The organism is Sulfurovum sp. (genome assembly GCF_049668085.1).
GTDB lineage: Bacteria > Campylobacterota > Campylobacteria > Campylobacterales > Sulfurovaceae > Sulfurovum.
The window spans coordinates 1-49,768 of sequence record NZ_JBATIY010000151.1; the positions used below are offsets into that span (position 1 = coordinate 1).

Sequence of the window (49,768 nt, forward strand, 5' to 3'; positions counted from 1 at the left end):
TGTATAATCACTATGGAAGGGTCACTGCTAATGATATCAGGGGTAAGTCCCAAGGCATCAAAGTGAGATTTGACAATATGACCTTCTTCGTATCCTGCAAACGTCGTAGCACCCGTATTATAGGAATATCCTCTATGTTCAAATGTAGAACTGCATCCACCTAGATACGGTTCTTTTTCAAACAAAACAGTCTCATACCCTTTGGCATCAAGATAGGCAGCTATGCTGCTACCACCGATACCTGACCCCACTACTGCATATTCGATCATCAAGAATCTTTCATACTTTCATAGAGGTCAGTAATACATTTTACAAAGGCTGGATGGTCATTGGGTGCTTTTGCCACGCGATACTCCTCAAACCCGATCTCTTCAGCGACCTCTCTATACTCTACATCCAGTTCAAATTCTGTTTCAGAATTATCAATAGTAAACGCTATTGGATAAATAATCACCTTTTTTTTCTTCAAACTTTTGAGTTTATCTTCAAGATAGGGACGTATCCACTCCAATGGTCCAAGACGCGACTGATAGGCAATGTGTGTCTTATGAAAATTCAAACCTGCTTCCAGCAATGCTTTTCTTGCATGATAAACATTGTATTTGATATGACGCTGGTAGTCGTCTCCTTTATCTATGATCTTTTGCGGCAATCCATGTGCAGAAAACACCAATTCAAAATCCTCAGGATTGTCCGTACCGATAGTTTCCTTTATACGTTCTACAGTTGCAGTAATATAGTCTGGATGACGATAGTAATTCTCGAGTGTTTTAACTTTAGCTTTGATACCATGTTTTTTAATACTTTCTTCCAAATCCTCCATACTTGAGAGTGTTGTAGTAGTTGAGTAATGAGGATAAAGAGGAATCGCATAGATCTCATCAACATCATTTAGACTTTTAATAGCGTCTTTTGAATAAGGAGGTGTATAACGCATTACCATGTGTACAGAAGCATCTATGCCTGTTTCAATTTTTGAAATGAGTTTTTTTGTATAGTCTACCAGTGGTGACTTTCCCCCTAAAGCAGCATAATTACTTTTGGCTTCCTCTTTTCTATTCCAAGTAATCAGTTTTGCTATCAGCATGCGTATAGGTTTTGGTGCAGAAATAATGTGTTTGTCATTAAACATATTATTTAAAAAAACCTCAACTTCATCTATATTGTTAGGACCACCCATATTCAAAAGTACTACAGCGCGTTTCATAATATTCTCCTTTTTTATTTCTAAGTTATGATAGTGCTAAATGAAGTATATTCATAGATAATATTTGTCAGTTGATTATTATTTTCTAAAGATCAAGCTATTATATGGGTCTTGGAATATTGATATTTGCTAAATCACCAGGATAACCTCTAGAGAGTGCAAGATTTTTTGCCTCTTTGTTTAAAGCATTTTCATCGATATACGTTAAATAGCCTATATTTCTACTTTCATTACATGCATCATTTATGTAGCCGAGTTTAATCAGTTTACGTACAATAGCATCTACCATTTCCAGTGAAGAGGATACTTTAACAATCTCACATCTTGCATATCGCTCTTTAGGAAAAGAAACTTCGGCCACACGAAGTGTAGGATCATCACCTGGAATCTGCTGTGCACCAAAAAGGGGGAATGCCCCTACCGTTGCATTAGCAAAATCTGGGATAAACTGTGTAACATGTTTGATAGCATTATCTGTTCTTTGATTTACATCTTCTTTCTTCCAGCCATCATCTAGCTTTTGAATGAAATGATTTTTCAATCTAGGTTGAGCACTTGTATTTGTCGTTGATACTAATCCATCTTCATAGAGGGTGATATCATTCGTCATACCATGTAATTGGAAGTAACCACCTGGATAAGGTGTAAACTGAGCCATACCCTGAGGTGTTCCACGTTCACCATGAAATATGATCTCAGGAAATATTATGTCACTTTTCTGTTCCCATTGTGAAATATACGAAGCTTTAAACTCAACTATCTTCTGCGACTTTACCCCCAACATATCATCTATACTTCCTGTTCTAAAACCAGATGCATTAATAAGATAATCAAATTCCTCTTTAAGGATTTCATTATTTTTAGTATAGGTAAGTTTCCATTGTTCATTGTCTTCTTCTATATGTTTAACAGTGGTCTTATTGTAAAAGCTGATACTTTCCATTTGCTCTAATGCTAGCTGTGCACCTGCCCCAAACCTAAAAAGATTCATCCCATACTCTTGTACCAGAACAAGAGGAAATTGTACATTTTCAAGGTCTATATGTTTAATGGCCGTTAACATCCACTCATCGTTATTAGAAGGCTTATTAACTACATTTTTTTGAAGTAAAGATTTTATATCTTCTTTATTGTAAAGTTTGTAATACTCCTCACTTTTTCCAAGTACAGCATTTTTTTCATCTTTTTTTATAAGGTCTTGATATTCTTTTTGAAGTAGTTTCAGTCTAGGAAGTAAAGCGTAAGGCGTACTCTTGTCATTTTTAGGTAAGACAATTACTGTAGGTCTATAATCAACAATAAATGGATAAAACTTAACAAAATCAATAGATTGTCTAAGCAGTGTGACACACTGTTCATCAGATATTTCTCTATAGAGGTTTCCTCCAGCATGTAAATGGCAATAAGGCGGTCCAGATGATATACTGTCTTTTTTTTCAAAAAGCGTAATATCTAAACCGAGCTGCCCTAAGTATAATGCTGCTGTTGTACCTGCAACACCTCCACCAACGATGGCTATTTTAGTTTTTGACATAATAAAACCTTCTATTTAAGTAATATATTTATTCATAAAATATAAAAAAGTGATAGTTTTTAATAGTAGTTATATGTCAATTCATAAAAAAGCATCAATAGAAAATTTATATTATTTCTTCGAGTGCCTTCTGTATGTGTTCAAATTTAAATGTATATCCTGCATCCAGTATCTTACGAGGATACACTTCTTTAGAGCCTGTAAGTACAGAAGCTGCTTCACCATACATGATACCTAGAACAAACTCTGGTATGGGTAAAATAGTAGGACGTTTCAGAACTCTACCTAGTGCCTTTGTAAAAGTGTAGTTGGTCACTGGATTTGGAGCAGTAGCATTAAAAATGCCGGTTAAGTGATTATCTATAATGTACTGATAGATACCCAGAAGATCACTCATGTGTATCCAACTTGTCATCATCTTTCCATTGCCGATGATACCTCCAGCACCCAGTTTAAATGGGGTAAGCATCTGTGCTAGTGCACCCCCCTCTTTTCCAAGTATCACACCAAAACGTAATATAGTCGTTGGCTTCTTACATAAAAGTGCTTCTTCTTCCCACTTATGAGCAAGTTCACCCAAAAAATCATCAGCGATCTCTGTACACCCTTCATCACATTTTTTATCATCAGGATAGATACCGATAGCTGATGTAGAAATAAAATGCGTAACATTACTTTGGTTCACTGCGAGCACAAGACGTTCAGTACTCTCTATCCGGCTTTCCATAAGTAGTTTTTTATACGGATCGCTCCAACGTTTGATGATAGGAGCACCAGCAAGATTTATGACAACATCAACTCCTTTTAGTTTTTCTATGATCGTAGTTGTATCATCTTTTCTATCGATAATGATACACTCTTTAAAATGGCTTTGTATAGATGTCCCAACAAAACCGCTGGCTCCTGTCAGTGCTATTTTCATCACTTACCTTTTTTCTTACTATAGTATTCTGTAATGGACTCTTTGTGTAGTCAACATGATTAATTCACTTTAGATCTATTTTAGTAATCGTTCTATCTTATCTTTCAGTTCACTAGGTTTCGTCGATGAACCAAAACGCTCCACTACATTACCCTCTCTGTCAACAAGGAATTTAGTAAAGTTCCATTTGATCGCTTCTGTGCCCAAGATACCAGTTTGTTCTGATTTAAGATAACGGTAAAGCGGATGTGTCTCTTCACCGTTAACATTGATCTTGGAAAACATAGGAAATGTCACCCCGAAATTTACACGGCAAAAGTTCTGTATCTCTGTCTCTGAACCTGGCTCCTGGGAACCAAACTGGTTACAGGGGAATCCAAGTACCACTAATCCCTTATTCTTATATTGCGTATAAAGTGTTTCAAGTCCATCATACTGAGATGTATATCCACATTTACTTGCTACATTAACGATAAGCAGCACTTTTCCTTTATACTCTGCCAGTGTTGTCTCTTCACCTTGAATGGTCTTTACCTTAAAATCATAAATCTTGTCCATAGTTGTATCCTTTGCATTAATATTGGTTGTTAGCAGTAATAAGAGCGTTCCCACCATGACGCCACAATAATGTCTAAAATGTGTTTCTAGTGTAGTATGTATTTTCATGTTCTTCCTTTAATCTTCTTTATCTGGGTTGATAGAATAGAGCCTTAGAAAATGTTCAAAATTATCTAGAAAGAGTGCCGTAAGCATAGGGTCAAAATGTTTGCCTTTTTGCTCTTCAAAATAGTGTATCGTTTCCTCCTGACTCCATGATCTTTTATAGACGCGTTGACTTATCAAGGCATCGAACACATCTGCAATGGCTACAATGCGTGCACTAAGGGGGATATCTTCCCCTTTTAGTCTATGGGGATAACCGGTTCCATCATACTTTTCATGATGCCCACCCGCGATCTCACTTGCAAGTTGAATCAGTGGTTTATCAGACTTATCTAAAATTGATTGCCCGATGAGTGTATGATTTTTCATAACATTATACTCTTCATCAGTAAGTGGGGTAGGTTTGTTTAATATAGAATCAGGGATACCCACTTTACCTATGTCATGCAGAGGTGCAGCATCTTCAAGAAGCTTTGCAATATGCTCATCAAGACCATTCAGTTGTGCAAGTAGCTTAGAGTAGAGTCCTACACGTCTGACATGTGCACCTGTCTCCTTCGAACGGTACTCTCCTAAAGTACCCAGTCTCTCAACGATTTCACCCTGAGTCTCTTCAAGGGATATATTTAATGTACGTATCTCTTTTGTTGCTATACTGATCTTCTCTTCTAAGTTATCTTGGTAGCTGTGTATTTGATCTTCAAGATGTGTTTTTATTTTAGCATAATAATAGGACATCAGAGCTATGAATATCCCTGCCCAGAGTAGAGAAAAGAGAGCAAAGGTTTCATACTTTATCACTTCAGGGAAGAGAAATCCTACTGCAAGCATCAATACCAAAAGTACTAGAAAGAGTTTCAACCAAAAAAGAAGTCTTTCCAGTGAGGCAAGCATCATGCCGACAATAGGGATAATAAGTACCCAGAAAACATCAAAACTTTCATGTTCTCCGATCAAAAAGAAGGTGAAAAAGAGTGCTGTAAGTATGAGCATGATCTTTTCAACTGCTTGGTCATAATCATGTGTCTTATAATAGCACCAAAGATGTACGATCGTTGCTAATGTTGTAAAGAAGTAAAGAATTGAAAAAGAGATACGCTCATGATAAAGGTTGGCCATAAGAGATAATGGCTGAAAGAGAAGCATAAGATAGGTGATCACAAGCATTACTTTCTCTTTGGCTAATGTCTCATCTTTTAGTACCATGCCACCCTCCTTTCATTCTCAAATCTAGAGAATATCTTTCAATTAACCATTAATTCTTGATGATCGTAATCACAAGCTCTCCAACTTCAAAACCGAATTTTTTCATCTTAGAGTGGTTCAGTATTACACCATCTTCTTGAAGGTGCAACCAGTCACGTACATCAATATCTATGGTTGAATCCTTATAGGGTACACGCATGGTATAGTCTATCATGACCGTATTTCCTTTAGCAACCATCTGGGCATCACCTACTATATCCCCTGCTGTACCGATAAAGGTATTTTCTCCAGTTGGTGTAAGTGTCCAGACACGTGTCTGTTTTTCTCCATCATCATAGACGAATTGCTCATCAAGTGTTCCTACACCATTTTTGTCCCAGCTTCCAACTAGTTTTCCTTTGAATCTTCGAATGATCTTTCCATCTCTGTCTTTGACCATACCGTAAGCCGTCATAGGTCCATTAAAATATTTTTGAGGGATGAATTCGGGTGAAGTGTTTGCAAAATCATCTATCTGCATGCCACCACAGCCTGTTAAAAATCCACACAATCCAAGTGTTAAAATTGATTTGAGTTTCATGCTACCAATCCTTTGTTCAATTGAATGTTCTGGTCACGGGTAAAGGCTACTTGAACGAGGTTAATATTACGGGTAATAAATGCCGCTTCACAGTAACTTAGATACATTTTCCACATGCGGATGAAGTATTCATCAAATCCTAAATTTTTAACCTCATCAAGTTTTTGAAGGAACGCCTCATGCCATAGACGAAGTGTTTTTGCATAATCTTCGGTAAATTCTTCCATATGCAGAAGATTCAAACGTGTATGTGTTGATGTGGTTTCCAGTATCTTCCCAACACTTGGTAAGTGACCACCAGGGAAAATATACTTTTGAATAAAATCTGTACCTTTACTGTATGCAGGATAGCGCTGGTCAGGCATGGTAATGATCTGCATTACCATCACGCCCGAAGGCTTAAGCAGTGATTCACACTTTTTAAAGAAAATGTCAAAATACTCTTTTCCTACGGCTTCAAACATTTCTACTGCGATGATAGCATCAAAAGTACCCTCAAGGTCTCTGTAGTCTTTAAGTAATATCTCTATTTGTTTTTCCACTTCTTCTTCTTTAAAACGCTGCTCGCACAGTGCTTTTTGCTCTTTACTAAGTGTCACAGTGGTGACCTCACACTGTTTCTCTTTGGCAAGATGTATGGCCATAGCTCCCCAACCTGAACCTATCTCAAGTACTTTCGCTCCAGGTTTAAGGCGCAGTTTGTCTGCAAGCAACTTGATCTTTCTTTGTTGTGCCGAATAAAGAGACTCTTCTGGGTGTTCAAATACTGCACTAGAATACATCATCGTATCGTCAAGCATCAGTTCAAAAAAGTTATTAGAGAGATCATAGTGTTCTGAAATATTCTTTTGTGACTGTGTTTTGGAATTTTTACGCATCCAGTGTTTTAATTTATTGAGTTGCGGCATGAGATTTATGAAACGATTATAAGCTCTGTCTTCACTCTTAGTTGCAAGCGTCTTTGAATTGATCAATCCAATCGTAATAAGTGCAGTTAAGTCAGATGTTTCAAAATCTCCATCCATATAACTCTCAGCAAAACCTATATCACCATAAAGTGACATACGTTTAAAAACCTGACTGTTGTGTATATGCACGTCTGCTTTAGGTAATTGACCATTGCCGTAGGTCTTTTGCATTCCATCGCTATAGGTGACATTTAGTGTCCCTTTTTCAATAGCACTTAAATATTTATCTCCGAGTTTATTCCAAAATACTCTCATTTTAATACCTCCTAATTTGATCTGATGGCGATGGAGAATAAAAAGTGAGCCCCTTACGCCAAAGTTTAAATGTCTGCCACAATGTCCTTGTAACAACCCAAAATGTTAAAAAAGAGTGTCGTGCAAAAAGTTTTGCAACCGTTCTACTCTCAAAAGGTCTTGCTTTTCCGCTAAAAGATGCAGTTAACTTTTTTTCTCCTGCTTCATATAGGTTAACCTTTAGAGACATCTTTTCCTCCTCATAACGTAAGAGAAAACGATAATCTCCACTGGTTTCAAGGAAAGGAGAGACATACATCTCCTTCATCACTTCACCTTCATAGTTTTTACTCTCTTTTTTCTCTAGTTTGACAGGATAAACAACCCTGCCACCATTGTAATTATGCACTTCTGCAAAAAGATGTGTGGGTTCATTCTCCTTAAAAAGTATTAGAACACTAATAGGGTTAAAGACAAAGTTTGCAATCCTTGGCAGGGTTACAAAATGCATATTCTCACTTGAAGTAAGACCAAACTCTTGAAGCAAAGTTTCTACGTTTTCCATAAAATCTTCACTTTGTCCAAAGTGGTCTTTGCTTCTAAAAGAAAAAAGGTTTACACCTTCAAGTGAAAACAGTCTGTTCTTGAGCCTATGTAGTAGTGATAGATCTATATCTAGCAGATAGAAGGGGTAAGTAAACTCATGTACCGTTGGAGTATAACGTTTATGATAGACCGTGCCTTCAAAAAAACTGTGGCTCACAGCGCACATCCAAATTCTTGGGCTATAGTATTACCGCTCCAGAGGCCATCTTCATGAAATCCATAACGCCAATAAGCACCTGCGTAGTATGTATGGTTCTGACCATTTATCTCTTCACGTCTAGACTGCATCATAATTGCCCTTCTGTCAAACTGTGGATGCTCATATGATATCTTCTCTATTATATCATTTAATTGAGATGTTTCATTCAACGATACAAAATACTCTTTTTTACTGTCTAGATTTTGCAACCTGTTTATCCAATACGAGAGTGTTACAGCATTTTCTTTTCCACCGGTTTTGTAATTCCATGCGGCATATATTTTCTTATCTGGGTATAGTGCTTTGCTGTCATTGTGTAGAAGTGCATCATTTTGCTTGTATGGAAATGCAGAAAGTATCTCTTCTTCTTGAAGTGTAGCATCTTGAATCATCTCCAAAGCTTGAGGCGCATGCATTGCCAGAACGACCTTGTCATATGTACTTTCACTTCCATCATTGTGGATCAGTGTTACACCATCTGTATGGCGTCTTACTGAAACGACACCACTGTTTAAAATGATCTTACCTGATATGTGTGCTTTGATCTTTTCAACATAATTCTTTGAACCTCCGCTTACTGTCAACCATTGATGTTGCGTTCTGACACCAAGAAGCCCATGATTTTTAAAGAATTGTACAAATGTTCTTGCTGGAAAATCATGCATTTTATCACTAGGAGTTGACCAGATGGCTGCTCCCATTGGCATGATATAACGTTCTTTAAAAACATTAGAATAAGTCTTGAGGTATTCTCCAAGACTAACATCCAGTGCAGAACTATTTTCATCTATATCTCTATTGGCTGTTTTATTGAAGCGCATGATATCGAGTATCATTCTGTAGTGAGATAAAGAAAATAGGTTTTTTCTTTGAAAAAAAAGACCACCAAGGGACTGGCCATTGTAGGCTGTATTGGATGATTCATCCCAAAAACCGAAACTCATGTTACTGTTTTCTATCTTGACATCGAGTTTTGAGAAGAGTTTGGTCAGAAGAGGATAAGTCTCATGGTTAAACACAAGAAATCCTGTATCAACCCCAAAACTTTTACCCTCTTCTTCAACCATAGTAGTACGTGCATGTCCACCTAAGCGATCTTCTTTTTCATACAGATCAACTTCATGTTTTTGACTTAAAAGATAAGCAGAACCTAAACCGCTTATGCCTGCTCCTAGTACTGCGATTTTCATTTGTAACGTCCTTTTTCATCCTGAGGTGTATAGATCAATCTTTTTAGATCCATATTTTTTTCTAATTTTGCGAGGATCTTGTCAAATTTTCTTTTGGGAAGTTTCGGGTCTCTGCTCATGATCCAGAGCTGTTTCATCTCTTTATCGGCGACCACTGCTGCTGAATAATCATTTTCCAGGTGAATCACACGATACTCACGTGTAAAAATATAATAATAGGTCATATCTATCTTTGACATTGAGTTTCCGGTTGTAGGTTCTGCAGTACCGCTATATTCTATAAGTTCTCCACCTATCACATTTCTGAAACATCGGTTGAATACTTTATATGTGCTGTCTTCTTGTAATGCATATTCAACAGAGGATGCAACACATTCTGTTTGATAACTGTTATATGTTCTTGCTATTTCATACCACAGTCCACTAAATTTTTTTATATCTACATGAGGAACGGGAGTAAGAGGAGTATTTGAGAATAAAAGTGTTGATAGTAAAATAAATATATAGTATCTCATTGTTTGTTCCTTTAAAGTGTTGGACTGTAAATGTAGTTTATGCTTTTTTTGAATCCTTTTGTATTGTTTTTTTGTCAGTTGATTAAAATCATCTCTTAGTAGCAAGAATATAGTCGGCTCAGATGGAGACTAGAACATGAGAGATTACTGATAAATGTGCCAGATCTCTCTAATAAGGTTAAAATGAGGCTACACAAGCATGTTAGCTTGTTTGTATGTAGCTGCTTAATATAAACACCTGAAGAAAAGTTTCCCCACTGTTTATTTTTCTTCTTTTGAAGTAGAACTTCCGATAATCGTTTTGTAAAAATATGCCAACCCGACGAACATAGCAGTAGTCCCTATCAAGAGGAAAAATGCATTTTGCATATCTTTATAATCATCCAGGGCAATTTTAAAGACAACCATCAAAGTTTCAATCAACAATGCAATTATGATGGAAACTAAAAATTTACCTAAAACCTTATATTGTCTATCCTCATGATGGCTAAAGGAGTGAAAAATGACTTCATGCTCTATGATCTGTTTGGCCAGGTCAAAAATTGCTATCCCCAACGTTGCGGCAATGATAGCTTGAAAAATATCATGTAAAAAGTCTTTATCTCCACCAAAAAATGTCATTATAAATATATATGCGCCATACAAAAGAAGTGCAATTGATATAGCAACCAATAGACCTGACCCAAGGATATAGACTCCTTTTTTTAACTTATCATGTGCACTGTTAAACTCAATTAGACGCAGTTCTTCAAGCACTGATATAAGATCACAGTCAAATACATAGTAAATATCATCAATCTTTTTTACGACTGTGATACTTGCTTTTCCAGTACGGTAATGAATATACGGATTGGAAATATAAAAGTCATCTTCATCAAGTACAAGTTGCGTAAAGTAGTGAGTTTTGTCACTTCCTACATTAGTTGTCTCTTTTTCTTTACGACAGACCGAGGGACTAATTTGACGATACTCCTTATCCACACTATAAATCAACTGAATAAATTTATATTTTTTGAGTAATACTCCTGAATGTTCAATATAATCTGTAGGTGCATTCTTTAGTGATGTAGTAATATAATTGTCAACCGTTAACTTATGCTTCTTATAAAGATTAATAACTACTTTCATTGTTTGTTCCTGACTTCTTAGAAATATTATATTCTTAATTTACCATATCACTTTACTCTTAATGTATATTATATTAATCTTAAATAGAGTAATGAATTGACATATTAAGCGTTCTAAAAATACAATGATATGTCATACTTAAGAGTATAAAATATGAAAGGTATAGCATGTCAAGAATCATACTGTTACTTATTCTACTTAAAGGAACACTCATGGCAATAGAAGAACCGAAGTATACGATCATTGAAAAAAATGATACGTATGAGATTAGGAAATACGCTCCGTATGTCGTAGCGCAAACAGAAGTCACAGGGACATTTGAGGAAATGGGCGGACAAGCATTTAGAATTCTTGTCAAATACATTTCTGGCGAAAACCAGCAACGCAGTAAGATCAAAATGACTGCTCCGGTGATACAGGAGCCTGTCGAGGATAATGGTGTCAAGATACAAATGACAGCCCCAGTGATACAAGAGATAGACCAAAACAATCCGCAAAGTGCCATTTTCAGTTTTGTCATGCCACAAAAATTCACTCTAGATACACTTCCCCTACCCTTGGATAAACGTATAAACCTTCGCGAGATACCGGCAAAAACTGTAGCCGTACGGAAATACTCCGGAAGCTGGGGAGAAGAAAAGTATAAGGAAAATGAAACGATGCTTCTTCAAGCACTTGATGATGCTGACATTAAGATCATAGGTAAACCAAACTTTGCTCGGTATAACTCTCCATTTGCATTATGGTTCATGCGTAGAAATGAGATCATGGTTGAAATTCAAAGATAAATATGTTGTGGTCTGCACAAATATATTTTATCTATCTACAACCATCTTCGGGTCATTTTTTTATAGTTTTCATACTCGTGCTTGAAACTGTTTTCAAGCACTCTCTCTTCAGGTCTGACAATGACTATATCAAGTACTATCCATAACATTCCCGCAGCAACAAGAATCCAAATGCTGTCAAACACAAAAGCCAAACCCGATTCTGAGAGTATTAACGCCAGATAAACAGGGTTTCTACTGAGAGAAAAAACACTGTTTTTTATGAGCACTTTGGGTTTCATAAATGGTGCATGAGGTGTAACAGACTTTTTAAATTCCCTATAGGCAAATATATTGAGTAGGAGACTTATTATAAGAAGAATTACTCCTGTTGATCTTACGACTGTTCCATTCATATAGTAAGTTAAATGCCAAGGGTGTATCCAGGAGAGAACCAATCCTGAAACAAAAGTAATAAGAAACAAAGCTGAAGGTGTTAGTTTAAACTGTTTCACGATAACCTCTCATGATCCAAAATGCCATCATTTTAAATAGAACCGGTGCTCCTCCATAGAGTAATGCTAGTGTATTGAGTGCCAATGGTGTGGGTGCTTCCGGTTCAAACCCCACTACACCCAATATGACAAATCCCAACCCCACAGCAAAAGCGAGTGCAAACTTGGTTAACATTGCCCAGATACCAAACAGTATACCCGAATAAGAGGTTTTTTGATTGTCTATTTTCTGTACCACGTCTGCCTGAATAGAAGATGGCAGTGCCATATCTGCACCTAAAGAAAGTCCTGAAACAAAAGTAATTAGTGCAAACCATAAAAAATCGCCACTGCCAAGAAATGGCACAAAAATAAAGGCAGCCGAAGCAAGTAACATAGAAGTTTGCCAGCTTTTGCGTTTGCCTATTTTTTTGGATAACATCGTCCAAAAAGGTAGTCCCACTATACCTGAGGCGAAATAGAGTAAGAGAAGTGGACCTGTTTTTGATTCTTCTTCCAAGACAAGCTGTACAAAAAACAAAAAGAGTGTTGCAGGAAGAGCATTTGCCAGAGAGTTCAGTGTAAAAGCTGATTGTAGCCGGCTAAGTGAAGGTATTTTCTCCCATAGTATTCTAATATCTCTAAATGAAATATGCTTGCTGGGTTTTACACTGCTCTCTTTGATACCTATAAGGGTAAAAGGCAGCATGAAAAACAAAGCTACCAGAAATGCAGTATATAAGATATCCAGACTTTTATCTGCAGACTCTGCAACACTATAAAGGTAAGGTATAAGAAGTGCTGCCAATACACCGATGATAGTAAAAAGTTCTCTTGCTGCGCTTAGACGTGTCTTTTCATGATAGTTAGAAGTCATCTCAGCACTCCATGCAAGGTAAGGTATGGATACAATGCTCCACCCCAAATAAATAAGCATTGAAAAGATCAAAAGCCAAATTTCAACATGATCTTCAGGTGGATGGATAAGCGCATAGAAACTGATGGCCAATAAGATTGAACCCAAGAGCATAAAGGGCTTTCTTTTACCGTATTTAGTCCCAAAACGATCACTATAGAGTCCCACAAGTGGATCAGTAACAACATCTGTGAGCCTGGAGAAAAAAAGTATCAACCCAACAAGCGTTACACTAAGTCCGACATTCTGTGCATAAAATGTAGGTAAATAGATGTAAAGGGGAAGTCCCAGCATAGCAAGTGGGATTGCTGTGGCAGCATAGGAAAACAGTATACTTTTCTTAAGTCTATTTTGGTTCATTTCCATCCTTCGCTCCCTCTGCAGTATTGTTTGACATTCATTCTCAATAGATTAATCATAAATGCATAAAACAGTGCAAAGTTTTTACAATTTCCTGCACTGTTTTTTTACTTTATCCCGTAATGAAGTAATAAACTTATAGACCTTGCCATCTTTTGACAAACAATTACCATCTTTGCATGATTCTCCAGATGCTTTTTTCTCGATGCTGGTATTCCACACAGGATAATTTGTTTTTTCATTCATTCCTACAATAGTATCAGTGGACGAGAGTTCATCTGTAGAACCGTATACTGATACCGTAAACAGAGCAGTTGAAAGTATTAATTTTTTTATCATTTTAAACTCCTTATTTTGCATATTATTATAATTTACTACAAATTCATACTGATATTTTGTCTGTTCATATGCTTAAGACCTCTAAATAACCTAAGGTGTTCATATCATTTCTAGCTTTACTTAGAGCAAAAACTTACAGGGCTCTAGCCATAGGTAATGCAAAAGCTATTTTAAACCTTTTTTACATTTTGAAACCCACAAAAAGTGCTTTTTGAGTGCTTCATCATCAAGCAGTTTTTCTAAAGTGTTAAAACATACTGCTAATGTTCTTTCATCGTAAAAGTCATGTATTCCGTCGTGACACTGTCTGCAGATGAAGATCACTTCATTTAACATACTCTCATCATGTACCTTCTTCTTATGCCTTTTTTTAGGAATAAGATGGTGCTTCGTTAATGCTGTATGACGATGACATGTTAGACATATTCCAGTTGTTTTAGAATTTTGCATGATAGGGACTAAGAAACAGCGATCTTTCTCTTGATAAAGCGAAGCAGTGAGCCTATAAGCGGCATCTTCTCATACATATGTTCTGCTGCATCCCAGTAGTCTGTATGTGAGATGACCTTGCCTTGCTCATTCACCACCAAGCGGCTCACCCCTTCAAAACCGCTTTCATTCTTTTGACCTTTGAAAGTAAAGTGGAAATCCCACTTCACATAGATAATATTTTCTTTCTCCATATACTCAGTGATAACAAATCTAGGGTGATCAAGGTTTTGAAACATATGAACAAAGATCTCATATACAGAGGCAATGCCTTCTACCGTATTGAAAGGGTCTTTAAATGACACCTTTTCATCATAGATGGAGCTAAAACCATCCATAGAAATTCCAGGATACAAGTTCTCAAAAAAATGGGTTATTTTATCTTCTGTCATCACTGCATCACTTTGGTAACATTTTTTTGGTCAAGGCTAAAGAAATTCGGTACGGCATCAAACGTAATGCCTGTAAAAAGGTGGAGAGTTTAAAAGGAAAATGTATCTCAAAACGATTAGAATTCTTTGTCCTCTTCATGATATTCTCTGCTGCTTCTTCCGGTGTCATCAGTTCTGGCATATCAAAGCTATTTTTTTGTGTGAGTCTTGTTTTAACAAAACCATGATTGATCACCTGTAATTGAATACCTTTGACACTGAGTTCAGGTTGAAGAGACTCAGCCAAATTCAACAGTGCCGCTTTAGGTGCACTGTATCCTCCTCCAAGGGGAAGACCAAAATAGCTTGAAAGGCTGGCATTCCAGATCCACCGACCTTCTCCTTCTTTTTCAAAATAAGGCAATAGTTCACTCATCACTCGCACTGCTCCCATGTAGTTGATCTGCATCATTGCTTCAAAATGTTCAACGTTCCACTCTTCTGTAGACATGACTTCATAGACTGCGGCATTATAGAACCATACATCAATACCTTCAAAACGTTTCCATGCTTGAGGTACAGCTTTTTTAACAGATTCTATAGAGGTCACATCGATATCTACGATCTGAAGCTGTTTTTCATAGATTTGCTTTAGTGCCAAAAGTTCTTTTGTACTGCTCGATTTTCTGGCACTGGTAATAACATACATACCCTCTAGTAACCACTTTTTAACAAGTTCGAGTCCAATCCCACTGCTTCCACCAACTATCCATATACGTTTTTTCATTTGCGACTCCTTTTCCAGCCTTTCAGATCTCAATCATTTGCTATATTAAATGACATTTTTCAATGTAAGCAACAAAGACTTTGCATCTGCATAGTTAACATCATAAAGTGCTTCACCATGTCCTACATGAAAAGACTCATAGAACACGTTTGCGACCTCTTGGTTATCATAAAAGCCAATGCCCCAACCACTACAATTACGATCATGTAAAAGTTCTTCACCGATCAATTTAATATCTGTATGTCTAGGATCATGCGAGATACGTGCAAACAACTTGTCAATGGTTGCTATGGGCCCCTGAATGATCTGTATAAAATGTCTGTCATCATAGACCAGCATTCCAGATATATAACTGTTATGGTTATATTTCCAGGAGTGTGTAAGAATATTTAAGATCTCTGTATAATCAACATTTTCTTCTGCCTTACTTACATATATCAACGATTTAAAAAAATAACTTTCAATTTCTTCTTTCATAGGTAGCCCTTTCAATACTTTTTAGTATTCACCTTTATGTAAGTTTATGATTTATCTATCTATCTTTGTAGTCTTATATTGTCGATTGATACATAACGAGGATGACAATTCTCTAGGTTCTTTTTTAAAATTGATTAAAAATCATTCATTTATGTTATCAATCTGTTGTTATTCTACGCTATACTAACCTATGATTAGAATAATAATTTTAAGTATTTGTTTGATGGCTACTGTGTTGTTTGCTAATGAGCAAAAGGAACATAAGCATCTCTCATACAATGTATCAGTTTCATTGTTAAATAGCATACACAATGATGCCATTGTCCTTGGCAGTGGGCAAAAGCTGTTATATGTGTTCATTGATCCTCTTTGTAAACACTCACGTAAATTCATCACTATGGTTAATAAAAACACTAAGATGCTTTCTAAATATAAGTATCACCTCTTTTTATATAGTATTCCGCGTTTGAAATCAACAGATGTTGTATCTGCAGTATATATGTCATCAAATCCTATAGAAACACTTTTGGAGATCATGGTAGAAGAGAAGGTATATACTGAAAAAGGCAATAAAACGACAAAAGCAAAGGTTAATCGAATTACTACAGTTGCCCAAGAGATAGATGTTTATAAGCGCCCTTATATCTATATCATGAAATGACAGGGAAAAAGGATCTTTAAATGAAGTATCATTACACACCCGATATGAACCGATATGTAGATGTCGTACTCAAGTATCGTCTGCAAATTATATCGTTCTATGTGTTGTTTGTTGTTCTTATGGGCATGCTCTATACACCAAGATTTCTCTCTTCAGATGCACTTTTTTGGCTTAAAGATTCAAAACAGTTAGAACAAACACAGGCAAAACAGTTTGAAACACATCATCTTTCAAAGTTGGTAGTACGCATTGAAAGTTTTGATGAAAATATGCACCAGTCACTTAAAGCACTGCATGAAGAACTCGTAAACCTTGAGGATGTACAGAAAGTATATTCGTTGTTCAGTAACGATTTTGTTGAGACAAAAAAAAGCAGTGATGAATCTGAGATGCTGACGGTCATCAATGCAGGTGATCTAGATACGTTCAGGCTTAATAAACTACTTAAAGAGTTACATAATGATTATGGTATTGTGGTTAAAGATGATTTTAAAACATTCTATTATTTTATCAGCGGAGAAAAGTTTGTAGATATTAGTAAACTCAGTATACCGGGTACCTATACCTATGATGTGAATGATGGGGAGATTAACTGGTATTTTTTAAGCAGTTACATTATGATAGTTTTACTTATTGCAGTTTTGATATTTCGATTGTTATTTCGAAGTCATGTAGCATTCTTTAGTGCTACATTACTTATATCTTTTAGCACAGTTTTAACTTTTACATTTATAGTCATGATCACTGGTATCAAGACAATTCATTTTAGTATGCTTTTTATTGCCATTAGTATCTCACTGGTGGAATTTTTGTATTTTTACTACCGCTGGCATGTCTCACAGTATAAACATAATCAACACCATGCCCTTGTAAAATTGTTAACCAGAAATATGGTACCGGCTATGTGGACATCCATTCTTACTATACTTGGTCTTGGTAGTTTGGTTTTTATAGATTCTGATATTATCAAGCTGCTTAGTCTCAGTGTAATCTTATCTTCATTAATAAGTTATCTTTTAAACCTCACTTTTTTACCATCTTTTTTAAGTTATTTTGAAATTGAACACGCGCATGTACCCTATGCAAAGTTAGTATATATACTAACGTTTAAAGAACTCCGTTATAACAAAAAATTTCTTTTTGGGTTTTTGGGATCAATGTATTTATTGCTGGCAATAGGAGCCTATTTGATCTATGGTGAAAGTAATAGATTTTTTAAACTTAATGTCAAAAATGAACAAATAGAACTTAAACTTCCATATACAAAAATAGACCTCCCTTTGGTACACTCTATAAAAAAATTTACGGAAGCTATAGAGGAACGCTTCGAAGATGAAATAGATGAAGTCATCTCTTTATCGAGTATTATAAATAGTCTTAATGAATCAAATACCCAAACGGGGGAATTAGATGAAGAAGCCTTACAACAAGCACTATTTTATATGGATCTTTATAATTTAAGTGAAAAGTATTTTGATGAAAATGCTGTTAATATTGTCATTAACATTTCGGATATCAATAAAGTCGAACTAATCGAGTGGTTGTTGCAGTATAAGGGGATTGAACTCTATTTTGTAGATGAGGCTACACTCATTGGAAGTGCAAAATATAACCAAACTATTTTACTCGCGAGTTCATTGTTGACAGCATTGATACTTATTGGGATGATTACAGGGTGGATCTTCCGATCAAAAGCGATGGTGTTTGTCGGATTTACGGTCAATACCATTCCTATTATATTGTTCGGGATGATTGTAACTCTTTTAGCTATTCCTCTTAGTCTTGAGATGCTTATTGCCACAACTATCTCAATTGGTCTTGCATCTGATGCCACTATACACTTTGCATTTAAATATTTTAGATTTCGTTATTTTGGTCGAACGCGTAAGCATGCACTTGAAAAAATGTATTTTTATTCGGGTATCCCCGTAATAATAGGCTCCATTATACTCATAACAGTTTTTTTAATGTTGTATTTTTCACAAGTACACTTTTTAGAACTCATCGGAATCTATAGTGCAAGTTTAATTTCATTGTCATTGTTAACAGACCTGTTTATTTTACCCGTAATGCTATTGCTTATAGACAAATTTCAAGAGAAGCTTGAAAAGCCATCATCTCCACAGACTTAGAATTTCGGATGTTACATCTTAGGTTACAGATCTAAGATGAACAGACAAAAGTCATATACTAAATAGCGAAATATACGCCATAATACGAGTATGAAACATACACTAATATTTGAAACACCCATACCATGCTCTGTCAAAGCCCTTTTTGACTTTCATGCCGACACCAATAATCTTGCTCTCATTACACCCAAGGATACCAGTGTCGAGATACTTAAACTTGAAACACCGTTAAAGCAGGGAAATGAAGCTGTGTTACGTATCAAAAAAGGATGGCTTTCTTTTGTGTGGGAGTTGACGTTTGAAAAAGTGGAGTATCCGTATATCATCATTGATGTCGCTACCCGCTCACCGTTTAAACTTTTTAGGCATGAACATCACTTTATTGAAGTAAATGCCACACACAGCATCTTGCGTGACGTTGTGACCTTTTCTCTACCTTTTGAGCCCCTAAGTAGCCTTGCTGTATGGTTTGTGAAAAGAGATATGCAAAAAATGTTTGACTACAGACATAAAAAGACCAAAGAGGCTATAGCTTCAATAGCTCCATAGCCTGTATCATATCTTTGTCTCCACGTCCTGAAAGACTGATGATGATGGTTTTACCTTTGATGGTTTCCTTGGGCATCTTTTTGAGGTAGGCTATGGCATGAGCACTTTCAAAAGCAGGTACGATACCTTCTGCTCTACTCAGCCATACAAAGGCATCCAGTGCTTCATCATCTGTGACGTAGTCATACACTACTTTGCCTTGCTCCATGAGGTAAGAGTGTTCAGGGCCTATACCTGGGTAGTCAAGTCCTGCAGAGAGAGAGTATGCCTCTTCTACCTGTCCATCGTCTGTTTGTAGCAGATAACTCAGCTGGCCATGAAGTACACCCGGTCTTCCTAGAGCCAAAGACGCACCATGCTCTCCACTTTGCAATCCTTTTCCCCCTGCTTCTATACCGATGCACTCGGTCTGTTCTTCCTCTATAAAGTGTGCAAACATACCTAAAGCGTTTGATCCCCCACCAATACATGCAAGCACATAATCAGGTAGCGTATGTGCTTGTTCCCAGAGTTGTGCTTTGGCTTCATAACTGATGATCGCCTGAAAATCACGTACCATCAGAGGGTAAGGGTGAGGCCCTGCAGCCGTTCCTATCACATAGAAGGTATCTCTGGCATGCGTCACCCAGTGTCGTATCGCATCATTCATGGCATCTTTGAGTGTTCGGCTGCCAGACTCTACAGCGTGAACTTTGGCACCTAGCAGTTTCATGCGAAAGACGTTGAGTTGTTGACGTTCTACATCTTTAGCACCCATAAAAACCTCGCACTCCAGTCCCATGAGTGCCGCGATAGTTGCTGTAGCAACTCCATGCTGCCCTGCTCCCGTCTCAGCAATGATCTTTGTTTTTCCCATACGTTTGGCCAAAAGACCTTGGGCAATGGTATTGTTCACCTTGTGTGCGCCTGTATGATTGAGGTCTTCACGTTTAAGATACACTTCTGCACCTATCTCATCACTTATATTCTGGGCTTTATACAGAGGTGATGGACGACCTACATAATCTTTGTAGAGTGCATTGACCTCATTCCAAAATGTTGTGTCAAAACGGTATTTCTTATAGACTTCATCTAATTCTATGAGTACGGGCATGAGTGTTTCAGGTACGTATCTACCACCAAATTTTCCAAAGTGACCTCTCTCGTCTGGGTCAAAACTAAATTCTTTTGGTATATATGCTTTCATAGCTATCTCCTTTGATATGCCTAGTATAATAACTTTAGTAGTATATTCGTAGTCTTTTTATGACGTTTAAAGCGAATAGATCAATTTCTAAACATCGTTTAATTTTACTTCAAGAGAAGTATTATTGAGACGGAGAGAAATGTGTGACCGCTACTCAGTCTTGTTATTTGTATCTTCTTCGTCATCATCATAGATACTAAAGGCTGGTGGAAACCCCATTAGTCGTAGTTTTTGATCGAGTACCTTTGCATCATAGCCACCTCTTTTAACAGATGATAATATCTTCACTTGTTGTTCTCTACTTAATCCTGCCATCTCAAGCTCAAATTCAATTTCTTCTAATGTCATACTTTATTCCTTCTAATATATTTTATTTTATTATGTCTCCCGACAAAATCTCACTAAACATAGTATACATTTAGTTTCTCTTATGTGGATTCACCACTACCTCATCATCGTAAATAGTAAAAACTGGTGCATATCCCATACCTATCAACTTTCTATCAAGTAATTTTGCATCAAATCCACTTCTTTTCACAGAAGAGAGCAACATTTTTTGTTCCTCCATTCTCAATCCTGCTAATTCCAACTCAAACGCAATTTCTTCTAATGTCACACTAGACTCCTTTTTTTGATATAAATGTTTTTCCCACTGTTGCATATTTTCCACGTCCAGAAAATAACATAGGCTCTTGACTCTCTTTTTCATTCACATGTATTTTAACAACATCCGCTATAAAAATAGTATGGTCTCCATTTTTGTAGGTATCGCACACTTCACACTCGTAGATGAAGTCTGAGGCACTAAGTAAGACATTTTTAAATCTGTCTTCACTTTCTACGTGAAGGTTACTTTGTGCTAGTTTATCATCCATGTCTCCATGTAATTTTCCCATCAGGTTCACTGTTTCAAAGTGCTCAAAAGGAAGGAAGTTGAGTGTGAAGCTTTTGTGTTCTTGTATCAGCTGATGTGTATAGTTCTCTTCACGAACGGCTACTGCATAGCGAAAAGGCGACTTCGAGATAGGCATGTGCCATGAAGCAGGCATAAGATTGTTTTGGCAGGCTAGCAAAGCAGTGACTCTTGGTTGTGCATGTGTTGCTTGTTCTAAAGTATCATAGGTTTTAAACATGGGTTCCTCATTTTTTCTAATATTTTATACTGATATAAAAGTATTTCGTATATGGTTTATGTCTATTCGTGCTAAATATCTACTTTGCCATTGTTGTTTCAACAAAAAACGCTAAAACCCAAATCAAATATATAAATTTTTAAGGTTTTCATCTTTTTTCTTCTTCCCACGGTGTTCGTAAGAATGTATCCTAAATATTTGTGATATATGTTGAAGTTTATCTAACATATGTGGGAGTATCCGATGATGAAATCTTGTTCCAAAATGACAAATTTTATGTGAATGGCAGAAATATCAGGCATAAAAAAGTATATCCCACAAGATAGTGTGAACATAGAAGAGTATGCAGAACTTAGAAAAGTTTTTGAGAAGGTAATGCCATAAACACAAACTATTGGCTTTGAAATACTTGAGGTTTTACCTAGTATACAGTCTCACTGCCTTCATATTTGTTAAGCTATAATACCAATATCAAAAATTTACAAGGATGCCCATGACATACAATGACTGGTTTGAAGCACATGCAAAAAAACATGCAGCCATCGTACAAAAACTCCAAGCCCAAGGGCTTGATACATTTGATATAGTTCAATACTTCATTTTTGAGAACATGGTTGAGAATGAACCGGACTTTTGTGAACTTTATGCCACAAAAACCAAATGCCATGAGATGTATGAACTTAACTGCTACATGTGTGGGTGTCCTCACTTTAGGTTTTACCAATCACCTCCTATAGAAGAAGACCTAGCCTTTCACTCCACCTGTTCCATTAGTTCAAAACGCGGAAAACGCGCTATTAAAGAAGGAGAAATACACCAAGACTGTTCAGGGTGCACCATACCTCACGCTGAAGACTACATATTTAGAAAATTTGATACCGATTGGCGTAAAATGATGAGTGAGGTTAAAAATTAAAGTATAAATTGAATGTTATTTATTAGATTTGGCGTTAGACTCTAAAGACCACTTATCCGTAGCACTACAGCCAACATCACAACTCACATGAGGCGTAATGCCCACAGCCTCAGGATTGATTGCCACTTTTATTAGAAAGTAGTCACCATCCCCTTTGTGTGCAGTAAAGTTGTGTGTACCACAAAACTCTTCATTCATAAGTTCAATAACTGTGCTTGCATACTTGTAGGCATCTTGTTGTGTTTCAAAGGTCACATTATTGCTGTATTCACTTTTTTTAAAACATTCACACTCTTTTTCCATTTTTACTGTATACATAAGGGGTTCCTTTTAGATATGAGATAATCCTTTTTGGCATCATAACATTATTTGCTTATTCTCATACAAAATATACATAATACTTTTTTTCGCTCCCATAGAGACGATAAGAATAAGACAAAGAAGAAAATAGAAAACAATCTATAACTTTATAAGGTTTATTACTCTAATCTAAAACTATGATTCAATATCACCAATCTTTTATTACGTCTTGCCATAAGAGTTATTTAATCATATAAATTATATACTAATAATGTATAGTCAAGAGATATTTTAAATACTATTTGTTGTGCCAAACTTGTTGTAAAGCAAGGACGGAAAGCTATGGGTCTTAGATCATAAGATTGCCAGGTTGCCAAATATAATATTAGCCTATTATGTATATTCCTACTTTTTTACTACTTGTTTTCACCAGAAATTTTATTTAATTCAAACATATTTTGTTGTGCCAAACTTGTTGTGAAGCAAGGACGGAAAGCTATGGGTCTTAGATCATAAGATCGCCAGGTTGCCAAAATGAATTTTACACTTCTTTTACACAACAACCATTCATACAAAGGATATCAATGAAAAATAATACAAACAGCCGTAGAAACTTTTTATCTAAAATGCTAGTTACGAGTTTAAGTGGAGTTGCATTATTTAGCAGTACTACATATGCAAGAGGTCGTACAGATGGTGGAGGCGGTCGTACGACTACTGGTCTGACCAATGAACAAAAAGATATGTTGTTTTTTATTTATCAGGAAGAAAAAGTTGCTAGAGATGTCTATATCACTTTAGGAAATATTTATACGAATGAAAATACATTTGCATCTATTCAAAAATCAGAGCAGAGACACATTGATTCTGCAAGGGGTCTTTGTGAAAAATATGGTGTCGATATTACAGGTGTCGATGAAGGTTCTGTAGGTGATTTTGAGCTTCAGCCACTCCAAGAACTTTATGATAACTGTATTGCACAAGGTTCAGACTCACTACTAGAGGCACTTAAGGTGGGTGTATTTATAGAAATTACTGATATAGATGATTTGGAACGTGCTGCTGTGGGTATGCCAAATGATGTCTTTAATGTATTTGAGAATCTTAAAGAAGGTAGTTTGAATCACCTAGATGCTTTTGAAACTGCTGTTGCACGTGAGCAATAATATATTATGTTAGTGAATGAAGTTGCACCTTCTACCATGATGGAACCTGATGAGATCTTAGGTCTTTACTATAAAGCACTTTATAGTGGAGACCTTTCTTTAGTCAAAGATCTGATGACTCTAGAGTCTTATCTAATGACCTTGGAAACATTTGGGTTAAGATTATCATTCAGAGACTCAGAATTTAAGGCACGACTAAAAGAAGCTGAAGAAAATGCCACTTCACTGGCTGAAGTGGAAAATAAACTCTCGCAAGATCTTATTTCAAGAAAATTGTCACCCAAGATAGAGATAAAGTCTCAAGAATGGAATGGCACAGAAAGACAAACCATTAAATATACAGAAGATGAAAAAAGTAAAAAACTCTATTTTTCAAAAGAAGAAGATGGGTGGAAGATCAACTACTATGCAGGTCGTAAAGTAGACTAAAATATAGTTGTCTTACTCTCCGCTATTCTAAAACCTCTAAATACATTATTCAGTAATTATACATTTGTTAGAAAACCTTATAAAATATATAACTTTATGAGGTTTTTATTTTTATATCTTTTGCCTCTAAAACTTGTAGTGTATTTTTTGAATTTTAGAGTTTTTTGTTTGGACTGACAGCCATACTACTAAGAAGTCTCACCATATCAGATGAACTACCTAAATGTTCTTTAAGTATTATTTTTACTTGAGGGTGTGATGATTGTGTCTTCTGAATCACTTCAGGGATATCTCGGGTGACATGATTACCAGAGGCTAGGAAGTAAGGTAAGATGACTATCTCACTCGCACCCCTATCTATACAGGAGAGCACACTCTCTTCCAAAGAGGGAGTGGCAAACTCTAAAAATGCCGTCATAACAAACGTATAGTCTTCATCTAGTAAGGATTTCACTTTCTCCCCCAATCCCATGACCTCTTCATTTGAAGAAGTTTTTCTACTACCGTGAGCTACGATAATGAGTGCATTATTTTGCATCATTCTTACTCTGATCAGGGTAGATAAGTTTACTTGTATCAAACCCTGCTTCTTTTGCTTGAGCTAAAAGTCTGTTAAACGTTTTTTCATCTAATGTAGGTGTACGAGAGAGTATCCAGAAGTAAGAGTGGTCTGGACCACTTATCATGGTGTAGGTTTTGTAGTCTGTATCCATCACAATATATGAACCATAAAATGGTCCAAAGAAAGAGACCTTTAAAAAGCCTTTGTCAGATGCACCCACAAAGTAAGCTTTCCCCTCAGCCTCATTCCACTCTTTCTCTGCAGTTTTATAGCCACGGTTAAGCACTTTCACTCCACCATCTTCTCTCATACTATAGGTAGCAGTTATAGCCTCCATACCTTTTTCAAATCGGTGTTCCAGTCTTACTATCTCATACCATGTACCAAGATACTCTGTAAGTTTAAAGTTTTCTACGGGAATGACATTTTCTGGTTTTTCATAAGTTTTACATCCTGTTAGTAACAGAGTAAGTGCTAATGTAAGAGGCAGTAGTAGTTTAATCATATTAATCCTTTTTATTAATTTTATACTATTTTCAATCAATTAGTACTTTATTTTTGTTTGTTCATCGTATCTGCTTTTTTTAAAATAGACTGTATCATATTTTTAAAAACCAGATAGTGCACCGGAGTAAGTAAATACCAATAGATTCTCCCCCACAGTCCGCGCGGGTAAAAGTAGGCAGTTTGTACGAGTTCATCTTCTTTTATCTTAAACTCTAGCCATGCTTTTCCAGGTACTTTCATTTGTGCATACAAGAGTAGTCTTTCATTTTTACTAAGGTCTTCTACACGCCAAAAATCTACACTCTCTCCTACCCGTAAATGGATACTATCTCTTCGTCCTCTATTGAGTCCTGCACCACCAATCATTTTATCCATCCATCCTCTGATCTCCCAAAGCCAATCATACCCAAACCACCCCTCTTTGCCTCCGATAGAACAAAAGGTACGGTAAACAGTTTCTTTTGGAATGCCACCCAGTTTAATAGACTGACGATCCATTAAAACTGCTGATGCGGGGTCACCTTTATGCTGTCTTTCCCACCTGTCACCTCCCCCACCTGCATCACTCCATCTGCTGAAGACTTGATTTTCTTCCATTTCCTGTATAGATTTTCTCACTGCAGCTTCAAACCCTATAGGGTGTATTTGAGGGAAATACTGCTCGGCATGGTCATTTTGTATCACCACTTCTGAAGAGAGACCCTCTATCAGTGAACGTGCTACAGTGTAAGGTACAGGCGTAAAGAAATTCAACCAATAAGACGATAAATTAATAGTAAGTACAGGTAGAGGGAAAATCCAGCGACGGAGCCCTAAAGCAGTTGCACATCCCAGCATCATCTCTTTATAGGTCATTTTTTCACTGCCAATGTCTACAACCAGATTACCTTTAATACTTAAATCTTTCGATGCATTAAGATATGTGATCACATCATCTACACCGATGGGTTGTGCAAGTGTTTTAACCCATTTTGGAGTAACCATGACCGGAAGTTTTTCAGTCAAGTGCCTAATGATCTCAAAACTAGAACTACCCGAACCTATGATCACCCCAGCACGTATCCAGACGGTTTCGATCTGGTCTGGTTTACTTGAGAGTATCTCTCCTGTCTCTATACGGCTCAAAAGATGTTCACTAGCGTGTTCTTTTAGGCCTAACCCACCCAAATAGATAATGCGTTTGACTCCTTTTTTTATCGCTGCATCCAAAAAGTTCTGTGCACTCTGTCTGTCAAGTTCTTTATAGTTTTTATGTTGTAAAGAGTGTATAAGATAGTATGCTACATCTATACCTTCAAGAGCACGTTCAAGTGAATCAGGATCAAAAGTGTCACCTTTAGCGACTTCAACTCCCAAATCAGGATCAAGACTTTTAGGGTTACGCACGAGTAATCGCAAGGAGACAGCTTCATTTAAAAGGGTTTGTTTTAGACGTCTCCCTATGTAGCCGTTCGCACCGGTAAGTAGAACTTTCATTATGTATCCTTTTGTGGATTATAGCAATGACTGTATGAGAGCCTCTATATATAGTTAAAGTATAGTCTATTAAATCATATTTCGTAGTATTCTTTTGTCTGTTCATGGTCTATATATAGATGAATTGACATCATTTTACTACGAAACTACATTGATATTTAATATAATCAAACAAAAAAGAAGGATACGTATGCATAGAGATATAAAAATTGAAAACACCTATGTTATTGGCGATGTACACGGATGCTTTCATACTTTACAAAACCTTATTTCACATCTACCAAAAGATGCTGAAATTATATTTGTGGGAGACCTCTGTGATAAAGGTAATTTCTCTAAAGATGTCATTGACTTTGTGATAGAAAAGGGTTTTCCCTGTATCAAGGGGAACCATGAACATCTTATGGAAACTTACCTTGAAGATGCCATCTTTCATGACAAACACAGCCCATGGAGTTCCGACAAGCGCTATGGCGGTCTGGTGACGTTAGAGAGTTATAAAAATGATTATGAAAAAATGCTCTCTCATCTTGAATGGATAAAAATGCTTCCCATGTACATACAATTAGACAAGTATTTTATCACCCATGGCTTCGCATTGCCTTTTTATGAGCATCGAAACAATCCTGATTATTACAATGACTTTCTACTCAATCGCTATGAGCAAGGCATGTCTATTGAAAATGAAGATGTTGTGAATATATTCGGTCATTGTGTTTTTAATGAAGTGGTCTGTGGAGAGAACTTTTATGGTATAGACACGGGATGTGCCTATGGTAAAAAGCTTACTGCTTTACAACTTGGCACAATGATGTGCTATCAAGAACCTATGGATGCGAAAGATTCAGACTACAGCATCAAAGAGTTGAAACTTTCGCATATTGAACTGCCACATGATGAACATACCATCAGTAATTTGCGTGTACACATTGATGTATTGTTTACAGACTTTGACTTGGTTTCAACCGAAGTGGCAGAGTATATCGTACAACGATTTGGAGATACAGGTAAAAAAGAGATAGAGATGATGCTCGAGAAAAAACAACTCTTTATGAAACAGGCTAAAAAGATACTGCAAAAAGAGTTAGATTTTAAGAGATAGCAATGAATTGACACTATAGGTATACCAAACGTTTCCTATTATGAGTACAATGTGAAAAAACAATAGAGGAAATAACATGCCACACATCGTACTAGAAAATGCCAATAATACCAAAGAGGCATTTGAAGCTGTATCACCTTTTGCACAAAAAATTGAAGGCGGTATTTTGAAAGTTACCGATAAATACATCAATGGATCAGAGCACACTGCGCTCGTAGAATCTTTAGCCGTTGAACAGGGCGTGAACCAAAACTTTTTCATTCAACTTTCGCAGAAAAAAACAAGCCTCACTGTCCGACTGCTTCCACTCACAGACCCCGAAAAAACCAAAGGGGTTAAAACCATTATGGCAATCATTGCCAAACAGATCAAAGATACCAATGAGAACATCACTTACGGTAAAAATAATCTTGAAGACTTTTTGATCCACTAAGCACATTTTACTGAAACTCTGTCATCAGCTCACGGTAAAGCAATGGCACATAGTTCTGCTGAAGTTTTGTATTGGTGCGTGACTCTATGGCAACCGTGTTAAAAAAAGTCTTCCAGAGACTTTGGTAAGCTTTTTCATCTTCATGCAGTATTGGCACGCTGGCATCGAGGACAGGATGTATCTGTAAATCTTTACCATCCCATACAACGATAAACCCTCTTTGTATATCATGAATGATAAAACGTTCACTACCAAAACGCTTGACAAAGTGTTTGCCTATAAGGGGCAGTACATTACGTGGGGGTGATATCTTAGCATAGAGCATCCCGTCTTCAAGCACTTCAAAACGTGTAAAAGCATGCATTTTGTGGATGGTAGAAAACATTCGTTTTTGATACGCTTCAATCGTGTAGACCGTCTCATGGGAAAGCTGATACAGGAGGGAGATGTCTTTAAACCCCATACGAATATACAGCAGTAGTTCACGCTCTCTTGGTACATCATCACACAAAAAAACATGAAAGATACGTTCAAGTATCTTTTGGGGAAAGTGTTCAGCCATGCTTTTTGAGACCTTTTGTGCTATCTCCAAATGCGTCTCTATGGTCTGGCTTTGACTAAGCAGTGTCAGCGTGTTATTTTCACTGCTTAGCTCTTGCGGTATACACTTGTGGGTATAGCTTCTATGTAACGCCGTTAGAAACCCTTCAAAGCTTCCATCATACAGCCAATGCATTTATATCTCTCCCGTATTGCTCTGAACAAAGTCAAAGAGACTGGGTTGTGTACCTGCTTTTGGTTTATCAAGTGCAAGCATTGTTGACTCAATGCGTTCGTACCTCAAAGCAGTTTGCTCTACAGGTCTGCCATCTACGGTTATAAAATAACGTGCTCGCTTGAGTGATATCTTCATGCTTTGAAGATCTACAGCACTCAGACGTTTTTGTCTTCTGGCACGCAGTATCTTACCCACACTTCGGATTCCCAATCCTGGTATGCGAAGGAGCATCTCTTTTTCAGCTTTATTGACCTCGATGGGAAAATGTTGTAGATTACGCAGCGCCCATGCAAGTTTTGGGTCAAAACGCTCATCTAAAAAAGGGTCATTTTGCGTGGCTATCTCATCCCAGTTAAATCCGTAAAAACGCATCAGCCAGTCTGCCTGATAGAGTCGGTGTTCTCTTAAAAGGGGTGGTGGTGTGTCTATGGTGGGTAAGTTTTTGTGTGAAACCGTAGGAATGTATGCAGAGAAATAGACACGTTTTAGAAGACCTTTGTTGTAAAAAGCATCACTGAGCTTCAAAATGTCATAGTCACTCTCAGGACTGGCACCAATGATCATCTGTGTACTCATGCCCACAACTTTTTTACCACGTTCGAGTGCATCGTTCCTGACAATTTTAAGCGGCTCAAAAAGTTTTACTTTACTTTTTTCAGGTGCGAGGAGTAGAAGACTTTTTTCACTGGGTAGTTCAATGTTAGAACTTACTCTATCGGCCAGTTTGGTCACTTCTTTGATGAGATGTGCTGAAGCACCTGGTATCAACTTTACGTGCACATACCCATTAAAACCATGCTCATGTCGTAAGATTTTTAGGCTTTTGAGTATAAGCTGCATTGTATGGTCTTCACTGCTTATGATACCAGAACTCAAAAAAAGCCCCTCAATGTAGTTACGTTTATAAAAATTGATCGTGAGATCTGCTATCTCCCTGGGTGTGAATGCTGCGCGTTTTAAGTCATTGCTGCTTCGGTTGATACAGTAATTACAGTCATAGATACAGTGATTGGTAAAGAGTATTTTTAAGAGTGAAATACATCGTCCATCTGCAGAGTAGGCATGACAGATACCACTGTTTTGTGTAGCCCCAATATCTCCAAAACTATGTGTTCGCGTAGAACCCGAAGAGGAGCACGAAACATCATATTTGGCTGAGTCGGTTAGTATTTGTAATTTTTCATCTATATTCATGTCATTACTATAACCAAAGGGAAAGAATTGTGCTAAAAAAATGGCAAATTGTCATTTTTTTAAGTGACAAAACAAGTATACTAACCGTGTGGTATTCACTGTAAAATACACTATGATAAAATTAGAATTTAATGAACCGCTTAGAATTAATGATGAAGAACCACTCTCTCAGACTGATAGAGCAAAAAACAAAGCAAAAGAACCACTCATAAAAAAGCCTATCAAACCTATGATAGACAAAAACACACTAAACGACGAAGACTACAACCGCATCGTCGAGATGGCTTGGCAGGACAGGACACATTTTGATGTGATATATACACAATACGGACTGAGTGAGAATGAGATCAAAAAAATGATGCGAAAACTCCTAAGCGCTAAGGCCTTCAAACGTTGGAGAAAACGGGTACAAGGTAGAAAAACAAAACATGCAAAACTGTGTGAACACAAACCCAAACGGTTTCAGGGGCCCTGGTAGATAAAGTGTTAGTTAAGGTGCCAACCTTTCTATCTTCCAGTCGTTCTGTGTTTTTGTATATAATATCCGATCATGCAACCTGCTCTCTCTTCCTTGCCAAAATTCTATCTTTTCAGGAACGACTCTATAGCCTCCCCAAAAATCAGGCAAAGGGACTGACCCCTTAGCAAATTTTTGTTTCATCTTTTCCACTTGTATCTGAAGCATCTTTCGAGAAGATATTACTGCACTTTGCTCACTTACCCATGCACCTAACTGACTGCCACGTGAACGTTTCATAAAGTACGCCATCGATTCTGCTGTAGTGATCTTCTCACATTTTCCTGTTACACGTACTTGGCGCTCCAGATCCAACCATAAAAACTCCAATGCTACATGAGGGTTTTGCTCTATTTCTTTTGCTTTTACACTGTTATAATTAGTAAAAAAAACAAATCCTTTTTCATCAAATATCTTTAAAAGTACGGCACGTATATTAGGTATATTTTCTTTTGAACTTGTAGCTAATATCATACTGTTTGGATCTTTGATCTGTGCTTCAATGGCTTGTGAAAACCATGTTTCAAACAAGCTAAAAGGTTCAATTGGTACTGAATTCTCATCCAAAGAGGCTTTCTTATATTCTGTACGCATCTCTTGTAGATCTAACATGCTTATCTCCTACAGTCTCTGTTTAAAATATGCCAAGGCATTTTTTGATGCTTCTTTGTGTACTACCATAGGTTTTGGGTAGCCCTCTATGGCATGATTCAGCAAATAGCTCTCATCATGAAGCTTCTTTGAATCCACAGATAGAAGTTCAGGCACCCACCTTTTAATGTAGCCTGCTTCTTTATCAAATTTTTTACTCTGTAAATAAGGATTAAAGATACGAAAATAAGGTTGAGGGTCTATGCCTGTACCTGCACTCCACTGCCAGGATAAGATATTTGATGCAGCATCATAATCAAGCAGATATTTTGCAAAAAAACCTTCTCCCCATTGCCATGGCAAGAGCAGATCTTTGGTAAAAAACGAAGCACAGATCATCCGTACACGGTTATGCATGTCACCTGTTTGTAAAAGTTCTCTCACCCCTGCATCTACCACTGGTACCCCTGTTCTACCTTCACAAAATGCAGCATATTTACCTTTATCCTCTATGCCGTTAAATCGGTACTTATGGTTGTGCTTCGAAAGATCAGGAAAATGAAAGAGTAAATAAGCATAAAAGTCACGGAAAATAAGTTGTCTAAAAAATGGCTCCGTATCTATACCCTCTTTTTTCTGAGTCAATAAAAAACGTAAGAGTGAACGTACAGAGAATGTACCAAAACGAAGATCTAAACTTAAATGTGAGGTAGCATCTTTGTCTAGATAATCTCTCTCTTTTGCATAACATGGAAGATTCTTTTTGAATTGTTCCAGTTTCATTTCCACATTATCAATTTTGAGAAGATTTTTTTTAAACGCAAGGGACTCTATGGTCAAAGGCAAAATCTCTTCTCTATCCACATCTATTTTTGTGATACCTTCATAAGAAGTCTCATAAAGTCTCTGTTTAGCATAGACATATTCCTGCATGTGTTCTTTAGAGAAATGTGCTTTAGCTTTGTTATAAAAGGGGGTAAAAACCAGGTAAGGTGTACCGTTATCTTTGAGTACCTCTTCAGGTTTAAAAATGTATGTATCATGCAAATATCGAAAGTGAAGGATATGAGAGACTTTGATATCCCGTTCTTTCGCATATGCATCATAATCACCACTGGCAGCTACTTCATCAAAGCCTTCTGCTTCGAGTGCATTAAATATATCTAAAGGATCACCCCAGTAAATTTTAAGATCCGACCCTTTAGTTTGGAGTGAATTTTTCAACATAAGCACTCTGTCAAAAATAAAGCTAACCCGTCTGTCATCCATTGGAAGTGAATTGAGAATCTGTGTATCAAAGATAAAAATAGGAAGTACTTCACCTCCTAAAGAGAGCAAAGGATTGTCTTCCACCCTCAGGTCTCTACGGAACCATAGTATACGTTTCATGAAAAAATTTCTAAAAAATGTATTTTAGTTTTATCATTGCACCCGCACTTGGTTCAATACTGTAACTATCGACTTCATTTTCATTGCGATCGTAGATTGTAAAATCACGTTTGAACGCATAAAGAATATTAGCGCTTATTTCGAACTTGTCACTAATCATGTAACGCAGCCCAATATTTGATTGATAATCTTTTGCTTCACTATACCCTTCGGGTTCTATGCCGCTATCATCAGCAAGTCGAATAACAGCTTGTGAATAGATCATCCCGGCATTGAGTAAGAGCTTAGGGCTGAGATGGTAACCGATATAGGCTCTTGGAAATCCGAGTACCATAGTCAGTCCGTCAGTTTCACGGACACGATATGTATATCCAAGTACTGGCAAAGCAATTGATTTTACTGGATGATAATTAGCAAAAGCACCGAGTTGAAAGGCATGCTCATCATCTAATTTATAGGAGAAAAAACTAAAAATACCAGCACCAAGAGCATCCTTGAATTCTTTTTCATATGTTGCATTGATATTCACTGAGTTGAGCATAAACCATTTATCGTTGATCGGTACTGGCAGATTAGCAAAGACTTTAATACTCTGCATAGATTCTAACGGTGTCTTGCCCCTGTAAAAAGGAAGGTCCTGTTCCTGATCCCAGTCAAAGTCCCAGCGGCTATAGCTAATCCCAACAATATCATTATTAATTTGTATCTTTTGCTTAGATGTTCTAACGCTACCTTCATAACCTTCAAATTTTGCATCAGAAAGAAAGTCACTTTGAAAAGTCACTTTGGGTTGTGCAATTTGCTCAAGTAACGAAGGTCTTTGCTCTTCTGCCATGACAGACAGTACACAACCTAATAATAATATGGTAATACGTTTCATTTTCCACTCCTTATATCTGATCTTAATGCTAGTTCTTTCGGATAAGGGTGAAGAAACTTTTGTCCCAAAAGATATTCCGCATTATATTGTTTTGCAAACATATGAAGTCTGCTCAGCGGGGCTATAAGAGGTACTATTTTATTTGCATACTCTCGTATCTGTTCATGAAGCATCTCTTTTTCTACCTCACTGATTTTATCTTTAACAAAACCTGCCATATGCTCAAGTACATTTCTATTTTTACCTATAGAACTTTTTTCAGCGATAATTGATTTAAACAGCAGTTCATATTTAGTCAATATCGTTTCAAATGACAATTTATCATGATTACCCACGATCTGTCCTAAAGATCTGTACATACTCTCATTTTTTGCCTGAAGCATAAACTTATAAGACTCGTGAAAAGAAACGAGCGTTTTCATAGATGGTTCTAATGCTTTAAAGTTTTCAAAATCATCATAGGCAAAAAGCTGCATCACAAAGTTCTCTCTGAGCCAAGGGTCATTCAGTCTGCCCTCTTCTTCCATAGGTAAAAAAGGAAAATGCTCTCTGCAAAGTTTGGCAAAGACGCCATCGTCCTTCCCCTCTGCATAGCCGTTGGTTCTATAGACCAATGCACTGCCTAATCCACAACTAGGAGATTTAGATTTGAAAATGATCCCACGAATAGGTGCAGCCTTAAGACGTGTGAGTTCAGCATTACTTGTAGCTAAAAGTTCTTCAGTGAGATTATCATCTGTCTTACTTGGATGAACTTCTATCCCATCTTTCTCATGAACAAGTCTGATGGTTGGTCTAGGAGTACCAAATGCCAAATGTTCTGGACAGAAAGGTAAGAAATCGGCAAAAGCTCCAAGATCATCGGTAATAAAACGGTTATGTTTGTGCCCACCGTCAAAACGGATCCGTTCACCAAGCAGACAAGAAGAGACGGCGATTTGCATAGTATTCCTTTAGTTCAAAAATGCTGTTTTGAAAGTAGTATCATCCAAAGAAGTGATACCTATCTCTCTAAAAAATTGTAAAATTGGTAAAGATCTTTCATAGTCTGATGTAAATGTAGCATCAAAACACTCAAGAGTAGCTTTTAGTATATCATCCATTAATGCCGATTTTTCTTCTTTCGTATAGGCATAATAATATTCCATAGCCTTATCAGGATTTTCATCCATGAATATAATAGACTCTTTTACTGCTTTATCAAAATTATGACATATATCAGTATTTGACGTATAAAACTCTTTGTTGACAAAAATATCCAAGGCACTAAAGTTTGCAAATCCGGTATTTTTAGCATCTAGATAGAGAACATCCAATCCTTCATGTTGCGCTTCTACTCCTTCAAAGTTATAAAAGTAGAGCCACCCTGCATCTGCACCCTCTTTCATGTGTTTGATATGCTCAAATCCATTAGGCTCAAAGGTAACCTGATCTTCTGTAACTGTGATGCCATCTTTGGCAAAATAGCGTCGGATGATCTCAAACCCTATCGTATTTGTTATGGCATTGGAAACAGGTGTGGTCACCGTAATATTTTCTCCATTTTTGACTTTTTCATACGAGTCTTTTTTAAACAATACACCACCCTTAGTCTCAAAATAACTCCCTAAAGAAAGGAATCTTTTATCAAACTGTTCAATAAGATGAAGAGGTTCATTGGTTGCAAACTCTATATTTCCATCTAGAAGTTCATCCAGTCCATCATAGTGTTCATCAGGTACAATGAGTTCAAGCTCAATATCATATTTTTTAAATATTCCTTCGGACATACCTACAATAAAGGGAAGGTGATCAGGGTTCAAGAACCATTCAATAGCAAGTTTTAGTTTCATATTTTCATTCCTTTAATTAAATTAGAGATATTCTGTTGAATATCCCCTTCAAATGCTGCACTCACCACTGAGATCATGTCAGTTCGTGTAGCAGCAACCTCTCCTATATTGGTCTGGCTAATACCACCTATGGCACATACAGGTATCTCTACAGACTCTTTGGCCTTGTGCAGCACATTAAGCGATATAACACCTGAATGTGGTTTGGTAGGAGAAGGGAAAAAGGAACCAAATGCTACATAGTCAGCACCTTCTTCCTGTGCCTCCTTCGCTTTACGAATACTTCCATAACATGAAACTCCAATGATCCCTTTAGGGAATATCTTTCTTGCTTCTTGAATAGGCATATCATCCTTACCAATATGGATACCATCTGCATGAATTTTAGCAGCCAAATGTGGACGGTCATCTATAATGAAGGGTACATTATGCTCGCTACATAGTTCTTGAAGTGCACGGCATACTTCTTCCACCTCTTCATCTGATTTTGTTTTATTTCTGTATTGCACAATGGATGCACCAGCCTTTAAAGCCTCTTTTACGTAGTCACGTACTGTTTCATCGGGTGTTAAATATTCATCTGTGATCACATACAGACCATTAAGCAACTTCAACATATGCTCCTCCTTCTTTATGATTTATTGGTCCTGGACCATGACCAATATCTGGTGCTTTTATCAGTGCACGCGTAATGAACTTCTTTGCAATAGATATAGATTTTTCAAGGGAATGTCCCAATGCTAAATTGGCAGTGATGGCACTTGAATAAGAGCATCCTGTCCCATGTAGACTTGAGGTATCTATAAGTGGAGATTGAAAAACACGTTTTTTATCCTGAAAATATAGCTGGTCAACACTAAATCTATTTTCAGCAAGTTCAACTACATGATGTTTCACAAGTACTGGTGTAGTAAGATTTTTGATCACTTCAAGAGATTTTTTGTCCCCATGCTTATACCCAAAGAACGCATACGCTTCATGATGATTGGGTGTAATGAGTGTTACATTATTAAATAGTGTATGCATTGCTTTCACGGCATCATCTTTAAGTAAGGGTGAACCGGCTTTTGATATTGCCACAGGATCAAGTACAATAGGAATATCCAAATCTTTTATAACATTGGCAACCATCTCAATAATCTCTTTATTAAAAAGCATGCCTATTTTTATGGCTGCAACATCGAAGTCTTTAAAAACCATTTCAATCTGTTTTTGAACAAATGACGCATCCATAGGTACGATCTCTTCAACTCCCGTGGTGTTTTGTGCAGTAAGTACCGTAATTGCAGTAGTGCCAAAGGTATTAAATGCTTCAAAAGTCTTTAGATCAGCTTGAATACCTGCACCACCACTACTGTCGGAACCTGCAATACTTAAAACTACTTTCATGAATACTCCTTATATTTTGAGAGAGTTTATAATTTATTAGAAACTTTTAATAGTGTAAAAATGTCGATTAATTTGTTTAAGTGGAATTCTAAGACCTTATAGAAAGAGAATTGCTTTATAATTTATCGGTTATATATCTAAATATATAAAGTTATTTTTGATTTGATCTATTAAAAACTTAATTAAAGTTTCAACTGCTAAAGTAGACGAGTTAATATTATATGTTTTAAAAGGCGTCTTAAATGAGTACAACAACTACACCTACTATTCTAACTATAGCCGGCTCTGATACTTATGGTGGAGCAGGTCTTCAAATAGATCTCAAAACTATACATCACTTAGGTGGTTATGCACTGAGTGCCACGACAGCACTGACATCACAAAACTCTACAGGAGTAAAAGATGTGTTCTCCGTGCCTTCTGAAGTAGTTGAAAGACAATTGAATGTCTTGCTTGAAGATATACAAGTTGATGCAGTAAAGATAGGTATGCTGGCAAATAAAGACATTATAGAAGTATTAGTCAAGACCATTGACAAGTTTCAACTTAAAAACATTGTTTTAGATACTGTACTGGTAAGTTCAAGTGGAAAAGATCTTTTAGAGTCCAATGCTATTAATATGATGAAAGAAGAGCTATTCCCAAGAGTTGATCTCATTACACCAAATATACCTGAAGTACACTCTCTACTTCGTAATACTTCTTACACGGGGAAGAAGGAAGAGGTACAGTCCACTGCTAAACAATTTTTTGACCTAGGTGTAAATGCTGTTTTGCTTAAAGGAGGTCATGCCCAAAAAACAGATAGCGTGATCGATTACCTGATAGAACGACCTGATAGCATATCGACACACACTACCAAAAGAGTAGAAACGACACATACTCATGGTACAGGATGTCTTCTCTCTTCAGCCATTGCAACAAATTTAGCATTGGGACATACCTTAGAAAAAAGTGTCTTTTTGTCTAAAGAGTTTATATACAACAGTTTATATGACTCATCACGATTAAATTTAAACTATACCAGGGAAAATAAAAGAAGAAAAGAACCTATATTTTAAAATTGGCAGAGCCTTCCAAACAAAATTTATACGCCATCTTTTTCATATTCACATTACTCTACTTAACCTTATTTTCCTTCTATCATTTCTACAACTTTATCTACTGACATAAGGCTTAAGACTCTTGTGTCAAAAGCTTCAAAACTTTCTTTTTCCTTCCGATCATCCCTGTATATTTCCATTAATTTTTTTACTTTATATTGTGCATCTTTGAGAGGTAATGCTTTATAGATTACTCTAGCCTCTTTAGCTTCTTTAGTTGCTTTTCCCCCTAAATAGATATGCACTCCATCCACATTATTACCATCAAGATCTTTTGCTTTACATCCTTCAAAACCAATATCTGCTACACCATGAATACCACATCCTTTGGGACAGGCACTCCAGTACATTCTTACCTTTGCACCTTTGATGGGCACTTCTCTCTGAAGAAAATTTGACATCTCTATTGCATCAGGCTTATTTGCGATTACACCAAAAGCACAAGTAGCAGTACCCGCACATGCAATGAGATGGTTAAAATATGTATTATGGTACCGACTATAGATCTCAAACAGCATAGACTCTTTGACTTTTTTAACCTTTTCAGGTGCAGTAATAATATAAAGACTTTGTTCTATACTCAGTCTTATCTCCCCACCTACTTCTTTAGTGGTTTTGGCTACTTCTATCAGACTATCTCCAGTAAAGATCCCGCTGGGTATACTTAAATGTACTGCACTCTTTTCTTTATCAAGTTCCAACAATCCACTTTCATCAAGCAAGAACTCTTCGGTTGCCAATATCTTACCACTACTATCAAGTTCTAGATCTTGATATTTTTTGATCGCATCTATAAATGTTTCCATTCCCACTGCTTCAAGTAAAAAATGAAGTCTGTTCTTATTTCGATTATCTCTAAAACCATACGTTTTAAACAAGTTGATCACTGCATTAAAAACACTGACCACCTGATTTTTTCTTATAAATAGCCCTGTGTCTTTTGCCTGTATACCGACTCGTCCTCCAAGGTAGAGATTAAAACCGAGTTCTTCTTCTTTTTGGGCAACGACAAAACAGCAATCATGCCCATAAATATTACAGTCATTCATATTCATACCGAGTATAGCAGTATTAAATTTTCTTGGCAGTGTGCCTATCCACTCCTCTTTTTCCAAAAAAATCGACTGCATCTCATCAATAAAAGGTTTAACCTTGATGATACTTTTATTGCCTAAACCATCAAAAGAACTTGTTACAATATTTCTAAAATTATCTACCCCTGTTTGAAATGTACTGATTCCTACACTCTCCAACTCTTTAATTACCGTATAAAGATCACTAATTTTGATATATCGTAGTTCTATTTGTTGTCTTGTTGTAATATCCATATAATCTTCACAATAATTCTTTGAAACTTCCCCTATTTTCATCGCTTGTTCTACACTAAGCTGACCAGCAGGGATACGAACTCTTAACATGAATTTTCCGTCTTTTTTCAAAAATGCACCAAAACACTTTAGAAAAAAGCTACTGTCTTCATCCTTCAGAGCCTGCAGTCCTTTAGATGAAATTGTCTCAAGTCCTTTATAGATACTCATAGGTACTTTAAGTTCTTTGATCTTTTCTATTTTATTTAATTTTTTATTTCTTTGTTCATAGGCTTGTTCTAATACATCCATTAATGATCCTTCTATTATGTTTTCGATATAAGCAATAAAATAATTATCATTGCTTGAATAAATGATATGATCTGCCAAAAAGCAATCGGGTTTCGTTCTAAAAGTGGTGGCTTTACTTTTTTAAGATATTTTGGATTTGGGTGCCGAAGATCATAGGTAAACTCTGAAAGTTCACTATATCTCTTGAAAGGATTTGGATGTGACGCTTTACGCAATGTCTCATCGATCCAAAAAGGTATATCACTGTTTTCAGTATATAAAGATCTGTATTTAAGCTTTCGTTGTGCGCTTTTAGTATTTGCTTTTGCTACATGCGTACCGTAAGGGAGTTTACCTGATAACATCTGGTAAACAATGACAGCCAATGAAAAAAGATCAGACCTATATGTTCCCACTTCACCTAAAAAATACTCTGGAGCAGAATATGTCATCGTACCTAAAATATCTCCTTCATCTGTAAAGGTATTTATTTCAGTGATTCCTGCAACCCTTACTGCTCCAAGATCGATGATCTTCACACTACCTGTTTTATCGATCATGATATTAGCAGGTCTAAGATCCTGATGAATCATCTCCTGTCTATGGAATGCTAACAAGCCCTTTGCAGCCTGATCAACAATACTCCTTACTTCTTCAAGTGATGGAGTGGGATTATCAACTATCCATTGCTCGAGTGTCTGTCCTTCAACATACTCCATCACCGTATATAAATAGTTACGTTCTCGATCCTGAGGATATGCTTTTAGAACATGCTGACTATTGATACGTCTTGCGATCCACTCTTCAAGTAAAAAACGCTCCAGATAGGCTTTATCCTCTTTGTGTTCCGTTGACGGTATTTTAATGACTGCGGATTGTCCCGTGTCATTATCTCGTGCAAGATAAACATGGCTTCGGCTGCTTTTACTGAGTTCCCTTATAATAGTATAGCCGTCAAACTCCATTCTTGCTTCAAGAATTGGAGGAAGTTGCTTCTGAGGTAGATTCAGCTGTATATCTTCAGCATTTTTTTCGGGAAGTGTATCTACCCTGACGATCTGCATGGTCAGGTTGTCATCACTGCCCTCTTCATATGCCTTTTGTACGATTTCTTTTGCTTTAGTATCAAATGGTGAATCATCGGCTAAAAGCCTCTTTATCATCCAATCATCATTAACGAACTCATACACTCCGTCTGTCATAAACAGAAAAGTATCCCCCTCTTTCACATCCAGTGTTTCATAATCGATACGTACAATCGTATCTATTCCCAAAGCTCTAGCAAGATAACTTTTTTCTCTAGAGACCCATGTTCTGTGATCTTCAGTAAGTTGTTCGAGCACACCCTCTCTGACCCTGTAGATACGTATATCCCCAATATGAAAGATATATGCTGTTGAGGATTTGATCACCATGGCACTGAATGTACAGACATATCCCCTGTCTTTATCAAGATGGTAAAGGTTTTGTCTATTTTGGGCATAGATCCATGAATTGGTTGCCTGTATCACTCTATGTGCGGACTTTTTCACAGACCATGCTTCTGATGTACTAAAATAATCTTCTAAAAAATAACTAACAGATATTTTACTCGCTTCTTGGCTGACCTTACTACTACTGATACCATCAGCTATAGCTATCGCAATACCTTTACTGCTTATAAGTGGTTCGGAAGGTATACGGATATCATGAAAATCCTGATTAACCTCTTTTCTACCCTTACTGGTATATTGTCCGATAGTAAGTTGTAATTGTGACATGATTGAAATCCTTATACTCTTTCAAGTAAAGCCTGATAATATAGGAAATAGCGTCAGGCTTTAATTGAAAGAATCCTACCTACCAAGATTTATATGGCAAGAATTTTCCATTCATCTTTATAACTACACGATCACCTTTAGGATCTTCTTCTTTATCAATATCAAGAGAGAAATCAATCGCACTCATGATCCCATCACCGAATTTCTCATGTACGATCTCTTTGATGGTTTCACCATACACACCAACAACCTCATAAAGTCTATAGATCAACGGATCTGTAGGAACTGTCTGAGCCCACTTTTTATTTGGAAACTCCTGTAATGCTGAAGCTACCTCACCAGAAAGTTCCAGTATTTCACATAGTTTTTCCGAATCCTCTTTTTTCAAGCTGTTCATACCAAGCGCTGCAGAAGTCAAAAATACCGGGGACATTCCTACTTTTTCCGCTATCTCTTCCCAACTTGATCCAATTTGCTTTTTTGCCAATAGAATCTCTTCAGTCATCTCGATTTTTTTCATTTTATTCTCCTTTATACTCTACCCAGGTGTACTGGGTAGTATCTATTTATGATTTATTTAAATTTCTCGCAGCTGATGTTTTGGCATGGGTATAGTATATTGGTAAACCAACAAAGACCAAACCACCTACTAAGTTACCCAAAGCAACCGGAAGCTCATTCCATAGAAGATAGTCAGCTACTGTAAAGTCACCACCCATGATCAAAGAGAATGGGAAAAGGAACATGTTAACGATTGAGTGCTCAAAGCCCATAAAGAAGAACAGCATAACAGGCATCCACATCGCTAACCATTTACCACTTACACTTGTAGAGATCATCGCTCCTACAACACCCATTGATACCATCCAGTTACAGAGCATACCTCTGATAAATACCGTTATCCATCCATCTGTACCATGAGCAGCGTAACCCAATGTTCTCGCCTCACCGATACCTGCAACTTTCGCTGCAATCGCTCCACCATCTGTATTGAATCCCATTGTAAAGATATATGCCATCATAACAGCAACCGTAAAGGCACCAAAAAAGTTACCTAATGCAACAAGTCCCCAGTTTCTCATCATCTGGCCAAATGTTACACCTGGTCTTTTATCGATCCATGCTAATGGAACTAAAGTAAATACCCCTGTAAGAAGGTCAAATTTCATCAAATAAAGCATAATGAACCCTATAGGAAACAGTAAAGCACCCACTAACGGTGATCCTGTTTTTGTCGCAACTGTAATTGCAAAAACGGCAGCCAGTGCTAAAATTGCTCCTGCCATATACGCTCGAATAATTGTGTCTTTTGTAGACATGTAGACTTTTTGCTCACCTGAGTCAACCAACTTAGTAGCAAATTCTGACGGATCTATATACGCCATAGTAACTCCTTGTTATATTTTTTTTAATTTACTCTATTGAATAAATTTACATCAACATTAAAACAAATAAAATAAGGAAAAAAATGGGAAATAAGCACTTATATGATTAATATTTAATCAATGATATCTTATTTTAATTATCATTAGTGTTTATAATTTGATAAGTAACAATAAAAGGATTATTATCAAAAAATTAACGATCTATCTGTTTATTTTCTTCCTTTTACTACTTTTCTATATGATAGGTTCTACTATTAAAGACTCCTATAAATCACAAGAGCAGCTTGTAAATGAAATACTAAAAAATAAAGCTAAAGCTATTGTCGATCTAGTTGTGGATATGCGGCATTGGAATGCCCAATTCAATGGAGTCTATGCAAAAACAGATATTATAAAACCTAACCCCTATTTAGACCCAGGCTATATAAGATCAGATAAAAATGAAACACTCATATGGATCAATCCGGCATTCATGACCAGACAAATATCTAATATCGCTTCAAAAAGAGATGGTTTTTCACTCAAGATCACCAGTAATAATCTTATTAATCAACATAATGCACCCGATGCTTACGAAAAAAAGCTTTTGGACTATTTTGAATCAAATCCGGACGTACCTTATTATTGGGAAATGAAAGACAATGAATTTAAATTCATGGGGGCTCTGAAAGTCAAGAAAGAGTGTATGAAGTGTCATCAAAAACAAGGATACAAAATTGGAGATATCAGAGGGGGCATAAGTGTCTCATTTGATACAGCAAAAGAGTTTAAACAACTCAAAGAAATTAATGATGATAAAGAGTACGGTATTCTATTTCTAATTATTGCCTCAATTGGAACATTAATGACATTTTTTATCTATCAAAGTATTAAGCGTTCGGATGAAAAAAAGATATCCGATCTTAATCATAACCTTGAGATGAAAGTAAATGAACTAGATGAGTTAAACCAAACTTTACACAATAAAGTAAAACAAGAGGTTAAAAAACAAAGAGAAAAAGAGAATCTTCTGATACAGCAGTCTAAGCAAGCTGCCCTAGGGGAGATGATAGGGAATATTGCACATCAATGGAGGCAACCTATTAGTGCGGTGAGCGCTGTCATGATGAATATTAAATGGACTGCCATTGCAAATGGTGTTGAAAAAAACTTTCTGGATGAACGAATTAACGAAGCCAATGAACAACTGAACTTTATGTCACAAACTATTGATGACTTTAGAAACTTCTTTAAACCCGATAAAGAGAAAGAAAACTTTAACTTAGTCAATGAGGTGCAAAGAGCTTATAGCCTTTTAGAAGCAACACTGCAACATAATAATATTTCACTACAGATCAACACTACTGAGAATTTCATGGCGTATGGCTATCCAAATGAATTTTCACAGGTGATCTTTAACATTATCTCAAATGCAAAAGATGTACTGATCGAAAGAGAAGTTAAGAATCGTGAAATTACAATCAACATCTATAAAGATGAAGGTAAAGTATTTTGTGAAGTGATTGACAACGCTGGTGGTATTGACGAAAAATATTTGGAGAAGATCTTTGAACCGTATTTCACTACAAAAGATGTCAATGGTACAGGTATTGGTCTCTATATCTCAAAAGAGATCATTCATAAACATATGAAAGGGACACTGAATGCGACGAACACATCAGAGGGTGCAAAATTTACAATATCAATCCCTGCAAATAAGGTAATTTAATGGATATGAACAAGCTTGATATACTCAAAAATAAAACCATACTTTTAGTGGAAGATGAAGCAATCATTAGAAATAATATTGCTTCAATGTTAAGATTCTTTTTTAAAGATGTCTATACAGCAATTGATGGCTATGATGGTTTAGAAACTTATGAAAAACATCTTCCAGATATAATTATGACAGATCTTAAAATGCCATTTATGGGTGGGTTTGAACTTTTAGATGAATTGAAAAAAAGATCAAGTAGCAGTTATATGATCGTAGTTTCTGCTCATACTGATACAGAACTTCTTATTAATGCAGTAAATAACGGTATAGACAGATATATCACAAAACCCGTAACTGAACGACAGCTTTTTGATGCTTTTGAAGCCTATATTGATAAAATAGAAAAACAGGATCAAAATTTAAAGATGCTTTTCCCAGGTATTATGTTCGATGTAGACAAAAGAGAACTTTTTATCAAAGAAGAAAGAATTCATTTAAATAACAAAGAGACCCTTTTGCTTAAACTTCTCATGCAAGAGAAGAATAAAACATACACTTATGAGGAGATCGAAAACCAGGTCTGGGGTGAAAAGTCCATGAGTCTAACTTCACTTAGAAGTGTAGTAAGAGATATTAGAAAGAAAACAGGTGAAAAAATTATAAAAAATGTGTCAGGAATTGGTTATAAATTATATTTCAACGAATGATAATAACGTCCGTCAGGGGACATAACCTCCCTCGACTCGAATAATACTTGGCTTCATACAAAAAATGGGATAAATTTGGCAGAGTCAAAGATTGATTAGTCTTGAGTACGCATTTTAGGAGCTTAAAGCCCTATGACTCAGGAGACTCTAAATCAAGTGAGAAACCCATGAACGCCCTATATACGAGTCATAATTTAAACTAAAGTATGTCTCTTAATACCATGGCATAATGAAGAACCACAAGGTTCAAAAAGAAAATCCCCATAGAAGAACCGCGTGAGAAGAACTTCTCAAGCGGTGTTTTCTCTTTGTTCAGTCTTATCATGGATATCGTCATATGGATCACGGTCAATACAATGATCACTCCTACTAGATAGAGTTTTATACGCAATGAGTCTATCACTTCGTTCGAGAGATTTGAAAAGAGTATATCTAGAAGACCATTGTTAGAGATCATGGTATACCCTGTGATAAGAAGGATGATAAGTGCTGCCGTCTCAAAATAGCCATAGATAGGTCCTATACGAGGATATACTGCATCCTGGTCTTCTTTTTTTCTCAGACTCACACCCAGTAAAAACATAAAAAATGCTCCACCAATCCATGCAATAGCTGCAACAAGGTGTAAGTGTATCGCCCAACCCATTACTTGCCTTCTTCTTTGTTATGGTGTCCTAAGGAACAGTACTCTTTTGCATTCTCTGCATCAAGTAAAAAAGGTTCACCCGGTCTAATACGATTCCATTTTTCTGCATTTTGTATAAGATAAACTTTAACGCCCATCTCTAAAAGCTTTAAAAATGTTTTATATCCTAGCTCTTTAACATAAAGTGTGTCAATGTTCAATGTTTTAAAATACTCAAAAAATTCTGGTGATTTTGATGTTTTATGAGGGTTTTCCTGTACGATGATCTGTCCTTCGTCTAAAAAAGCAAAAGAGTGTGCTTTTCTAAAACGACTAGCAATACTCTTTTTATCTTCTTCTACAGGAATAAGTGTCATTAACTATCTAACTTCAAGACAGCCATAAATGCTTCTTGCGGTACTTCCACAGAACCGATGGACTTCATACGTTTCTTACCGGCTTTTTGTTTCTCTAAAAGCTTTCTTTTACGTGTGATATCTCCTCCGTAACATTTCGCCGTCACATTTTTACCCATAGATTTCACGTTAGAACGTGCGATAACATTATTTCCGATACTCGCTTGGATAGCTACTTCAAAAAGTTGTCTTGGTATAAGCTCTTTCAATTGTGCAACAAAAGCAAGTCCACGTGTTCTTGCTTTCTCTTCAGGAACAATGATAGATAAGGAATCTACTACTTCTCCAGCGACTTTAATGTCAAGCTTCACAAGGTTCCCCTCTCTAAAGCCCACAGGTTCATAGTCAAAACTCGCATACCCTTTAGTCATAGACTTCAATTTATCGTAAAAATCCATCACTATCTCATTCATAGGGATGTCATACTCCATAAGTACACGCGTTTCATTAAGGTAATCCATTTTGATCTGAATACCACGACGATCATTGAGTAATTTAATAAGATTCCCTACATACTCTTGCGGGGTTAAAATAGTCGCTTTTACATAGGGTTCATAAATCTTATCTGTTTTTTGTGGTTCAGGAAGCTCACTTGGGTTTTGTATCTCTATTTCATCCCCATTTGTTAGCTTTACTTTATACACAACAGTCGGTGCAGTGGCTATGAGTTCGAGGTTAAATTCACGTTCCAAACGTTCTTTAACCACTTCCATATGAAGCATTCCTAAGAAACCTGTTCTAAAACCAGACCCCAATGCCATAGAACTCTCGGGTTCAAAACTTAAAGAAGAGTCGTTGAGCTTAAGTTTGTTCAGCGCATCACGCAGATCTTCAAACTTATCGGTTTCTATAGGATAAATACCTGCGAATACAAAAGGTTTAGCCGGCTCAAAACCATGGATGATCTCTGCAGTAGGATTTTTAGCATCTGTGATAGTGTCTCCAACTTGCAGACCATCTACAGTTTTAAGCCCCATAACCACGATACCTATCTCACCTGTACGTATCTCATCTGTTTTAATATTTGCTATGGGATTTGGGTACATCATATTAAGCACCTGATGTTCATCTTTAGTTCCCATTACTTTCACTATCTGCCCTTTTTTGATACTTCCTTCAAAAACACGGACTAGTGCCAATGCTCCCATATAGTTGTCAAACCAAGAGTCATAGATGAGTGCTTTGGCTGGTGCATTTTCATCACCTGTTGGTGCAGGAACACGGTCGACTATAGAATCTATGAGGTCTTTAACCCCTACTCCTGTTTTAGCAGAGACAAGGTTATGCTCTGTCGCATCGATTCCTATAGCTTCTTCAAGCTCAGTAAGTACTCTGTCCGGATCAGCTGCCGGTAAGTCTATCTTATTTACAACAGGTAAAAGTTCAAGGTTGTTCTCGATAGCAATATAAACATTGGCTATGGTTTGAGCCTCTACTCCCTGCGCTGCATCTACGATAAGTAACGCACCCTCTGAAGAAGCCAAAGAGCGGCTTACTTCATAAGAGAAATCCACGTGACCTGGAGTGTCTATAAGGTTAAGGATGTAGTGTTCTCCATCTTTCACATAGTCAAGACGCACAGATTGTGCTTTAATGGTAATACCACGCTCTTTTTCAATGTCCATAGTATCCATAACCTGCGCAGACATCTGTCTGTCTGTTACAGCACCACATTCTTGTATGATACGATCAGCCAATGTTGATTTCCCATGATCGATATGTGCGATGATCGAAAAATTACGTATGCGTGATTGAGGTATTGGCTTCGCCATTAAATTCCTTGTGTTCTTACTTAACTAGTTTGTTTCAAATAAAGAGTTGACACTCTCGTTGTTATGTACCCTACGGATAACTTCGCCCAGCATAGTTGCTGTTGAAAGCATTTTGATCTTCTTAGATGGTTTTGTCATTGGAATTGTATTAGCAACAACAAGTTCATCAAGATCACCCTCTTCTATACGTTCATAAGCAGGTCCAGAAAGCACCGGGTGCGTACAACATGCCATTACAGAGGTGGCACCAAGTTTTTTAAGTGCAGATGCAGCTTTAACCATTGTTCCCGCAGTATCTACCATATCATCGATGAGAATAATATCTTTACCTTCTACATCACCAATGATATTCATTACTTCACTCTCGTTGGCTTTTTCACGTCTCTTATCAACTATCACCATGTCTAGACCCAACTTGTTTGCGAAGTATCTTGCTCTTGCCACACCACCTATATCCGGAGAAGCGATAACAGGGTTTGCAAATTTCTTAGCTTTAATGTAGTCCATAAACAAAATAGCTCCATAAAGGTTATCTACAGGGATATCAAAAAACCCTTGTATCTGAGAAGCATGAAGATCCACAGTCACCATCCGTGTGATACCCGCTGTCTCCATAAGGTTAGCTACAAGCTTCGCTGTAATAGGTACTCTTGGTGCAGCTTTTCTGTCTTGTCTTGCATAACCATAATAAGGTACAACAGCCGTAATAGACTTCGCAGAAGAACGCTTCAAGGCATCTGTCATAATAAGCAGTTCCATAAGATTTCCGTTAGCTGGTGCAGAGGTAGGCTGGATGATAAATACATCTTTACCACGTACAGACTCTGCAATTTTTACATTAATTTCACCATCAGAGAAACGGTTAATATTAGCTTTGGAAAGAGGCATTTCCAAATAAGTTGCTATCTCTTCAGAGAGTTCAGGGTTTGATGTTCCAGAAAAAATCATATATCCACTCATGCTTGTACCTTTGTGTCTATTTTGTTACGCGTATTCTACACAAAAGTTGATAAAAAGGTGATTTAAAGCTCCACAGTATTACACTAAGGCAAATACTAATTATTAAAAACTATGGATAGAAATGATACGAAAAGTCTTCAAAAAAAAGCCATCTGGCGACAATAAAATAGATGCATTTTTAGAAAAATACAACTTACCAAAAGCCTATCTCAGTGTAAACAGACGTATGATCACACGAGGCGTGGCTGTTGGACTTTTTTGGGGATTTATCCCTATGCCAATGCAAATGCTAGCCGTTATGGCTACCACACCTTTTTTCCGTTTTAATGTACCTATTGCTATCTCAATGGTTTGGCTAAGTAATCCGATCACCATGCCTCCAATGTACTATATGGAATACCTGACTGGAAACTTTCTTTTAGGACGTGAGGGCATCGAAGATATAGAGTTGACAATGTCATGGTTCACCGAAAATTTTGATGACATACTGGTACCACTCTATGTAGGTACTGCCTTTTACTCCATAGTAGTAACCGGTATCGTTTATGTAGTACTGAACAGACTTTGGGTGAACTCAGTCCATAGTGAAAAAAAAGAGCGTAAAGACAACAGAAAGAAAAAAGCATCAAGAAAAAAATCTAACAACACAGACATTTAACACTTCATTTACAT

Annotated in this window: 58 protein-coding genes and 2 riboswitches; of the genes, 14 read left to right on the forward strand and 44 right to left on the reverse strand. The window is 36.8% G+C overall.

Annotation, left to right across the window (positions count from 1 at the left end; genetic code table 11):
• The 12 genes from WBM70_RS09210 to WBM70_RS09265 form a co-directional block, all read right to left on the reverse strand.
• Nucleotides 1-269 (reverse strand): NAD(P)-binding protein (locus WBM70_RS09210; protein WP_424558216.1); only part of this gene is annotated, 269 nt, incomplete at its 3' end.
• Complete coding sequence (gene hemH / locus WBM70_RS09215; RefSeq protein WP_424558217.1) at nucleotides 269-1,207, reverse strand: ferrochelatase; 939 nt, start codon at nucleotides 1,205-1,207, stop codon at nucleotides 269-271. The genes hemH and WBM70_RS09210, both read right to left, overlap by 1 nt.
• 100 nt (nucleotides 1,208-1,307) lie before the next feature.
• The gene (locus tag WBM70_RS09220; protein ID WP_424558218.1) at nucleotides 1,308-2,741 is read right to left on the reverse strand and encodes an FAD-dependent oxidoreductase; all 1,434 of its coding nucleotides are present in this window, start codon (nucleotides 2,739-2,741) and stop codon (nucleotides 1,308-1,310) included.
• A 106-nt stretch (nucleotides 2,742-2,847) separates the two neighbouring features.
• Entirely contained in the window at nucleotides 2,848-3,663 is an 816-nt protein-coding gene (locus WBM70_RS09225) for a TIGR01777 family oxidoreductase (protein ID WP_424558219.1), read from the reverse strand.
• Nucleotides 3,664-3,738: 75 nt separating this feature from the next.
• Complete coding sequence (locus WBM70_RS09230) at nucleotides 3,739-4,221, reverse strand: glutathione peroxidase (protein WP_424558272.1); 483 nt, start codon at nucleotides 4,219-4,221, stop codon at nucleotides 3,739-3,741.
• A 117-nt stretch (nucleotides 4,222-4,338) separates the two neighbouring features.
• Nucleotides 4,339-5,532, reverse strand: coding sequence for an HD-GYP domain-containing protein (locus tag WBM70_RS09235; RefSeq protein WP_424558220.1), 1,194 nt, complete (start codon nucleotides 5,530-5,532; stop codon nucleotides 4,339-4,341).
• A 49-nt stretch (nucleotides 5,533-5,581) separates the two neighbouring features.
• The gene (locus WBM70_RS09240) at nucleotides 5,582-6,112 is read right to left on the reverse strand and encodes a DUF3833 domain-containing protein (protein WP_424558221.1); all 531 of its coding nucleotides are present in this window, start codon (nucleotides 6,110-6,112) and stop codon (nucleotides 5,582-5,584) included.
• Nucleotides 6,109-7,335: a class I SAM-dependent methyltransferase gene (locus WBM70_RS09245; RefSeq protein ID WP_424558222.1), complete on the reverse strand. Its 1,227-nt coding sequence runs from the start codon at nucleotides 7,333-7,335 to the stop codon at nucleotides 6,109-6,111. The genes WBM70_RS09240 and WBM70_RS09245 overlap by 4 nt, the downstream gene beginning before the upstream one ends.
• 1 nt (nucleotide 7,336) lies before the next feature.
• Nucleotides 7,337-8,077, reverse strand: a complete 741-nt coding sequence (locus tag WBM70_RS09250) for a DUF1365 domain-containing protein (protein WP_424558223.1) — start codon at nucleotides 8,075-8,077, stop codon at nucleotides 7,337-7,339.
• Nucleotides 8,074-9,309 (reverse strand): NAD(P)/FAD-dependent oxidoreductase, encoded by a 1,236-nt coding sequence (locus WBM70_RS09255; protein WP_424558224.1) that lies wholly within the window; start codon nucleotides 9,307-9,309, stop codon nucleotides 8,074-8,076. The genes WBM70_RS09250 and WBM70_RS09255 overlap by 4 nt, the downstream gene beginning before the upstream one ends.
• Nucleotides 9,306-9,824, reverse strand: coding sequence for a lipocalin family protein (locus WBM70_RS09260; protein ID WP_424558225.1), 519 nt, complete (start codon nucleotides 9,822-9,824; stop codon nucleotides 9,306-9,308). Before WBM70_RS09260 ends, WBM70_RS09255 begins: the two co-directional genes overlap by 4 nt.
• A gap of 261 nt (nucleotides 9,825-10,085) precedes the next feature.
• Nucleotides 10,086-10,952, reverse strand: coding sequence for a hypothetical protein (locus WBM70_RS09265; protein WP_424558226.1), 867 nt, complete (start codon nucleotides 10,950-10,952; stop codon nucleotides 10,086-10,088).
• Between the two features lie 167 nt (nucleotides 10,953-11,119).
• On the opposite strand from WBM70_RS09265, the gene WBM70_RS09270 reads away from it, so the two are divergent.
• The gene (locus tag WBM70_RS09270) at nucleotides 11,120-11,740 is read left to right on the forward strand and encodes an SOUL family heme-binding protein (protein ID WP_424558227.1); all 621 of its coding nucleotides are present in this window, start codon (nucleotides 11,120-11,122) and stop codon (nucleotides 11,738-11,740) included.
• 35 nt (nucleotides 11,741-11,775) lie between these two features.
• Here the strand turns inward: WBM70_RS09270 and WBM70_RS09275 are convergent, their stop codons facing one another.
• From WBM70_RS09275 to WBM70_RS09305, 7 genes are all read right to left on the reverse strand, one after another.
• Nucleotides 11,776-12,234: a methyltransferase family protein gene (locus tag WBM70_RS09275; RefSeq protein ID WP_424558228.1), complete on the reverse strand. Its 459-nt coding sequence runs from the start codon at nucleotides 12,232-12,234 to the stop codon at nucleotides 11,776-11,778.
• On the reverse strand, nucleotides 12,221-13,495 hold the full coding sequence (locus WBM70_RS09280) for an MFS transporter (protein ID WP_424558229.1): 1,275 nt from the start codon (nucleotides 13,493-13,495) through the stop codon (nucleotides 12,221-12,223). Before WBM70_RS09280 ends, WBM70_RS09275 begins: the two co-directional genes overlap by 14 nt.
• Before the next feature lie 78 nt (nucleotides 13,496-13,573).
• Entirely contained in the window at nucleotides 13,574-13,828 is a 255-nt protein-coding gene (locus tag WBM70_RS09285) for a hypothetical protein (RefSeq protein ID WP_424558230.1), read from the reverse strand.
• Between the two features lie 165 nt (nucleotides 13,829-13,993).
• Entirely contained in the window at nucleotides 13,994-14,278 is a 285-nt protein-coding gene (locus tag WBM70_RS09290; protein ID WP_424558231.1) for an HNH endonuclease, read from the reverse strand.
• A gap of 8 nt (nucleotides 14,279-14,286) precedes the next feature.
• On the reverse strand, nucleotides 14,287-14,709 hold the full coding sequence (locus WBM70_RS09295; protein ID WP_424558273.1) for a nuclear transport factor 2 family protein: 423 nt from the start codon (nucleotides 14,707-14,709) through the stop codon (nucleotides 14,287-14,289).
• Nucleotides 14,710-14,716: 7 nt separating this feature from the next.
• Entirely contained in the window at nucleotides 14,717-15,475 is a 759-nt protein-coding gene (locus WBM70_RS09300) for an SDR family NAD(P)-dependent oxidoreductase (RefSeq protein WP_424558232.1), read from the reverse strand.
• A gap of 45 nt (nucleotides 15,476-15,520) precedes the next feature.
• Nucleotides 15,521-15,952, reverse strand: coding sequence for a BLUF domain-containing protein (locus WBM70_RS09305; RefSeq protein WP_424558233.1), 432 nt, complete (start codon nucleotides 15,950-15,952; stop codon nucleotides 15,521-15,523).
• 190 nt (nucleotides 15,953-16,142) lie between these two features.
• Between WBM70_RS09305 and WBM70_RS09310 the strand changes: the two genes are divergently transcribed.
• From WBM70_RS09310 to WBM70_RS09320, 3 genes are all read left to right on the forward strand, one after another.
• Nucleotides 16,143-16,613, forward strand: coding sequence for a hypothetical protein (locus WBM70_RS09310; protein WP_424558234.1), 471 nt, complete (start codon nucleotides 16,143-16,145; stop codon nucleotides 16,611-16,613).
• Nucleotides 16,614-16,633: 20 nt separating this feature from the next.
• Nucleotides 16,634-18,745 carry a hypothetical protein gene (locus WBM70_RS09315; protein WP_424558235.1) on the forward strand — a complete coding sequence of 704 codons (2,112 nt, stop codon included), beginning with the start codon at nucleotides 16,634-16,636 and terminating at the stop codon, nucleotides 18,743-18,745.
• A 90-nt stretch (nucleotides 18,746-18,835) separates the two neighbouring features.
• The gene (locus tag WBM70_RS09320; RefSeq protein WP_424558236.1) at nucleotides 18,836-19,294 is read left to right on the forward strand and encodes an SRPBCC family protein; all 459 of its coding nucleotides are present in this window, start codon (nucleotides 18,836-18,838) and stop codon (nucleotides 19,292-19,294) included.
• On the opposite strand, the gene trpB is transcribed toward WBM70_RS09320, so the two are convergent.
• The 4 genes from trpB to WBM70_RS09340 all read right to left on the reverse strand — a co-directional run bounded on the left by trpB (nucleotide 19,272) and on the right by WBM70_RS09340 (nucleotide 21,613).
• Entirely contained in the window at nucleotides 19,272-20,480 is a 1,209-nt protein-coding gene (gene trpB, locus WBM70_RS09325) for a tryptophan synthase subunit beta (RefSeq protein ID WP_424558237.1), read from the reverse strand. The genes WBM70_RS09320 and trpB overlap by 23 nt on opposite strands.
• Before the next feature lie 150 nt (nucleotides 20,481-20,630).
• On the reverse strand, nucleotides 20,631-20,828 hold the full coding sequence (locus WBM70_RS09330) for a hypothetical protein (protein WP_424558238.1): 198 nt from the start codon (nucleotides 20,826-20,828) through the stop codon (nucleotides 20,631-20,633).
• Between the two features lie 70 nt (nucleotides 20,829-20,898).
• The gene (locus tag WBM70_RS09335; RefSeq protein WP_424558239.1) at nucleotides 20,899-21,096 is read right to left on the reverse strand and encodes a hypothetical protein; all 198 of its coding nucleotides are present in this window, start codon (nucleotides 21,094-21,096) and stop codon (nucleotides 20,899-20,901) included.
• Nucleotide 21,097: 1 nt separating this feature from the next.
• Nucleotides 21,098-21,613 carry a flavin reductase family protein gene (locus WBM70_RS09340; protein ID WP_424558240.1) on the reverse strand — a complete coding sequence of 172 codons (516 nt, stop codon included), beginning with the start codon at nucleotides 21,611-21,613 and terminating at the stop codon, nucleotides 21,098-21,100.
• A gap of 493 nt (nucleotides 21,614-22,106) precedes the next feature.
• On the opposite strand from WBM70_RS09340, the gene WBM70_RS09345 reads away from it, so the two are divergent.
• Nucleotides 22,107-22,529, forward strand: a complete 423-nt coding sequence (locus tag WBM70_RS09345; protein ID WP_424558241.1) for a hypothetical protein — start codon at nucleotides 22,107-22,109, stop codon at nucleotides 22,527-22,529.
• Nucleotides 22,530-22,544: 15 nt separating this feature from the next.
• Here WBM70_RS09345 and WBM70_RS09350 read toward each other — a convergent pair whose 3' ends face one another.
• Nucleotides 22,545-22,847, reverse strand: a complete 303-nt coding sequence (locus tag WBM70_RS09350; protein ID WP_424558242.1) for a hypothetical protein — start codon at nucleotides 22,845-22,847, stop codon at nucleotides 22,545-22,547.
• 281 nt (nucleotides 22,848-23,128) lie between these two features.
• Nucleotides 23,129-23,207: riboswitch (cyclic di-GMP riboswitch) on the forward strand.
• A gap of 77 nt (nucleotides 23,208-23,284) precedes the next feature.
• A riboswitch (cyclic di-GMP riboswitch) is annotated at nucleotides 23,285-23,363 on the forward strand.
• 50 nt (nucleotides 23,364-23,413) lie between these two features.
• Between WBM70_RS09350 and WBM70_RS09355 the strand changes: the two genes are divergently transcribed.
• Together WBM70_RS09355 and WBM70_RS09360 are read left to right on the forward strand one after the other, a co-directional pair.
• A complete protein-coding gene (locus tag WBM70_RS09355; RefSeq protein ID WP_424558243.1) occupies nucleotides 23,414-23,995 on the forward strand; it encodes a DUF2202 domain-containing protein in 582 nt (193 codons plus the stop codon).
• A 6-nt stretch (nucleotides 23,996-24,001) separates the two neighbouring features.
• Entirely contained in the window at nucleotides 24,002-24,424 is a 423-nt protein-coding gene (locus WBM70_RS09360) for a hypothetical protein (RefSeq protein ID WP_424558244.1), read from the forward strand.
• A 154-nt stretch (nucleotides 24,425-24,578) separates the two neighbouring features.
• On the opposite strand, the gene WBM70_RS09365 is transcribed toward WBM70_RS09360, so the two are convergent.
• Genes WBM70_RS09365 through WBM70_RS09375 form a run of 3 tightly spaced genes read right to left on the reverse strand, consistent with a single transcriptional unit; the run spans nucleotide 24,579 to nucleotide 26,969 of the window.
• Nucleotides 24,579-24,962, reverse strand: a complete 384-nt coding sequence (locus WBM70_RS09365; RefSeq protein WP_424558245.1) for a sirohydrochlorin chelatase — start codon at nucleotides 24,960-24,962, stop codon at nucleotides 24,579-24,581.
• On the reverse strand, nucleotides 24,952-25,491 hold the full coding sequence (locus WBM70_RS09370; RefSeq protein WP_424558246.1) for a lipocalin family protein: 540 nt from the start codon (nucleotides 25,489-25,491) through the stop codon (nucleotides 24,952-24,954). The genes WBM70_RS09365 and WBM70_RS09370 overlap by 11 nt, the downstream gene beginning before the upstream one ends.
• A gap of 47 nt (nucleotides 25,492-25,538) precedes the next feature.
• Nucleotides 25,539-26,969 carry an SDR family oxidoreductase gene (locus WBM70_RS09375; RefSeq protein WP_424558247.1) on the reverse strand — a complete coding sequence of 477 codons (1,431 nt, stop codon included), beginning with the start codon at nucleotides 26,967-26,969 and terminating at the stop codon, nucleotides 25,539-25,541.
• Nucleotides 26,970-27,159: 190 nt separating this feature from the next.
• Here WBM70_RS09375 and WBM70_RS09380 point away from each other — a divergent pair, with 190 nt between their 5' ends.
• Together WBM70_RS09380 and WBM70_RS09385 are read left to right on the forward strand one after the other, a co-directional pair.
• Nucleotides 27,160-28,071: a metallophosphoesterase gene (locus tag WBM70_RS09380; RefSeq protein WP_424558248.1), complete on the forward strand. Its 912-nt coding sequence runs from the start codon at nucleotides 27,160-27,162 to the stop codon at nucleotides 28,069-28,071.
• 76 nt (nucleotides 28,072-28,147) lie between these two features.
• Nucleotides 28,148-28,504 carry a hypothetical protein gene (locus tag WBM70_RS09385; protein WP_424558249.1) on the forward strand — a complete coding sequence of 119 codons (357 nt, stop codon included), beginning with the start codon at nucleotides 28,148-28,150 and terminating at the stop codon, nucleotides 28,502-28,504.
• A gap of 7 nt (nucleotides 28,505-28,511) precedes the next feature.
• On the opposite strand, the gene WBM70_RS09390 is transcribed toward WBM70_RS09385, so the two are convergent.
• Both WBM70_RS09390 and WBM70_RS09395 read right to left on the reverse strand, forming a co-directional pair.
• On the reverse strand, nucleotides 28,512-29,240 hold the full coding sequence (locus WBM70_RS09390; RefSeq protein WP_424558250.1) for a TIGR03915 family putative DNA repair protein: 729 nt from the start codon (nucleotides 29,238-29,240) through the stop codon (nucleotides 28,512-28,514).
• Entirely contained in the window at nucleotides 29,241-30,476 is a 1,236-nt protein-coding gene (locus WBM70_RS09395; RefSeq protein ID WP_424558251.1) for a putative DNA modification/repair radical SAM protein, read from the reverse strand. It abuts the gene before it with no gap.
• Between the two features lie 112 nt (nucleotides 30,477-30,588).
• Here WBM70_RS09395 and WBM70_RS09400 point away from each other — a divergent pair, with 112 nt between their 5' ends.
• Nucleotides 30,589-30,954, forward strand: a complete 366-nt coding sequence (locus WBM70_RS09400; protein ID WP_424558252.1) for a TIGR03643 family protein — start codon at nucleotides 30,589-30,591, stop codon at nucleotides 30,952-30,954.
• 12 nt (nucleotides 30,955-30,966) lie between these two features.
• On the opposite strand, the gene pdxH is transcribed toward WBM70_RS09400, so the two are convergent.
• From pdxH to thiD (WBM70_RS09435), 7 genes are read right to left on the reverse strand one after another with little or no spacing between them, the layout of a single operon-like run.
• On the reverse strand, nucleotides 30,967-31,605 hold the full coding sequence (gene pdxH / locus WBM70_RS09405; protein ID WP_424558253.1) for a pyridoxamine 5'-phosphate oxidase: 639 nt from the start codon (nucleotides 31,603-31,605) through the stop codon (nucleotides 30,967-30,969).
• Between the two features lie 9 nt (nucleotides 31,606-31,614).
• Nucleotides 31,615-32,973, reverse strand: coding sequence for a cryptochrome/photolyase family protein (locus tag WBM70_RS09410; RefSeq protein ID WP_424558254.1), 1,359 nt, complete (start codon nucleotides 32,971-32,973; stop codon nucleotides 31,615-31,617).
• Between the two features lie 10 nt (nucleotides 32,974-32,983).
• Nucleotides 32,984-33,853 (reverse strand): DUF6268 family outer membrane beta-barrel protein, encoded by an 870-nt coding sequence (locus WBM70_RS09415; protein WP_424558255.1) that lies wholly within the window; start codon nucleotides 33,851-33,853, stop codon nucleotides 32,984-32,986.
• On the reverse strand, nucleotides 33,850-34,797 hold the full coding sequence (locus tag WBM70_RS09420) for a YbgA family protein (RefSeq protein WP_424558256.1): 948 nt from the start codon (nucleotides 34,795-34,797) through the stop codon (nucleotides 33,850-33,852). Before WBM70_RS09420 ends, WBM70_RS09415 begins: the two co-directional genes overlap by 4 nt.
• Nucleotides 34,798-34,806: 9 nt before the next feature.
• Nucleotides 34,807-35,685 carry an ABC transporter substrate-binding protein gene (locus WBM70_RS09425; RefSeq protein WP_424558257.1) on the reverse strand — a complete coding sequence of 293 codons (879 nt, stop codon included), beginning with the start codon at nucleotides 35,683-35,685 and terminating at the stop codon, nucleotides 34,807-34,809.
• Nucleotides 35,682-36,302, reverse strand: coding sequence for a thiamine phosphate synthase (gene thiE / locus WBM70_RS09430; RefSeq protein WP_424558258.1), 621 nt, complete (start codon nucleotides 36,300-36,302; stop codon nucleotides 35,682-35,684). Before thiE ends, WBM70_RS09425 begins: the two co-directional genes overlap by 4 nt.
• Nucleotides 36,286-37,074 (reverse strand): bifunctional hydroxymethylpyrimidine kinase/phosphomethylpyrimidine kinase, encoded by a 789-nt coding sequence (gene thiD / locus WBM70_RS09435; RefSeq protein WP_424558259.1) that lies wholly within the window; start codon nucleotides 37,072-37,074, stop codon nucleotides 36,286-36,288. Before thiD (WBM70_RS09435) ends, thiE begins: the two co-directional genes overlap by 17 nt.
• A 242-nt stretch (nucleotides 37,075-37,316) precedes the next feature.
• Between thiD (WBM70_RS09435) and thiD (WBM70_RS09440) the strand changes: the two genes are divergently transcribed.
• On the forward strand, nucleotides 37,317-38,135 hold the full coding sequence (gene thiD, locus WBM70_RS09440; protein ID WP_424558260.1) for a bifunctional hydroxymethylpyrimidine kinase/phosphomethylpyrimidine kinase: 819 nt from the start codon (nucleotides 37,317-37,319) through the stop codon (nucleotides 38,133-38,135).
• 68 nt (nucleotides 38,136-38,203) lie between these two features.
• Here the strand turns inward: thiD (WBM70_RS09440) and WBM70_RS09445 are convergent, their stop codons facing one another.
• The 4 genes from WBM70_RS09445 to WBM70_RS09460 form a co-directional block, all read right to left on the reverse strand.
• Nucleotides 38,204-39,796 carry a ferredoxin--nitrite reductase gene (locus tag WBM70_RS09445; RefSeq protein WP_424558261.1) on the reverse strand — a complete coding sequence of 531 codons (1,593 nt, stop codon included), beginning with the start codon at nucleotides 39,794-39,796 and terminating at the stop codon, nucleotides 38,204-38,206.
• A 14-nt stretch (nucleotides 39,797-39,810) separates the two neighbouring features.
• Entirely contained in the window at nucleotides 39,811-41,535 is a 1,725-nt protein-coding gene (locus WBM70_RS09450) for a protein kinase domain-containing protein (protein ID WP_424558262.1), read from the reverse strand.
• 79 nt (nucleotides 41,536-41,614) lie between these two features.
• A complete protein-coding gene (cynS, locus tag WBM70_RS09455; protein ID WP_424558263.1) occupies nucleotides 41,615-42,055 on the reverse strand; it encodes a cyanase in 441 nt (146 codons plus the stop codon).
• A 46-nt stretch (nucleotides 42,056-42,101) separates the two neighbouring features.
• Nucleotides 42,102-42,920, reverse strand: coding sequence for a formate/nitrite transporter family protein (locus WBM70_RS09460; protein WP_424558264.1), 819 nt, complete (start codon nucleotides 42,918-42,920; stop codon nucleotides 42,102-42,104).
• Between the two features lie 238 nt (nucleotides 42,921-43,158).
• On the opposite strand from WBM70_RS09460, the gene WBM70_RS09465 reads away from it, so the two are divergent.
• Complete coding sequence (locus WBM70_RS09465) at nucleotides 43,159-44,628, forward strand: c-type heme family protein (RefSeq protein WP_424558265.1); 1,470 nt, start codon at nucleotides 43,159-43,161, stop codon at nucleotides 44,626-44,628.
• Entirely contained in the window at nucleotides 44,628-45,323 is a 696-nt protein-coding gene (locus WBM70_RS09470) for a response regulator transcription factor (RefSeq protein ID WP_424558266.1), read from the forward strand. The genes WBM70_RS09465 and WBM70_RS09470 overlap by 1 nt, the downstream gene beginning before the upstream one ends.
• 199 nt (nucleotides 45,324-45,522) lie before the next feature.
• Here the strand turns inward: WBM70_RS09470 and WBM70_RS09475 are convergent, their stop codons facing one another.
• Genes WBM70_RS09475 through WBM70_RS09490 form a run of 4 tightly spaced genes read right to left on the reverse strand, consistent with a single transcriptional unit; the run spans nucleotide 45,523 to nucleotide 49,096 of the window.
• Nucleotides 45,523-45,969 carry a hypothetical protein gene (locus WBM70_RS09475; RefSeq protein ID WP_424558267.1) on the reverse strand — a complete coding sequence of 149 codons (447 nt, stop codon included), beginning with the start codon at nucleotides 45,967-45,969 and terminating at the stop codon, nucleotides 45,523-45,525.
• The gene (locus tag WBM70_RS09480) at nucleotides 45,969-46,325 is read right to left on the reverse strand and encodes a hypothetical protein (RefSeq protein ID WP_424558268.1); all 357 of its coding nucleotides are present in this window, start codon (nucleotides 46,323-46,325) and stop codon (nucleotides 45,969-45,971) included. The genes WBM70_RS09475 and WBM70_RS09480 overlap by 1 nt, the downstream gene beginning before the upstream one ends.
• On the reverse strand, nucleotides 46,325-48,136 hold the full coding sequence (gene lepA, locus WBM70_RS09485; protein WP_424558269.1) for a translation elongation factor 4: 1,812 nt from the start codon (nucleotides 48,134-48,136) through the stop codon (nucleotides 46,325-46,327). The genes WBM70_RS09480 and lepA overlap by 1 nt, the downstream gene beginning before the upstream one ends.
• A gap of 24 nt (nucleotides 48,137-48,160) precedes the next feature.
• Complete coding sequence (locus tag WBM70_RS09490; protein WP_424558270.1) at nucleotides 48,161-49,096, reverse strand: ribose-phosphate pyrophosphokinase; 936 nt, start codon at nucleotides 49,094-49,096, stop codon at nucleotides 48,161-48,163.
• Between the two features lie 121 nt (nucleotides 49,097-49,217).
• On the opposite strand from WBM70_RS09490, the gene WBM70_RS09495 reads away from it, so the two are divergent.
• Nucleotides 49,218-49,754 carry a DUF2062 domain-containing protein gene (locus tag WBM70_RS09495; protein ID WP_424558271.1) on the forward strand — a complete coding sequence of 179 codons (537 nt, stop codon included), beginning with the start codon at nucleotides 49,218-49,220 and terminating at the stop codon, nucleotides 49,752-49,754.
• Nucleotides 49,755-49,768: the final 14 nt, after the last annotated feature.

Bases quoted from the DNA above. Each gene is read 5' to 3' on its own strand.
- hemH (WP_424558217.1), bottom strand. From the start codon at position 1,207: ATGAAACGCGCTGTAGTACTTTTGAATATGGGTGGTCCTAACAATATA.
- WBM70_RS09220 (WP_424558218.1), bottom strand. From the start codon at position 2,741: ATGTCAAAAACTAAAATAGCCATCGTTGGTGGAGGTGTTGCAGGTACA.
- WBM70_RS09225 (WP_424558219.1), bottom strand. From the start codon at position 3,663: ATGAAAATAGCACTGACAGGAGCCAGCGGTTTTGTTGGGACATCTATA.
- WBM70_RS09230 (WP_424558272.1), bottom strand. From the start codon at position 4,221: ATGGACAAGATTTATGATTTTAAGGTAAAGACCATTCAAGGTGAAGAG.
- WBM70_RS09235 (WP_424558220.1), bottom strand. From the start codon at position 5,532: ATGGTACTAAAAGATGAGACATTAGCCAAAGAGAAAGTAATGCTTGTG.
- WBM70_RS09240 (WP_424558221.1), bottom strand. From the start codon at position 6,112: ATGAAACTCAAATCAATTTTAACACTTGGATTGTGTGGATTTTTAACA.
- WBM70_RS09245 (WP_424558222.1), bottom strand. From the start codon at position 7,335: ATGAGAGTATTTTGGAATAAACTCGGAGATAAATATTTAAGTGCTATT.
- WBM70_RS09255 (WP_424558224.1), bottom strand. From the start codon at position 9,309: ATGAAAATCGCAGTACTAGGAGCAGGCATAAGCGGTTTAGGTTCTGCT.
- WBM70_RS09260 (WP_424558225.1), bottom strand. From the start codon at position 9,824: ATGAGATACTATATATTTATTTTACTATCAACACTTTTATTCTCAAAT.
- WBM70_RS09265 (WP_424558226.1), bottom strand. From the start codon at position 10,952: ATGAAAGTAGTTATTAATCTTTATAAGAAGCATAAGTTAACGGTTGAC.
- WBM70_RS09270 (WP_424558227.1), top strand. From the start codon at position 11,120: ATGTCAAGAATCATACTGTTACTTATTCTACTTAAAGGAACACTCATG.
- WBM70_RS09280 (WP_424558229.1), bottom strand. From the start codon at position 13,495: ATGGAAATGAACCAAAATAGACTTAAGAAAAGTATACTGTTTTCCTAT.
- WBM70_RS09285 (WP_424558230.1), bottom strand. From the start codon at position 13,828: ATGATAAAAAAATTAATACTTTCAACTGCTCTGTTTACGGTATCAGTA.
- WBM70_RS09290 (WP_424558231.1), bottom strand. From the start codon at position 14,278: ATGCAAAATTCTAAAACAACTGGAATATGTCTAACATGTCATCGTCAT.
- WBM70_RS09295 (WP_424558273.1), bottom strand. From the start codon at position 14,709: ATGACAGAAGATAAAATAACCCATTTTTTTGAGAACTTGTATCCTGGA.
- WBM70_RS09300 (WP_424558232.1), bottom strand. From the start codon at position 15,475: ATGAAAAAACGTATATGGATAGTTGGTGGAAGCAGTGGGATTGGACTC.
- WBM70_RS09305 (WP_424558233.1), bottom strand. From the start codon at position 15,952: ATGAAAGAAGAAATTGAAAGTTATTTTTTTAAATCGTTGATATATGTA.
- WBM70_RS09310 (WP_424558234.1), top strand. From the start codon at position 16,143: ATGATTAGAATAATAATTTTAAGTATTTGTTTGATGGCTACTGTGTTG.
- WBM70_RS09315 (WP_424558235.1), top strand. From the start codon at position 16,634: ATGAAGTATCATTACACACCCGATATGAACCGATATGTAGATGTCGTA.
- WBM70_RS09320 (WP_424558236.1), top strand. From the start codon at position 18,836: ATGAAACATACACTAATATTTGAAACACCCATACCATGCTCTGTCAAA.
- trpB (WP_424558237.1), bottom strand. From the start codon at position 20,480: ATGAAAGCATATATACCAAAAGAATTTAGTTTTGACCCAGACGAGAGA.
- WBM70_RS09330 (WP_424558238.1), bottom strand. From the start codon at position 20,828: ATGACATTAGAAGAAATTGAATTTGAGCTTGAGATGGCAGGATTAAGT.
- WBM70_RS09340 (WP_424558240.1), bottom strand. From the start codon at position 21,613: ATGTTTAAAACCTATGATACTTTAGAACAAGCAACACATGCACAACCA.
- WBM70_RS09345 (WP_424558241.1), top strand. From the start codon at position 22,107: ATGACATACAATGACTGGTTTGAAGCACATGCAAAAAAACATGCAGCC.
- WBM70_RS09350 (WP_424558242.1), bottom strand. From the start codon at position 22,847: ATGTATACAGTAAAAATGGAAAAAGAGTGTGAATGTTTTAAAAAAAGT.
- WBM70_RS09355 (WP_424558243.1), top strand. From the start codon at position 23,414: ATGAAAAATAATACAAACAGCCGTAGAAACTTTTTATCTAAAATGCTA.
- WBM70_RS09360 (WP_424558244.1), top strand. From the start codon at position 24,002: ATGTTAGTGAATGAAGTTGCACCTTCTACCATGATGGAACCTGATGAG.
- WBM70_RS09365 (WP_424558245.1), bottom strand. From the start codon at position 24,962: ATGCAAAATAATGCACTCATTATCGTAGCTCACGGTAGTAGAAAAACT.
- WBM70_RS09370 (WP_424558246.1), bottom strand. From the start codon at position 25,491: ATGATTAAACTACTACTGCCTCTTACATTAGCACTTACTCTGTTACTA.
- WBM70_RS09375 (WP_424558247.1), bottom strand. From the start codon at position 26,969: ATGAAAGTTCTACTTACCGGTGCGAACGGCTACATAGGGAGACGTCTA.
- WBM70_RS09380 (WP_424558248.1), top strand. From the start codon at position 27,160: ATGCATAGAGATATAAAAATTGAAAACACCTATGTTATTGGCGATGTA.
- WBM70_RS09385 (WP_424558249.1), top strand. From the start codon at position 28,148: ATGCCACACATCGTACTAGAAAATGCCAATAATACCAAAGAGGCATTT.
- WBM70_RS09390 (WP_424558250.1), bottom strand. From the start codon at position 29,240: ATGCATTGGCTGTATGATGGAAGCTTTGAAGGGTTTCTAACGGCGTTA.
- WBM70_RS09395 (WP_424558251.1), bottom strand. From the start codon at position 30,476: ATGAATATAGATGAAAAATTACAAATACTAACCGACTCAGCCAAATAT.
- WBM70_RS09400 (WP_424558252.1), top strand. From the start codon at position 30,589: ATGATAAAATTAGAATTTAATGAACCGCTTAGAATTAATGATGAAGAA.
- pdxH (WP_424558253.1), bottom strand. From the start codon at position 31,605: ATGTTAGATCTACAAGAGATGCGTACAGAATATAAGAAAGCCTCTTTG.
- WBM70_RS09410 (WP_424558254.1), bottom strand. From the start codon at position 32,973: ATGAAACGTATACTATGGTTCCGTAGAGACCTGAGGGTGGAAGACAAT.
- WBM70_RS09415 (WP_424558255.1), bottom strand. From the start codon at position 33,853: ATGAAACGTATTACCATATTATTATTAGGTTGTGTACTGTCTGTCATG.
- WBM70_RS09420 (WP_424558256.1), bottom strand. From the start codon at position 34,797: ATGCAAATCGCCGTCTCTTCTTGTCTGCTTGGTGAACGGATCCGTTTT.
- WBM70_RS09425 (WP_424558257.1), bottom strand. From the start codon at position 35,685: ATGAAACTAAAACTTGCTATTGAATGGTTCTTGAACCCTGATCACCTT.
- thiE (WP_424558258.1), bottom strand. From the start codon at position 36,302: ATGTTGAAGTTGCTTAATGGTCTGTATGTGATCACAGATGAATATTTA.
- thiD (WP_424558259.1), bottom strand. From the start codon at position 37,074: ATGAAAGTAGTTTTAAGTATTGCAGGTTCCGACAGTAGTGGTGGTGCA.
- thiD (WP_424558260.1), top strand. From the start codon at position 37,317: ATGAGTACAACAACTACACCTACTATTCTAACTATAGCCGGCTCTGAT.
- WBM70_RS09445 (WP_424558261.1), bottom strand. From the start codon at position 39,796: ATGGATGTATTAGAACAAGCCTATGAACAAAGAAATAAAAAATTAAAT.
- WBM70_RS09450 (WP_424558262.1), bottom strand. From the start codon at position 41,535: ATGTCACAATTACAACTTACTATCGGACAATATACCAGTAAGGGTAGA.
- cynS (WP_424558263.1), bottom strand. From the start codon at position 42,055: ATGAAAAAAATCGAGATGACTGAAGAGATTCTATTGGCAAAAAAGCAA.
- WBM70_RS09460 (WP_424558264.1), bottom strand. From the start codon at position 42,920: ATGGCGTATATAGATCCGTCAGAATTTGCTACTAAGTTGGTTGACTCA.
- WBM70_RS09465 (WP_424558265.1), top strand. From the start codon at position 43,159: ATGATAGGTTCTACTATTAAAGACTCCTATAAATCACAAGAGCAGCTT.
- WBM70_RS09470 (WP_424558266.1), top strand. From the start codon at position 44,628: ATGGATATGAACAAGCTTGATATACTCAAAAATAAAACCATACTTTTA.
- WBM70_RS09475 (WP_424558267.1), bottom strand. From the start codon at position 45,969: ATGGGTTGGGCGATACACTTACACCTTGTTGCAGCTATTGCATGGATT.
- WBM70_RS09480 (WP_424558268.1), bottom strand. From the start codon at position 46,325: ATGACACTTATTCCTGTAGAAGAAGATAAAAAGAGTATTGCTAGTCGT.
- lepA (WP_424558269.1), bottom strand. From the start codon at position 48,136: ATGGCGAAGCCAATACCTCAATCACGCATACGTAATTTTTCGATCATC.
- WBM70_RS09490 (WP_424558270.1), bottom strand. From the start codon at position 49,096: ATGAGTGGATATATGATTTTTTCTGGAACATCAAACCCTGAACTCTCT.
- WBM70_RS09495 (WP_424558271.1), top strand. From the start codon at position 49,218: ATGATACGAAAAGTCTTCAAAAAAAAGCCATCTGGCGACAATAAAATA.